A 57,671-nucleotide genomic window follows, 5' to 3' on the forward strand; every position below is an offset into this window, starting at 1 on the left:
CATGGCCGTGTCCGAGGTGGCCGGTGAGACGAGTTGGCTGCTCGAACCGACACCGGACAGCGCCTTGCGCATCGCGGAGGCGTCGTCGGCGGCCTGCCGGGCCTCGGTCGCCAGCCCGACCCGCTGGTCGCGCAGGGCTGCCGCGGTCTGGGTGTCGCCTCGCGCGACTGCCTCCGAGATCTGGCTGACCAGGCTCTTCGACTGGGCCGTCGCGGTTCGGGATCTGTCCTGTGCCTGCCCGGCCAATGTGGTGAGCAGCGCCTTCGCCTCGTTGCTCCGCTGGGTCAGGTAGATGCTCGAGATCGCGTTGGCCCGGCGTACCGCCTCCGAAGCGGTCGGGCCGTCGGTGGTGACCAGGTACGCGTTGTCGGTGACGGCCTTGACCCGGGTCGCGGTGGCGAGCTCCTGGACCGAGTCGTCGTCGGTCGGCAGGTCGAGCGACTTGGCAACCTCGCGGAGCAGGGTCGGACTGGACATCACCCGCGCCTGCGTCTCGGCCGGCAGGTCCATCCCGAGCGGGCCGGTCTTGTCGGTGCCGCTGGGCAGCTTGCCGACCAGAGCCGGTGGTACGGCGGGACCGATGACGACCTGGCTCGAGGCGGTCCAGCGCGTGGTCTGGGAGAGGGAGTAGAAGGATGCCCCGACGATGCCGAGCAGGATGCAGCCGACGATCAGCCACTTGTGCCGCAGCAGGGACTGGGCGGTGTCCCGCCAGACCACTGTTCCCGGTTCCATCCGGTCCCCCTTACCGGAGTACCTGTGCGTGATCACTTGCGGTGACCGACTTCTTACCGGAGCACAGGATATCCTCTGCTCCGGGGTCACGGGGTATCAGTGCAAAACCATGGGTGGGGGACATCGCAAGATGAAGAAGACTAGCCAGTTCGCACGCCTTGCAGCAGTGGGCGTCCTACTGACCAGCCTGCTGGCGCCGACGCCGGCACAGAGCATCAGTGCATCGCTGTCGGCCGCCGACAGTCCGGTGTGGCAGACCAACGGCAGCGTCCAGGGCCTGGCCGTCGCGGCGGGCGCGGCGTACGCCGGTGGCCGCTTCACCAGTGTCCGGCCGCCAGGCTCGCCGCAGGGCAGCAACGAGGTCGGTCAGGCCTACCTGGCCGCCTTCGACGCGAGCAGCGGCGACCTCATCTCCTCGTTCACTCCGGCCCTCGACGGACAGGTGTACGCCGTCGCCGCGTCGCCGGACGGGTCCCGCGTCTTCGTCGGTGGCGACTTCACCACCGTCAACGGCGTCACCCGCAACCGGATCGCCGCCTTCGACACCGCCACCGGTGCGCTTGTGGCGGACTGGAAACCGTCGGTCTCCTACCGGGTCAAGACGATCGCCGTCTCCCCCGACGGCGGCACCGTGTACTTCGGCGGCTCGTTCGGCCTCGTGAACGGAACCAGCCGTCCCCGGCTCGCCGCGGTCAGCGCCGACCTCGGCACGTTGTTGCCCTGGGCACCGGCCACCGACGGCGACGTGTACGCCGTGGACGTGGCCGACGACGGCTCGAAGGTGTACGCCGGCGGTCAGTTCAGCACCGTCAACGGCATCAGCCAGAACACGGTCTCCAGCCTCGACCCGGTCACCGGCACGGTGCTGCCGTTCCCGGCCGCCTCGGCGGTCCCCACCTCCTGCGTGAGCCGGGTCAAGGCGATCGACGCCAGCGGCGACAAGGTGTACTTCGGCAACGGCGGTGACGGGTCCGGTTGTTTCGACGGCACCTGGGCCGCGGACATCTCGACCGGCGAGCTGGACTGGAAGAACGAGTGCCTCGGCGCCACCGAGGCCGTCAAGGTGGTCAACGGCTGGCTCTACAAGGGCTCGCACGCACACGACTGCGCGTACAACGGCGCGGGCGGGTTCCCGCAGGGCTTCGGCTACCGGTTCCTGCTCAGCCAGTCGCCGACCGACGGCAAGCTAGGCCCGTGGTTCCCGAACACCAACGCCGGTCCGCCCACCGAGGTCGGTCCGCTCGCGTTCGCGACCGGCGGCTCGGACCTGTGGGTCGGTGGCGACTTCACCACCACCAACGGCGTCGGACAGCAGGGCCTGGCCCACTTCACCAATGCGGGCCCGGGTGCCGGCCCGGCCAAACCGGCCAAGCTGCTGCCGTTCAGCGTGCAGCCGGGCGTCGTACAGGTCCACTTCCCCACCGTTGTGGACAACGACGACAGCACGCTGACCTACCGGCTGCTCAAGGGATTCAGCAACACCACAATCGCCACGTGGTCGGCCACGTCGACACCGTGGTACCGGCCCTGGTTGCACTACACCGACACCAACGTGTCCCCGGGTGAGGTGACGAACTACCGGGTCGAGGTCACCGACGGCAGTACTACGTTGCGCGGCAACTACTCCGACCCCGTCACGGTGGCGAGCACCCCGGTCACGGCGTACGAGCAGCTCATCGGTTCGGACGGACCACAGGCATACTGGCGGCTCGGTGAACCCCTGGGCACCACCACTTCCGTCGACACGTCCGGGCAGAGCAACAACGGCACGTACACCGGGATGACGCTCGGCACGTCCGGCGCGATCGCCGGGAACACCGCGGCCACCACCAGCTCGAGCAGCGGCCGGATGGTCGGCGAGAAGGCGTACAGCTTCCCGCAGGAGTTCACCGTCGAGGCCTGGGTCAAGCAGAGCTTCCTGCGCGGCGGCCGGATCATCGGCTTCGGCAACTCACGCACCGGTAACAGCGGAGGAGGTGGCGACCGGATGCTCTACCTGCGCAGCAACGGCACCATCACGTTCGGCGTGAACGACGGCAGCCGGCGCACGATCAGCAGCTCGTCGGGCTACAACAACAGCCAGTGGCATCACGTCGTCGGCACCTACGAGAACGGTTCCATGAAGCTGTACGTCGACGGCGAGCTGGCCGGCAGCCAGACGATCGGAACGGCCGCCCTGTACTACGGCTGGTGGCGGGTCGGGTACGACAACACCGGCAGTTGGTCCGGTGGTGGAGCGAGTCAGACCGGAATGGTCATCGACGAGGCCGCGGTGTATCCGTACGCACTCGGCGCCGACCGGATCCTCGCGCACTACCAAGCACGCTGAGCGGACGGTCAGGCGGTAATAGCACAACGTCATAACGCTGCGGCGAGATCGGGTTCCTGTGGCACCCACGCAACGCTAGATTCGCGCGTGCCACAAAGCCCGCCCGCTGAGTCCTGAGGAAGTTGATGAAGAAGCTTGTTCTGATCGGAGTCACCGTCGTAGCCGTTGTCGCTGCGGCGTTGATTCGCCCCGGAGCGCCGGTTGAGGCGGCCGCGCCCGGGTACGGTTCCGCTGTTTCGGCGGTCAAACAGAATTCATGGCAGACGAACAAGCCGGTGAACGCGCTCGCGATCGCCGGCGGCAGCGTCTTTGTGGGGGGACTCTTCACCCGGGTCCGGCCGCCGGGCAAACCGGCCGGTCAAGGTGAGGCGGTCCGCACGTACCTGGCCGCCTTCAGCCGGACCACCGGCAACGCGACCAGCTTCGCGCCGACCCTGAACGGCGCTGTCTGGAGTATCGCGCCCAGCCTGGACGGCAAGTGGATCGTCGTCGGCGGCGACTTCACCACCGTGAACGGCAAGCCGCGGCACCGGATCGCGATGTTCAACGCCGCCACCGGCGCACTGGCCAGCTTCGCGCCGTCGGTCAGCTACCGGGTCAAGGCGGTTGCGATCTACGGCAACAGCGTCTTCTTCGGCGGTTCGTTCGGCAAGGTGTCCGGCATCGTCCGGAACCGGCTGGCGGCCGTGACGCTGAACGGCGGCGCGCTGATGCCGTGGAACCCGAACGCCAACAACGAGGTCTACGCGATCGACGTCGCCGACAACGGCACGAAGGTGTACGCCGGGGGTCCGTTCACCACCGTTCGCGGCCAGGCCCACAACACCCTCGTTGCCCTGAACAACTCCACCGGCATCCCCTACGCGATGCCCGCGGAGTCGGCGATTCCCAAGCCGACCGCGGTCTGCACCACCCGGGTGAAGGACATCGACACCTACGGCTCGAAGGTGTTCGTGTCCAATGGCGGCGACGGCACGGGCTGCTACGACGGCATCCTGGCCGCCGACGTGGCCACCGGGAAGCTGCTCTGGCAGAGCAAGTGCCTGGGCGCGACCGAGGCGATCAAGGCGATCGGCAACTGGCTCTACAAGGGTTCGCACGCGCACGACTGCAGCGCCGACGACCCTGGCTACTTCGAGGACGGCTCCGGCACCCACTACCTGCTGGTGCACAGCGGGGTGACCGGCAAGCTCGGTCCGTGGTTCCCGAACACCGACGCGGACCCGAACAGCAGCACCAAGGTCGGTCCGCTGGCGATGGCCGCCAGCCCGACGGAGCTGTGGGTCGGCGGTGACTTCCTCAAGGTCAACGGGGTCGCCCAGCAGGGTGTCGGCCGGTTCACCAACGCCTCCCCCGGTGCGAAGGCTCCGGCTCCGGCGGCGCCGCTGTCGAACAGCCCGGTGACGGGGAAGGTCGGCCTGTCCTTCAAGACGGTCGTCGATCCGGACAACATCACGCTGACCTACAAGCTCTACGAGGGCACCCGGCTGGTCGGTCAGTGGAACCGGAACACCTACTCCTGGCAGGACCCGCAGCAGGTGACCTACACCGACTCGGGCGCGACGAGCGGCCAGTCGGTCACCTACCGCGTGGAGGTCCTCGACGGTGCCAGCGTGGTGAAGTCGGCCAACTCCACCCCCATCACCGTCAAGTAACCCCTCCAACCCCTTCTTGCGTCCGAAGAACCGAGCGCTACAGGCCGCGGTTCTTCGGACGCAAGTGCGTTCAGGGGCGGTGAGCGGCGAGGGCGCGGTGGGCTTGGTACCACCAGAGCAGCAAGGTGCAGAAGGCGGCAGCCGCCAATCCCCAGGCGGCACCCTCCGCGCCGCCCAGCGCGGCACCTGTACTGGCCGCCGTGATCAGGATGACCGACGAGGTCAGGCGGACCCACAGCCCACGCGAAGCGGCCGCCAGCGCACGCAGAATGGCGAAGGCGCCCGCGTTCGAGGCACCAAATGCTTGCAACAGGATGACCGGGATCATCACGGCATGCGCCTCGGCCCAGACACCCGGCCCAAGCAACTCCCGGCCGACGACATCGGGCAGCAGCAAGAACACTGCACCCCAGGCCAGCGCCCCCGCGCCGACGCCGAACGAGACCACCAGCCCGACCCGCCACAACCGCCGGTACGAATGCTGCAACGCGCGCGCAGCCTCCGGTACGGCGAACGCGCGGATCCCCTGGTTGAGTACGTTCACCGGACCCAGCAAGACCTGCGCGCCCCGGATCCCTGAGACAGCCGCAATCCCGGCGAGCCCGGTGATCGCGAGCATGTAGACCTGGATCGTTCCGCTCACGGCGAGCATCTCCCCGACGTACTTCGGGGTCAGGTCCCGATGCGCCCGCAGCCACTCCCGGACCAACTGGAACCGCGGAGACACCCCCGCCTGGAACCGCCCGGCCACGGCCGCCACGACAGCGCCAAGCCCCCAGCACAGGGTCAACGAGAAGGCCGTTGCCGAGCCGGTCAGATACAGCCCGGCGAAGAGCACGCCCATCGCCAGCAACCAGATCAGGTCGTTGACGAAGGCGCGCCGCCCGTCCCCGACGACGAAGAACGCCCACCGCCAGGCGTCCTGCAGCAACAACCCCGGCATGGTCACGGCGAACGCGATGACAACCGTCCTGGACGGCACCCCCGGAAACGCCGCGATCCCCAGCCCGATGAGCAACGCGACCACACCGGCCACGAGTGCGGTCGCAGTACTGGCTCTGACCGCGCGTTCCCACGATGGGCTGCGCCTGCCGGAGTGCCGGACACTCATGGGTTCGGTGGCGAGGGCACGGGAGACGTTCAGGGCGATCGTGTAGCCGCCGAAGGCGAGTGCGTAGACGCCGAAATCGGCCACGCTGCCGCTGCGCGCGACCAGGACGCCGACGGCGAGATTGCTGAGGCTGGACAGGCCCTGGTCGGCCAGCCCCCACCCAGCCCGGCTCGCCGGTCCGGCAAATCTCCTGAGCTTCAAGAAACTGGTCTGGGCGGCCGCCGCAGGATCCCGGCGCCGAACCGCGGAATGCCCAGCACGTAGCGCCGCCAGAGCCGGCGGGGTTCCTTGGCGAGCCGGTAGCTCCACTCCAGGCCGGACCGCTGCATCCACAGCGGCGCCCGGTCGACCCTGCCGGTGTGGAAGTCGAACGCGGCGCCGACCCCGATCAGGATCGCGGCGTCCAGCCGCTCCCGGTGCTCGGCCATCCAGCGCTCCTGTTTCGGCGCGCCCAGACCGACCCAGACGATGTCCGGTTTCGCCTCGTTGATCCGGTCGACGATCTCGGCATCCTCCTGCGCCGACAGCTCCCGGTACGGCGGGCAGTGGACACCCGCGACCTCGAGCTCCGGGTGTCGCGCGACGAAGGTCTCCCGCAACTGCTCGGCCACGCCGTCGGCACCGCCGTAGAAGTACTGCGACCAACCGCGCTCGGCCGCCTCCGCCATCACCCGTTCGAGCAGATCCGGTCCGCAGACCCGGGCCATCCGGTCGAACCCGGCCTTCCTCCCGGCCCACACCAACGGCATCCCGTCGGGCAGGGTCATCCCGGACGTGTTGTAGAGCTCCGTGAGCCGCTCGTCGGCCCGGGCCTGCAGCAGCGCGTTCATGTCCGAGACGCACACCAGCTGCCGGTCACCGCCCGCGATCCACCGGTCGAACGTCTCGACCGTGTCGTCCATATCGGTGACGCTGACGTGGATCCCCAGCACGTCGACCCGCGCATGCCGACCCGCCGAGGTCCTCGCAACGGTCCTGGGGCCGGTCAGTTCCGCAGTCATCTCTCAGTCCTCTTCGGTCAGCGCGGCGAGATCGGCGTCCACCATGATCTGGACCAGCTCCGGCACGTGCACCTGGGCCTTCCAGCCGAGCTCCACCTGCGCCTTGGAGGCGTCACCGACCAGCGAGTCCACCTCGGTCGGCCGAACGTACCGGGCGTCGTAGTCGACGTACTGCTCCCAGTCCATCCCCGCGTGCCGGAACGCCAGCGAGACGAAGTCGCGCACCGAGTACGACGTACCGGTGGCGATCACGTAGTCGGCCGGCTCGTGGTGCTGCAGCATCCGCCACATGCCCTCGACGTACTCCGGTGCGTAGCCCCAGTCGCGGCAGGCGTCCAGGTTGCCGAGGTAGAGCCGCTGCTCCAGGCCGAGCTTGATCCGCGCCACCGCCCGGGTGATCTTGCGGGTCACGAAGGTCTCGCCGCGGCGCGGGCTCTCGTGGTTGAACAGGATCCCGTTCACCGCGAACATGTCGTAGGCCTCGCGGTAGTTGCGGGCCATCCAGTAGCTGTAGACCTTGGCAGCGCCGTACGGCGAGCGCGGGTAGAAGGCGGTCTGCTCGTTCTGCGGCGGCGGGCTGGCGCCGAACATCTCCGAACTGCTGGCCTGGTAGAACCGGCAGTTCAGCCCGATCATCCGGATCGCCTCGAGCAGCCGGGTGGTACCCATCCCGGTGGTGTCACCGGTGTACTCCGGTTCGTCGAAGCTGACCCGGACGTGGCTCTGCGCGGCCAGGTGGTAGACCTCGTCCGGCTGGATCGAGGCCAGCAGCGTGACCAGGCGGGACCCGTCGGTCAGGTCGCCGTAGTGCAGGAACAACCGCTTGTCCGGCTCGTGCGGGTCGGTGTAGAGGTGGTTGATCCGGTGGGTGTTGAAGGTGCTGGCCCGGCGGATCAGGCCGTGCACCTCGTACCCCTTGGCCAGCAGCAGTTCGGCCAGATAAGAGCCGTCCTGCCCGGTGATCCCCGTGATCAGGGCCTTCCTCATGCGACACCCTTCTGCATCATTTCCTTGCCCACCCCGCCGCCCCGATCTGGCTGAGGTACCAGGCGTAAGTGCTCGCGACACCGGCTTCGAGCTCGATGGCGGGTTTCCAGCCCAGCGCCTGCAACCGGCTGACGTCGAGCAGCTTGCGCGGCGTGCCGTCCGGTTTCGACGGGTCGTTGCCGATGGCGCCGGTGTAGCCGACCGCCCGGGCGACCAGCTCGGCCAGCTCGCGGATCGTCACGTCGGTGCCGACGCCGACGTTGATCGGCGCCGGGTCATCGTAGTGCTCCAGCAGGAACAGGCACGCGTCGGCCAGGTCGTCGACGTGCAGGAACTCCCGCCGCGGCGTCCCGGTCCCCCACAGCACGACCTCTTCGGCGCCGGACTCCTTGGCGTCGTGGAACCGGCGGATCAGGGCCGGCAGCACGTGCGAGCTGGTCAGGTCGAAGTTGTCGTTCGGCCCGTACAGGTTGGTCGGCATCGCGGAGATCCAGTTCAAACCGTATTGCCTTCGCACGGCTTGGACCTGCAGGAGGCCGGCGATCTTGGCGATCGCGTACGCGTCGTTGGTCGGCTCGAGTTCACCGGTCAGCAGGCTGGACTCGCGGATCGGCTGCTCGGCGTACTTCGGGTAGATACAGGACGAACCGAGGAACAGCAGCCGCGGCGTCCGGACCTCGAGGCAGGCGTCCATCAGGTTCACCTGGATGCGCAGGTTGTCGCTGAGGAACTCGGTCGGGTGGTCGCGGTTGGCCAGGATGCCGCCGACCCGGGCGGCCGCGTCGATCACCACGGCCGGCCGGTGCGCGGCCAGGAACGCGAACGTGGCCGACCGGTCGCGCAGGTCGAGCTCGGCCGAGGTGGCGCCGATCAACTGGCTGAACCCGGCCGCTTCGAGGCGGCGCCAGATCGCGGAACCCACCAGGCCCCGGTGTCCCGCGACATAGACCGGGGATCGCAGATCGATGGTCATCAATAGGCTCCCGCGCCGTAGATGACCGCGCGCGCGGTCTTCCAGAGGATGAGCAGATCCAGCGTCATCGACCAATTGTCGACATACCGGAGGTCCAACCGGACCGATTCGTCCCAGGACAGGTCGCTTCGGCCGCTCACCTGCCACAGACCGGTGATCCCGGGCTTGACCAGCATCCGGCGGGAGTCGTCCGCGGCGTACAGGGCGACTTCCTCCGACAGCGGCGGGCGTGGCCCGACCAGGGACATGTCGCCGCGCAGCACGTTGTACAGCTGGGGCAGCTCGTCGAGGGAGAAGCGGCGGATCCACCGGCCGAGCGGCGTCATCCGCGGATCGTCGCGCATCTTGAACACGACGCCGTTGCCGTCGCTCAGCGCGAACAGGTCGCCGAGGCGCTGCTCGGCGTCGGAGTACATGCTGCGGAACTTGAGCATGGTGAATTCGGCGCCGGCCCGGCCGACCCGGCGCTGGCGGAACAGCACCGGCCCTGGGCTGGAGATCTTCACCGCGATCGTCAGGGCGATCAGCAGCGGGGCCAGGATGGCGATCAGCGTCAGCGCGACCACCCGGTCGAAGACGGCCTTCATCAGGTGCGGTCCCCCGCTCACCGATGGCCGCTCCAGGTGCAGCAGGGACAGCCCCGCGACCGGCCGGACCGAGATCCGCGGACCGGCGACCTCGATGATGCCGGGTGACACGATCAGCTCGACGCCACGCTGTTCCAGCGCCCAGGACAACCGGCGCAGCGACTGACCGGCCAGGTCGGGGTCGGTCGCCACCGCGACGATGTCGACGACGTGCCGGTCGACCGCGGCCAGGATGTCGGCCTCGTCCAGCTCGTCGGCCTGCAGTGGCCCGGTTTCGCCGTGGTCACCGCGCGGTCGGCAGGTCGCCACCACGCGGTACCCGTCGGTGGGTCGGCTCTCCAAGTGCTCGCACAGGGTCGCGGCGGGGCTCTTCCGGCCGACCACCAGGACGCGGTGCATGCAGCGCCCACGCAGCCGATGCCGGTGCAGGTCCTTGCGCAGCGCGTAGCGCAGCACCAACGCGGCTGCCACGGTCACCGGGATGGCGAGGACGACGAATCCGCGGGCGATCTCGCTGCGGGTCGCGTACGACGCGATCGCGAGCGCGGCGGTCAGGCCGACACCGGAGCGGAGGATGGAACGGAACTCGTCCGGCCCGGCGCCGAAGTACCGGGAGTCGTAGCCGCGGGACAAGGCGACCACGGCGATCCAGGCCAGCGGGAGCAGACTGCCGATCACCAGGTAGCCGCTGCCGACGTGGTAGCCGAAGCGGGTGAGCAGGGCGACCGAGATACCGATCACCGCGGCGAGCAGGTCGCCGCCGACGGCTGCCCAGCGGTAGACACCGACCCAGCGGGGCTCGGTCGAACTGGACGGCAGCGGCACGATCGCCGGGACTTCGTGCGGCACGACCCAGGTCGCAAATTCGGTGGCCGCGGCCGGGTGCGGCGGCGTGCCGACCCGCTTACCTCCGCTCACACCGGTCCCTCATTTCAAGCTGCCTGTTCAGGCAGAATCACCCCTCTGCCGGGGAAGTCTCCAATCTGCCAGATAGCGGTGTCAAACCACCGCGCCGATACAGCCAGTAGGTGAGACACCACAGACAGTCTATTTGGACAGGGCCGCGAACAGCTCATCCGGCGGTGTCGGGACCGGCCCGTTGACCCTGGCACTCATGCGAGAGAGTCTGAGAGACGCCTGGGGGTTACAGGGCGCGGGGGCGGGGCTTCATGTACACCTACAAGCCAGCTGCCGGACGGGCGGCCACTGCAATCTGCCTGACCACCTTGATGGTGGCCGGTCTGTCACTGCAGCTCGGCGCGCCGGCCAAGGCAGCACAGCCGGTCGGGGACGCGCAGGCCACGGTCGAGACCGAACCGGTCGCCCACAGCGGTGATGCCGCGGACGATCCGGCGATCTGGGTCGATCGGGCGGATCCGGCTCATTCGGCCGTGATCGGCAACGACAAGGGCGGGGCGCTGGAGGTCTACGACCTCGACGGCCGCCGGCTCCAGCGGATCACCGAGGGCTTCTTCGGCAACGTCGACGTCCTGCAAGGCTTCCGCACGGGCAACGGGAGCGTCGATCTCGTCGTCACCTATCGGGCCGGCGTCCGGGTCTACCGGATCGATCCGCTGACCCGTCAGCTGACCAACATCACCGACGCGCCGGACGGGAGCATCCCCGGCGGCGGTGAGGGCCTGTGTCTTTACCAGAGCCCGGAGGACGGCGCGGTCTATGCCTTCAGCAACACCCGCGGCGGCCAGGTGAGCCAGTTCGCGCTGACCGACGCCGACGGGGACGGTCTGGTTGAAGGCGCCCGGGTCCGCAGCTGGGAGGTCGGCTCGGAGGTCGAGTCGTGCGTCGCCGACAACGAGTCCGGAGATCTGTACCTCAGCGAGGAGAACGTCGGGATCTGGAAGTACGGCGCCGAGCCGGGCGATCCGGCCACTCCAGAGGCGCGGACCTTGGTCGACGGACTCGTCGGCGCAGGCGGTCACCTGCTCGCCGATGTCGAAGGCCTCGCCCTGGTCGGCCGGCCCGACGGCACCGGGTATCTGCTGGCGTCCGCGCAAGCACCGTACGGCGTTGACAACTTCTATGCGGTGTACGAGCGGGAAGGAGCGAACACCTTCGTCCGGACGTACCAGATCGTCGGTGGACCGGAGGTCGACGGGTGCTCGCACACGGACGGCATCGCGGCGGTCGCGACTGATCTCGGGCCTTCGTTCCGGTCCGGTCTGTTCATCTGCCAGGACGACAGCAACACGGCTCCCGGCAGCAGCGGGAACCAGAACTTCAAGCTGGTCCCGCTAGAACGGGTCGTCTCCCTCGATCCGGCTGCACCGGTGAATCAGCCACCGCGAGCCGTGATCGGCGCCGACTGCAACGACCTCACCTGTACTACGACGGGAGCGGCCTCGTCGGACCCGGACGGCTCGATCACGCAGTACAGCTGGGCCTTCGGCGACGGCGGCACCGCGACCGGAGTCACCGCCGAGCACACCTATGCCGAACCGGGCACCTACACCGTGACGTTGACGGTCACGGACAACGAAGGCGCGACCGGACAGGCCGGGCGGACCCTGAGCGTCCCGGTCCAGGCGGGCACGATCTCGTTCGTCGGTGCGGCGATGTCTGCCGCGAACTACCTCGACCATCGGGTCAGCGTGCCGTCGACCGTACGGGCTGGAGACACCCTGCTGCTCTTCTTCGGCTCCAACACCACTTCCGCCATCACCGCGCCGGTCGGCTGGGAGGAGCTCGGTGCGGTCACCGTGTCGACCAGTACCACTCGGGCCTGGTGGCGGATCGCAACGAACAGCGATGTGGGCTCCGCGGTCGGCGTTCAGGTGGACTTGATCTCCAAGGGCAACTTCGTTCTCGCCGCCTACCGGGGTACTTCGGCGACCGCACCCGTGGCGAGTTTCGCGGCCGCCGCGGAGACGGTGAGGCAATTGGGCCACACGACTCCACGGGCAGCAGTCTCCTCTCCTTCGAGCTGGGCGGTCTCGTACTGGACGCACAAGGACTCGGTCAGCAGTCGGCTCGCACCGCCGGACGGCGTTTCGGTCCGGGCCGCCGGAAGCCACAGCGGATACGGCCGGATCACCGCGCTACTGGCCGACTCCGGCGCACCGGTGCCGGAAGGGACGTACGGCGGCCTGACCGCGACGGCGACCGGCTCCAGCATCGCCGCGACCATGTGGACCGTGATCCTGGCGCCCGCAGAGTGAACGACGCTGTCACCCACTGTTGCTGGCGGAACGGTCGCGAATAAGCGAGACTGGACCGGAGTGACCCAGAGTCACCGGGGGAAGGTCGAGCGGGGGGCCTGCGGGGATCGCAGGCAGTTCACAGCTGGGGGGCTGGTTTTGCTGGAAGACATCAGGCGTACGCCGCTGCTCGTGGATCCGCGCGGGGCCGAGCGGGCCGAGTCGGCCGCGACGGGTCAGACGGCCGCGCGGGTCGGGCCGACGGTCTGTCCCTGCGATCGGGTGCTGGCCGACGTACGGCTGGCGATGCTCGGGGTTCGGTTGCCGCTGGCCGTGCTCGGCGACGACGTCGAGGGCGAACCGCCTTCGGCCGGACGGGTACGGATCCCGGTCACGGCTGACGAGCTGGACCGGGCCCTGGTCGCGGGCGGTCTGATCATCGCCGACTGCGAATCGACTCCGGTCGGCTCGCTCGCTGATCTCTCCACCGGACCGGATGGCGAATGGGTCGAAGGGCACCTCGTGGTCGCCTCGGCACTTCCACTGCGCCAAGGCGAGTCCCGGGTGGTTGTCGTCGCCGAGCGGCCGTTGACCGAGCCAGATCTTCAGCACCTCCGGAAGCTCGACAGCGACGAGGTCGTCCTGGTGGTCCCGACCGCTGGCCCAACCCCGGACGGTCTGCCGGCCGCAGTACTCAGGCAGTGCCTCGAAGCGGTCGCACCGGCCGAGTTCACCCTCCTTCCGTTGCCCATCAGTTGGCGGGGCACGGCCGTAGACGACGCACTCGCGTCCGCGGTGACCACCGCCCTCGACGGCACACATCTCTTCCGGACCCGTCCGGCGACCGAGGTCCATCGGCACGCCGGCGATCTGCTCTGGGTCGACGCCCTCGAACGGGTGCAGGCGGCCAGGAAGACCCCGGCGACCAACCCTGACGAGTTACTGGCGAAGGTGCTGCCGGTGCTGACCCGTTGGCGGCCGCCCAGGCATTCGCGAGGTCTGGTGGTCTTCTTCACCGGGCTGTCCGGATCGGGCAAGTCGACGCTGGCGAAGGCGCTCGCGGATCACCTGGCCGCACAGGCCGACCGGACCGTGACACTGCTCGACGGCGACGTGGTCCGCCGGATGCTGTCGTCCGGTCTCGGCTTCGATCGGGCCGGCCGGGATCTCAACGTACGCAGGATCGGCTTCGTCGCCGCCGAGGTGGCGCGGCACGGCGGGATCGCGGTCTGCGCACCGATCGCGCCGTACGACGAATCCCGCGCGGCCGTGCGGGAGATGGTCGAAGCGGTCGGTGATCTGGTCCTCATCCACGTCGCCACGCCGCTGGCCGAATGCGAGCGCCGCGACGTCAAGGGCCTTTACCGCAAGGCACGAGCGGGCGTCGTCACCCAGTTCACCGGCATCAGCGACCCGTACGACGAACCGATGGACGCCGAGATCCGGATCGACACCTCCGGCACGTCGCCGGCCGAGTCGCTCGCGGTCATCACCGACTACCTGGTCAAGGGCGGCTGGCTGGCCCGCGGACCGGGCAAAGGCTGACCGTGGATCTGGCACTCGCGGCCGCAGCGTTCGGGATCGGCATCGTCGTCGGGTTGACCGGGATGGGCGGCGGCGCACTGATGACACCGGTCCTCGTCCTCTTCTTCGGTGTCCCGCCACTGGCCGCCGTCTCCAGCGACCTGGTCGCCAGTGCGGTGATGAAACCGGTCGGCGCGGCTGTCCACCTGCGTCGCGGCACGATCCACCTCAAGCTGGTCGGCTGGCTGTGCGTCGGCTCGATCCCGGCGGCGTTCGGTGGAGTGCTGATCGCCCGGGCGCTCGGGGACGGCGAGGAGGTGCAGACGATCATCCAGCGTGCGCTCGGCGTCGCCCTGCTGATCGCCGCGACCGGCCTGACCGTTCGCGCCTACATCCGGCTGGTCGAGCGGGCTCGCAAACGCGACGGCCTGCTGCCACCACTCCCCCAGGGCCGCCCGCGGATCACGGCTCGTCCACTGCCGACCGTGCTGGTCGGCATCATCGGTGGACTGGTGGTCGGCCTCACCTCGGTCGGCTCCGGCTCGCTGATCATCATTGCGTTGATGGCGTTGTACCCGGGACTGAAGGCGAGTGAGCTGGTCGGTACCGATCTCCTCCAGGCCGTTCCGCTGGTGGCATCGGCCGCGATCGGCCATCTGCTGTTCGGGGACTTCGAGATGGACCTGACGGTGGCGATGCTGGTCGGCTGTGTGCCCGGGGTCTGGCTGGGCGCACGGATCTCGTCCCGCGCACCGGGCGGCCTGATCCGGCGGATCCTGGCGTTCGTACTGCTGGCCTCGGCACTCAAGCTGCTCGGGGTGCCGAACTCCACGACCGGCATCGTCCTGCTGATGGCTCTGCTGATCGCTCCGCCACTCTGGATGCTCGTCCGCCGCCGGCACGGATTCCCACTGCTCGCCAGCAGGGCGTCAGTTTCGAAGGAGAAGGTGACCGCCAAGTGAGTGGTGACACGGTCGTGTTCGAGAGCTGGCGGGGCAAGTACTCGGACAGCCCGCGGGCGGTGTCCGAGCGACTCGGTGAGGTCCGGCCGGAGCTGCGCCGGATCTGGGTCGTGTCGGGGCCCGAGGTCGAGCTTCCCGATGACGTGGAGCGGGTGGTTCGCAACACCCCGGCGTACTTCCTGCGGATCGCCTCGGCCCGGTACTTCCTGTCCAACGACATGATGCCGCGCTATCCGTTGAAGACCTCGCGGACGACGTACGTGCAACTCTGGCACGGAACACCGCTCAAGCGGATCGGCTTCGACGTACCGGATGCGCAGTACGTGGGTGCCGACGTGTACGCGCACCGGCTGGCCAAGGACGTGTGCCGGTGGGACCACCTGGTGTCGCCGAACCACTTCTCCACGGACAAGTTCCGGCAGGCGTTCCGGTACACCGGTTCCGTGCTGGAGATCGGGTACCCGCGCAACGACGTCCTCTCCGGTCCCACGGCCGCCGAACTGCGCGACAAGGTTAGAGCGGACCTCGGCCTCGGCCCATCCGTCCGCGCCGTCCTATACACCCCGACCTGGCGAGACGACGCGCTGACCGGCAGTGCACAGCCGAACCCGCTCGCGGCCAACGCCGAAGAAGTCCTGGGTGGTCTGCCGGACGACACCGTCCTGCTCTTCCGGTTCCACCACCTGGTCGCGGCCTCGTCGCCGGTGCCCCGTCATCCGCGCATCCTCGACGTCAGCGACCACCCGGACATCCAGGCGCTCTACCTGGCCGCCGACGTGATGATCACCGACTACTCGTCGACGATGTTCGACTTCGCCGTCACCGGCCGGCCGATGGTGTTCTACACCTACGACCTGGCCGGCTACCGCGATCAACTTCGAGGCTTCTACTTCGACCTGGAGCAGGAGGCCCCCGGCCCCCTGGTGACCACCTCCGCCGAACTGACGGACGTGCTGAGAGACGATGACGTACTGCGCTCCCAGCACGCCGCGGCGTACGACGCGTTCCGCCAGAAGTACTGCCACCTGGACGACGGCCACGCCACCGACCGCCTGATCGAGAAGGTGTTCAGCTCCTGACATCGAGGCGGTAGAACCGCCAGAACGGGTGCTCGATCGGCAGGATCTCGACGTCGTCGAAACCGGCGCGCTCGGCCAGCCGGCGCATGACGGCGGGCCGGATGTCCAGCGGCCCCACGACCTCCGAGTCGGCCTCGATGCGGCCCTGCGGGACGCACCAGATCGTCCCTGCAGCGGCCATGAACCGCTCCACTTCGTCACCGGGGGCGGTGAAGCTCTCGGCGACGTGCTCCTCCATGACGATCACCGAGCCACCGGGCGCCAACGAGCGACGGGCGACCTCGAGCGCCGCCACCGGATGCGGCAGGTCGTGCAGGCACTCGAAGAAGACCGCCAGGTCGTACCCGCCGCCGGGCAGCGGCTGCGTGATGTCCGCGACCTCGAGGTCGACCCGGTCAGCGACGCCGCGCTCGGCGACGTACCGACGACCGCGGGCAATCGACTCCTCGTCCAGGTCGTACCCATCGACGCGGATGTGCGGGAACGCCTCCGCGAGCCGGATCGACGACCAGCCCACACCGGCGCCCAGATCCGCGACGCGCGCCGGACGGGCGGTGTCGGCGAGGCGGGCCTGGATATCGGGCACCTGCGGCAGCCACTCGTCGATCAAGGAGTTCTCGTACGCGGGCCGGTTCAGCGCCCCCTGCGCGGTCACCGCTTCGGGGCCGTACGCCGCATACGGCACGCCGCCGCCGGTACGGAACGCCGCGACCAGCGACGGAAGCGCACGGCCGACCGAGGGCGCGATGTAGGTCATACCGCCCACGTAGAACGGGCTGATCTCGTCGACCAGCGTCTCGCGCACACCGTCGGCCGGGCTGAACAGCGCGGTCGACGGCTCGTCGCCGCGGGCGGTCAGCAGCCCCGTGACGGCCTGCTGGGCCAGCCAGTCCTGCGCGTACCGGACGTCGATCCCGGTCCTCTCGGCCAGCTCGGCAGGCGTCGCGGGACCGTCCTCCGTGAGTGACCGGTACAGCCCCAGCTCGACACCGAGGTAGACGTTCACCAACTCGACGGCGCCGAGGGTCTGCCCGAACAGGCGGCCACTCAGCTCCCCGGCCGCGGACGGCGTAGGCGTCTCCTCGATTTGCTCGACAGGCAGTTCAGACAACGTGCTCATGATGTCCTCCTGGACGATTCGCGACGCCCGGTGCGCCGCGTTCATCAAGGAGGCGCCAGGTACTACCTGGCGATGCCACGCGACCGGCTAGCTGTGCCAGGTCACGGTTTCCTCCGGGCGGTAGACGCAGAACCGCCCGGTCGAGACGGCCAGTTCGAGGTGGCGGGCCAGCGGGGGATGTACCTCGCGGATCGCCTTGATCGCCGTCGCGATGCGCATGGCGACCGCCTTGCGAGCACGTTCGGCCGGGTCGCCCGTCGTACGCGCCCGGCCGGCCAGGCCGTACGCCGCGGCCAGCTCACGGACCAGGAAGTCACGCTCCTCGGTCAGCCTTCCGGCCAACTGAGACGCGCCGTCCCCTTCCGCATCGGCGATGTCGGTCTCGAGCTCGGTCAGTCGGCGTTTGTACGCCGCCCGGGCCGGGCCGTCGAGGACCGGCCCCGTGTCACCACCGGCCGCCGCCCGCAGGGGGCCGCCGACCGCCGCCACCAGGTCGAGCACGTGGACCGGCTCGCCGGGCCGGGCCAGCAGCACGGACAGGTCGTGCATCCCCTTGGAGTCGGGGACGGTGGCCTCGCCGTCCCGCCAGCGCAGTTGCCAGGTCCTGCCTTCCTGCCGGAACGAGCCCTCCACGGCCCCGGCTGTCGCGGTCCTCGCTGGCGGGCCGCCGACCGCCGCCAGGTCCTGCTCCGCCTTCGTGAGCCAGGGCGCCGACCCGCAGCCGCGGTAGGCGTCGATGGCGTGGGCCAGCAGGCGGCGCGCCTCCTGGGTACGGCCCAGGAAGGCGGCCAACCGGCCGAGAAGGTGGGCCGTCACCCCCATGACACCTCCACCGATGCCGTCGATCACCCACAGGTCTTCGTACGGCGCCAGCCGGCGCGCCACCTCCTCCGCCGCGTCGGCGCGGTCGAGGGCGATGGCCGCGTCACCGGCGTGCCACATCGCCTCGAGCCATTCGCAGTCGTCGGCAATCGCGTTCAGGCCCCGGCCCATCAGCCGGTCGAAGAACGCCCCGGCCTTGTCGAGCTCCCCGACCGCCGCGAAGTAGCTGGCCCCCATGCCCATGGCGACAGGTGCCTCGTACATCGACCGGATGACCGCGTCCGCCTCGGCCGCGAAGCTCGCGGGGATCAGGCCCGTCGTCCGATGGGTCCACATGCGCAGGGTGAAGACCATCAGCGCGGCGTTGGTACTGCCGGCGCGCCGGCCGATCTCCTCCGCCTCGTCGGCGTACCGGGCGGCCGTGCCGATATCACCGGACATCAATGCCCGGGCGCCGCGCCACAGCGGGACGTACCACGCGTACAACGGCAGCATCAGTCGCTCTGACGTCCGCGCAAATGCCTCGATCTCCGCATCCACCGCCGTCCAGTCACCGCGCTCCATCAGCGCCACCACCCGCAGCCGACGTGCCAGCAGCTGACAGGGCGGATCGTGGCCGCGCTCGGCGACCGTCAGCATCCGGCTGGCCGCGGCGAACCGCTCGTCGACGTGGCCGGGTCCGGCGATGGTGTCGCAGAACGCGGCCAGTGCGCCCGACTCGACACACGGATCGTTCACGCGGCCGGCCATCTCCACGGCGGACCGGGCCAGCTCAACCCGCTCGACCTCCCGATCCGAGCCTGAGTAGGCAAGGGAGAGCCGCCCCATCACCGCCGCGCGCAAGCCGCCGTCCCGCTCCGGCAGCGACGTCAGCGCCTCCTCGAGCAACTGCGCCTGCAACTCGTCGTGCAGCGGCACCTCGAAGCCACCCAGGCCGGTGCCCATGCCGAGGGCGGCCATGGCCAGGTGGCTGGCGCGGCCGGCCTGCCGGGCCAGGTCCGCCGTCTGCGCGAAGGTCTGCCGGGCCCTGTCGAGATCGCCCGCGTGCATCTGCGCCTCGCCCAGCTCGAGCATCACCTTCGTGCGTTCGATCTCCTTGCCCCGCAAGGCGACGCGATAGGCGCCGACCGCCTGCTCATAGCCCATCCGCGCCCGCGCCGCTCGCGCTGCCTTCAATGCCCACGCGGACGCCCGATCCACGGCGTCGGGACCAGAGGCCACGGACCAGTGCCGGGCCAGCTCACCCGCCGCAGCCTCCTGATCGATGGTCGTCGCCTCGAGTTGCTCGGCCAGGGCCCGATGCAGGGCGGCCCGCCGGACCGTTCCGAGGGAGGCCTCCAGCACCTCGCGGACCAGGGCGTGGGCGAACCGGATCCGGCCGTCGACCGGCGGACCGGCGAGCAGCCGGGCGACCGCCGCCTCCTCGAGCAGATCGAGGGCAGTGTCAGCCCGGATACCGGCGACGGCCGCGACCAGTGACAGTTCGGCGCCGTCCCCGGCCACCGCCGCGATCTCCAGGATCCGCTGGCAATCCTGGCTGACCCGCGCGAGCCGCCTGGCCAGCACCTGCCGGACGCCGTCCGGGACTCCCGCGATCGCTGTCGACGGCGCCGCGGCGATCAGGCGGGAGACCTCGCGGACGAAGAAGGGGTTGCCACCGGTGCGGCTGTGCACGGTGGTGGCCATGTCGTCGGTGGCGATGCGGCCCACCACGCGCGCGACCAACTCGGCGACCTCGTCGACCTCCAGGCCCTCGAGACGGATCCGCTGCACGGCAGTGGGAAGGTCCCGTACGACGGTCAGCACCTCGTCGCCGGTCTCGAGCGGTTCGTCGCGACAGGTGGCCAGGAGGAGCACCGGAAGGCCGGGCAGCGCATCGACGACGGTACGCAGCAACAGCAACGACGCGCTGTCAGCCCACTGGAGGTCTTCGACGACGAGAACGACCGGGCCATCGCGAGAGGTCTCGCGCAGCGCGTCGATCACCGAGACGAACAGTCTCGCCCGGGCGCCGGCGTCGCCGCGCAGTAGTCCCGGCCCATCAAGCCCGCCCGCGCTGGAATCGGCGGGCGGGTCCTCAGCGAGCCGGTGATGTGGCGCCAGCTCTCGAAAGATGGTTCGCCATGGCCAGAACGGGGGCATGTCGGCGGCCGAGCACCAGCCCCAGACGACCGGTACACCCGCGTCCCCGGCTCGGTCCGCGAGAGCTTCGGCCAGGGTGGTCTTGCCCATGCCAGGCTCGCCGAGGATGACCGCGGATCGGCCGCGGCCACTGATGGCGGCGGCCAGCAGGTCGTCGAGCTCCGCCAGCGGCCTGGCCCGGCCTACCATCCGGGGCCCGTGGGGACTCAGTAGCTCAGGACGGTCCATAGGGCGCCTCCCGCTGGGTCAGCTTCGGAGGTAGGTGATGTTGTCGATCGCGCCGTTGAACTGGTCGGTCGACGACTCGGGGATCTGGCCGTCGGAGCCGATCTTGGCGCCGATCGCGACGGGTTCGGCGCCGGTCAGGTCGAGCGGTCCGATCGGGCCGGTCTTCTCGGCCACCGAGGGCGGCTCGGTCGACCCGAGCTCGGTGACGGTGAGCGTGACGGTCTGGTCCAGCCGGCGGCAGTCCAGCCTGTACCACTTGGCGGGGCTCAGTGCGACCTTCGACTTCGCCGATACGGATCCCTCGGTGCCGCGGACCACACAGGACGCGTGATGCTTGTCGACCTGGATCTTGTACTGCGCCGGGTCGGAGAACAGGCCACGCTGGATGACGTTGTCACCGTTGTCGATCTCGCTGCCGTTGGAGACCCCGTCGAGCCGGACGTCGGCGCCGAACGTGAACTCCGAACTGCCCGGTGACAGCCACTCCTCCGGTTCGATCCGCAGTGCGCCGAACGAACCGGTGGTCTGCCCCGTGTACGGCGGGAAGCGGAGCCCCATGCTGCCTTCGTGGCCCTCCTCGAAGACCATCCGCGGCTTGTTCCGGTTGAGCAGGGTGACGGTGATGGCCGCCGACCCCTGGCCCTGGATCTGGCGGCCCTCCGCCGGACCGGGCTCCTGGTCGTCGAAGGTCAGCAGCAGTTGCGGCTGGGGCGGCGTGGTCGTCGCCGCCACCGAGTTCGTGCCCTGGTCCCCCGCGTCGGAGCCGCAGGCGGTCAGGCAGGCCAGCACCACGACCGCAGTACCGATGATTGCCGAGCGTGTCATCCGGCCCACCTCCTTCCACTCACTGTAGTTGCCCTCGACATCATCTGGGGCTCAGCAACAGGGTCCACATGTTCGCGGTCGAGTTGGAGCTGTTCGCGATCGCGGCCAGTCCGCCCTGTGATCCGGTCGGCACCGGCGCACCGCGGTCGGTCAGCAACGTCGAGATGTGGCCGCTCGGCGAGCCGAAGGACGTACTGCGGACCTGCTCCCCCGCCGGCGCCGTCCAGGACGTGGTCGCCGACGACTTGTCCGCCCAGTACGACACCCGCCACGCACCCGGCACGGTCGAGTTGACCACCGGCGTGGTGTGCGTCGACCGGGTCACCGTTTCGTTGGCCGAGTCGAACGCGCCGACCGGATTGGTCAGGGACGTCCCGGAGTACGCCGCGACCGTCATCCCGGCCTTGCTGAAACCGGACAGGGACACCGAAACGGTCTGGCCGGCGTCGTTGGGTCCGGCAACCTTCTGCCAGACGCGGGTGACGTAGCCCGAACCGGTCGCCGTCCTGAGCAACGACCAGCCCGTGACCCCGGTCGGTCCGGTCAGGGTCGCACTGGTGTTCTGGGTGACGAACAGGAGCAGCCCGTCCCCGGCGCTGGTGGCCGTCGGCACAGTCACCGAGTGGACCGCAGCGTTCTGGTTGCTCGCGTTCGCACCGACGAACTCGATCGGGTTCGCCACATCGGAGACGGTCAGCGGGCGGCTGTCCGTCCCGGTGGCGCCCTCGTCGTCGGTCACCGTCAACGTCACCTGGTACGACCCCAGCGCCGCGTAGGTGTGCGCCGGCGACGGGCCCGTCGCCGTCGTGCCGTCCCCGAAGTCCCACTCGTACGACGCGATCGTGCCGTCCGGGTCGGTCGAACCGAGCCCGCTGAAGTCGCACACCAACAGGTCACACGTGCCCGTCCAGGCCGCCGACGGCCTGATGTTCGGCACCGGACCGGTTCCGGCCATCAGGAAGGTCCCCTGCGACCGCCAGTCCTGCCCGTCGATGCCCGGGCCGCTCGTCACCACAGCGGTGCCCGCGACGGGGACGTTGTTCGCGAAGTTGATCCGGTGCAGGTTCCCGTCACCGCTGGTCGCCCAGTAGAGCTGGTTGCCGGACAGGAACATGCCGGAAACCTGGCTCCAGGTGACCCCGGTGAGGTTGCCCGTCGCCACGAACCGGGTGGCCCCGATGATCTGGCTCTCCGGGGTGAAGTAGCGGTAGAACAGCGACGACTGGCCGGCCACCGTGTAGAAGAGCCGGCCGTTGCTGAAGAACATGCCGGTCACGTTCCGCAGGTCGGTCGCGAACGCGGTCAGGCCGCGCAGGTTCACGGTGCTCGCGGGGCCGAAGGTGGTGCCGTCGAACGTCCTGCGGGTGAAGATGCCGTCGGACGTCCCGGAGTACAGCGAGCCGTCGATCATCACCCCACCGCGCGCGTTGGCGAAGCTGGTCGTGCCGGTGTCGACCGGGTTCGCTGGTCCCGCCACAGAGCCGTCGTACGAGCGGACGGTCGTGGTGCTGCCGAGCTGGTAGACGGGGCCTGGCAATTGGCCCGTGTACCCCGGCGGCGGGACCAGCGTGGAGTTGGGGAACAGGGCGAGTCGGCCGTGGAACTCGAAGTTCCGGCCGACCCGATCGGTGTCGCTGCCCATCAGCAGGCCACCCGGGACTGAGGTGAGGTCGAAGACGCCGACCCCGCGGGTCCTGGTCGGGTTCCAGGAGTAGGGCAGGCCGTTCAGCGGATCGAGTGCTGCCAGGCCCTCCCGGGAGACAGCTCCGGCGCCGGCTGTGTTGCTGCCGAACGGGTTGTTCACCCAGCGCTGGTGACCGCCGATGTAGACGGCGACACCGGTGATGCCGACGCTCCAGAGTGTGTCGCCACCGGTGTAGTTGACCCAGGACGGCTGCAGGTTGGTGCCCACGGCGTCCGTCTCCCACCGGGACGCCGAATCGCATAGCCGGTTCATCGGCGTACCACCGGTCGTCACCACGACGAAGTAGGCGCCGTCCGGGGAGAAGTCGACGTCGTGGACGTAGGTCCAGAACTGATCCGAGCAGTCAGGTTCGAACCGGGTCGTGTACCAGTTCCGCACCGACGCCGCCGGACCGGTCAGGTCGAGCATCACGATCTGCACCCGGCGCAGCCCGCCAACCAGCGAGAAGTTGCCGATCGCAATCAACTTGCTGCCGTCCGGGGTGATGTCGAACTTGTCGACCTGCAGCTCGGCACCCCGGACCGGCGAGGCGAAGGTGAGGTTGACGAATGGATCCAGTACGCCGGTGTCCGGGTGCACCGCCGCGAGCACGGGACGCGACTGGCCGCCGACCTGGGTGAAGTAGCCGCCGAGGAACAGCCGGCCACCCGACATCTTGATGTCCAGGACCTGCCGGTTGACGGTCGGCCGGAACGTCGTCACCAGGCTGCCGTTCGACAGGTCGACTCGGGCCAGCCGCGGCTGACTGGTCCCGTTCACGGTGCTGAAGCCGCCGCCGAGGTACACCGACTGGCCGTCCGCGCTCGGCAGCAGGGTGTCGACCGATCCGTTCACCACTGGGAGGAAGGCGTTGTCGAGGGCGCCGGTGGTCGCGTTGTAGGCGAAGATCGACCGCCGGCTGATCTGGGTCGAACTGGTCGCTGACCGGATCGTGGTGAACGTGCCACCGACGATCACCCGGTTGCCGATCTGGATCAGCGCGTGCACCTCACCGTTGAGCGCGTGCGGAGTCCAGTCCACCGGGTTGTCGCTGACGATCGTGCTCTGCGGTAACTGCACCGCGTCAGCATGGCGCTCGCCCCCCGAAATGAGGAGCGAGGCCAGCAGAGCAAGAACGACAGCGGTCAGGAGCCCACGACGTGGTCCCATCGATCAATCCCCCCAAATATCCGGTTGTGTGCGCCTTATGGCGCGGGTGCCACCACCACGCTGAACATCAGAACCCGCGCTGACGCCGAGTCGGCGGTCGCGGTCAAACCACCGAGCGTTCCCGCTCCGAACGGACCACTGTCACCGGCCAGCGAGGTGATCCGCCCCGAACCACTGCCCGTCGACGAGGCACGGACCGACAATCCGGCCGGCGCCGACAGAACGGTCGTGAGCGACGACTTCTCACCCCAGTAACTGACCAGTCGAGCACCGCTGACCGGCGAGTTCACCGTCGGCGTCGTGTGCGTGGTCTGGGCGATCGTCTCGCTCCCCGCGGCGGATGCGGCGACCGGCGTCGTACCGGAGACCCCGCGGTACGCCACCAGCGTCGCGTTCGCCTTGGTGGCGGCCGACGTGAGCACGCTGACAGTGGTGCCCGCGTCGCCCGCCGTGGCCGTCCTGCGCCAGACCCGACCCTGCTGGTTGGTCGAGCTCGCCGTCTGGACCTGGGTCCATCCGGCCGGGGCCGTGACGGTCGGCGCAGGATCGTTGTCGGCGAAGAACAGCAGCAACAAGTCCCCGGCAGTCACCGCGGGGGGCACGGTGACGCCGAACTGGGTGGTATTGAGGTTGACACTGTTCGCCCCGACGAAGGTCACCGCGCCCGGCGTACCGGTGCTGACTGTGACGGTCTGAGCCCGCTGACCGGTTGCGCCGCCGTTGTCGGTGACGGTGAGCGTGACCGTGTACGTGCCGGCCGCCCCGTAGGTGTGCGTCGGACTCGGTCCCGTGCCCGTGCCGCCGTCGCCGAAGGTCCACGCGTACGACGTGATCGTGCCGTCCGGGTCGGTCGAACCGGCCGACGAGTAACTGCAGTTCAACGCACTGCAGTTGACCGAGAACTGCGCGACCGGCGGCTGGTTCGGCGGCGGCGCGACACCTTGGTAGAGGAACAACCCGCGCGCACGCCACTCGTCGGTGGACACGACTGTGGACGATCCGGTCGGCGCCCCGGCGTCCGGAGACCATCCGGCGCGGCGCAGGTCGCCGTCCACCAAGCTGGCCCAGTAGAACCCGGTCGGGGTGACGAACATCCCGTTCACCTGGGAGAAGTTGACCCCGGCAACGTTGCCCGTCGCGGTGAAGCGGTTCGCGCCGACCACGCCGCTCTCCGGGGTGAAGTACCGGAAGAACAGGCTCGACTGGCCCGTGAGGGTGTAGTAGAGCCGGCCCGAGTCGAAGAACATGCCGGTGATCTGGGCGACCTCGTTGTGCCAGGTCGTCATCGTGACCAACTGGTCGCCGGTGTTGATCACCGCCGGCGTGCCGAACGTGGCGCCGTTGTACGTCCGACGGTTGAAACTGCCGTCCGACCAGCCGGCGTACAGCTGGCCGTTGAGCATGAACGCACCCCTGTTGCTGGTCCAGGCGATGCCGCCACTGCCGACCGAGGTGCGCGCGCCGAACGTGGTCCCGTCGTACGACGTTCTGCTCACGGTGTTGGCCGGTGGAACCAGTGGACCGGCCAGGTAGATGTCGTTCGGCAGCGAGGGCGTCACGTTCGGCGCGACGACGGTGCCGCCCGCGAGCGGGAAGAACGCGATCCGCGGGTGGTACTCGAAGTTGGCGCCGAGGTGCTCGGTGTCGGAGCCGACCCACAGGCCGGCCGTGGTCGCGAGCAGGTCGAAGACGCCGACCCCGCGTTCCCGGGTCGGGTTCCAGGAGAATGGCAGCCCGTTCGAGGGGTCCAGGGCGGCGATCCCCGGACGGGACACCGCGCCCTGACCGGGCCGGTCGCCGGCGAACGGGTTGTTCTGCCACCTTTGATGACCGCCGACGTAGACGGCCGTGCCGGTGATCGCGACCGCGTACGTCGTGTCACCGCCAGTGTTGTCGATCCAGCGATAGCTCAGGTTGCTGCCGCGGACGTTCGTGTTGAAGCGGGCGGTCGAGTCGCACGCCGTGTTCGCGCCGCCGTACGCGCCGGTGGTCGAGATGACGAAGTACGAGCCGTCCGGGGAGAAGTCGAGGTCGCGCATGTAGCTCTGGAAACTGCTCGAGCAGGCGGTGTTGTAGAAGTTCGTCTGCCAGTTCTCCACCGTGGCCGCGGCGCCGGTGAGGTTGAGCATGAACACCTGATGGTGCCGGACGCCCTGGATGGTGTCGAAGTTGCCGATGGCCACCAGGTGGCTACCGTTCGGGGTGACGTCCATCTTCATCACGGTGGTGTTGCCACCGTTGTGCACACCGGCGATGTTCAGGTCCATGAACGGGTCGTACGCACCGGTGGTCGCGTTCACGGTGGCGAGCGCGGCCTGCGCCTGACCCTCGACGTGGGTGAAGTAGCCGGCCAGCCAAAGCCGGTTGCCGACCAGGCGCATGTCCTTGACCCGGCCGTTCAGGGTCGGCGCCTGGAACGTGGCGATCCGGGCACCGGTGGTCGCGTTGATCCGCGCGGTACTCGGCGAGCCGGCACCGCTGACGTTGTTGAAGTAGCCGCCGATGTAGACCGTCGTCCCGTCACCGGACGGGATGATCGTGGTCACCTCGCCGTCCGGGTTCGGCACGAACGTCGTACTGATCGCACCGGTGGTCGCGTCGAACGCGGCCAGGTTGCGCCGGGCCAGCACCGGACCGCCGGACGCGGCCTGGATCTGGTTGAACACACCGCCGATCAGGATCGTGTTGCCGACCTGCAGGATGGCCTTGACCGAGCCGTCCAGCACGTTCGGGGTGAAGTTGGCCGGATCGGCGCTGACCACCCGGTCCTGGACGACCTGAACAGCTTGACCGGCCTGGACCGGGACCACCCAGACAGCGATCGCGGTGACGATCGCGAGCACGATCGAACAGACTCTCCTACGCACGTGATTCCACTCCCCAAGAGCAAAGGTCATCATCCGGCCGCCAGGACGACGGTGAACATCAGCACCCGGGCGCTCGCCGAGTCTGCTGTCGCGGTCAAGCCACCCACCGTGCCCGGGACGACCGGGTCGTTGGTTTCGACGGCCAGCGAAGTGGTCCGGCCGGAGCCGGTTCCCGTGCCACTCGCCCGGACCGTGGTGCCGGCCGGCGCGGTCAGCGCGGTGGTCAGCGAGGACTTCTCGGCCCAGTAGCTGACCAGCTTCCCGCCCACGGTCGACGTGCTCAGCGTCGGCGTCGTGTGCGCGGTCTGCGAGACCGTCTCACTGCCGGTGGCCGAGTTGGCAATCGGGTTCGCCGCCGTACCGCGGTACGCCAGCAAGGTCAGGTCCGCCTTGGTCAGCGCCGACGTGGTCACCGTGACGGTGCTCCCCGCATCCGCGGCCGTCGCCGTCTTCCGCCACAGCCGTGCGGCCTGGCCAGAGGAGGCCACCGTCTCGACCAGGGTCCACCCGGCCGGTCCGGTGATCGTCGGCGCCGGATCGTTGTCGCCGAAGAACAGCAACAGCGCGTCGCCTGCGTTGACTGCAGCCGGGACCGTGACGTTGAAGGTCGACGCGTTCGCGTTCGTCCGGCTGGAACCGACGAACTCGATCGCGAGGGCCGGGTCGACGACCGACACCGTTCGCGTGGTCGACGCGGTCGCGCCGTCGTTGTCCGTCACGGTCAGACCGATCGTGTATGTCCCTGCCGCGGCGTAGGTGTGCGAAGCGGTCGCGCCCGTCCCCGTGCCGCCGTCACCGAAGTCCCAGGCGTACCCGGTCAGGGTGCCGTCGGGATCCGCCGAGGCCGACCCGTCCGTAGTACAGGCGAGGTCGGTGCAGTCGGTGGTGAAGCTCGCGGTCGGGGCCTGGTTCACCCGGGTCACGGTCACCGGGTGCGAGGTGGTGTTGGTGCCGCCCTCGTTGTCGGTGACGGTCAGGCTGACCGTGTACGTCCCACTCGCCGCGTACGTGTGCGACGGGGTGGCCCCGCTGCCCGTCGTACTGTCGCCGAAGTTCCACGCGTACGACGCGATCGGGCCGTCGGGGTCGGTCGAGCCGGACCCGTCGAAGGCACAGGTGAGACTGTCACACGTCTCCCCGAACGTGGCCGTCGGCAACGTGTTCACGTGGGTTACGACGACGTTCTTGGTGATCGTGTTGGTGCCGCCGCGGTTGTCGGTGACCGTCAGGCCGACCGAGTACGTGCCGGCCGCGGCGTAGTGGTGTGTCGGGCTGGCGTCGGTGCTGGTGCCACCGTCGCCGAAGGTCCACGCGTACGACGCGATCGTGCCGTCCGGATCGGCCGAACCCGCGGACGAGTACGAGCAGTTCAGGTCGTTGCAGCTGATCGCGGACTGCGCGGTCGGCAACTGGTTCGGGCCCTGACCGGTCGGGTCCTGATACAGGAACAGCGTCCGGGCCCGCCAGTCGATCCCGGTCGACAAGGTCTGCGCGGTGCCCGACACCGGGAGCCCGGTCGCCGGGTTCCAGGTCGCCTTGCGCAGGCTGCCGTCGGTGGACTGCCCCCAGTAGAGCGTGTTCCCGGCCAGGAACATGCCGTTCATCTGGTTGAAGCTGATCCCGCTCAGACTGCCGGTGGCGGTGAAGATGTTCGCGCCGACGACACCGCTCTCCGGGGTGAAGTACCGGTAGAACAGGTTCGAGTTGCCCGATCGGGTGAAGTAGATCCGGCCGGAGTCGAAGAACATGCCGGTGATGCCCTGCACCTCGTTGTGCCAGGTGGACATGTTGACGAGGAGGTCACCTGTGTTCACCGGTGTCGACGCGCCGACGGTGGTGCCGTCGAATGAACGCCGGTTGAAGCTGCCGTCAGACCAGCCGGCGTAAAGCTGGCCGTTGAGCATGAAGGCGCCGCGGTTGTTGCCCCAGTTGATGCCGCCGTTGGGGACCGACGCGAGCGCGGTGGCCGTGGTGCCGTTGAAGGACGACCGGTTGATCGTGTTGTCCCAGGTGATGAACAGGGTGCCCGAGCGGCGGCCCGCGACGTACAGGTTGTTGGGCAGGGTCGGCGTGTTGTTCGGCTGGATGACCGTGCCGGTGCTGATCGGGAAGAACGCGATCCTGGCGTGGTACTCGGAGGCGCCGATCCGGTCGGTGTCCGAGCCGACCCACAGACCGGTCGGCGTGGCCAGCAGGTCGAAGACGCCGACGCCGCGATCGCGGGTCGGGTTCCAGGACAGCGGCAGGCCGTTGATCGGGTCGAGTGCGGCGATGCCCGGCCGGGATACCGCACCCTGGCCGGCGTTGTCGGCGCTGAACGGGTTGTTCTGCCAGCGCGCGTGGCCGCCGGTGTAGACGACGGACCCGGTGATGGCGACGGCGTACGTCGTGTCGCCGCCGGTGTTGTTGATCCACTTCGGGGTCAGGGCGGAGCCCCGCGCGTCGGTGTTGAATCGGGCCGTCGAGTCACAGGCCGTCAGCGAACCGCCGTACGCGCCGGTGGTCGAGATGACGAAGTACGACCCGTCCGGGGAGATGTCCAGGTCGCGCATGTAGGTCTGGAAGCTGGCCGAGCAGGCGGTGTTGTAGAAGTTCGTCTGCCAGTTCTCGACGGCCGCCGAGGCGCCGGTCAGGTTCAGCATGAAGGCCTGGTGGTGCTTGACCCCGGCGATGGTGTCGAAGTTGCCGATGGCAACCAGCTCGCTGCCGTCCGGAGTGACGTCCATCTTCAGCACGGTGGTCACGCCGCCGTTGTGCAGGCCGGCGATCGGCAGCGCCATGTACGGGTCGTGGGCGCCGGTGGCCGGGTTCAGGGTCGCCAACGCGGGCTGGGCGATCCCGGCCACGGTGGCGAACATGCCGGCGATCCACAGCCGGCCGCCGGCCAGCCGGAGGTCCTTGATCCGGCCGCCGGTGAGCTTGGCCGGCTTGAACCCACCGATCCGGGCGCCGGTGGTGACGTCGATGCGCGCCAGGCTGGCGGAACCGCCGCCGCTGATGTTGTTGAAGCTACCGCCCACGTACGCCGTCGTGCCGTCGCCGGCCGGGATGATCGCGGCGACCTCACCGTCCGGGTTGGGCGCGAACGCGTCGCTGACCTCGCCGGTGGTCGCGTTGAACGCGGCCAGGTTGGTCCGGGGGTAGATGATCGTCCCGTCCCGGTTCGAGACCTGGGTGAAATCCCCGCCGATCATGATCATGTCGCCGAACTGCTGGATCGACTTGACCGAGCCGTTCAGCACGTGCGGCGTCCAGTTCGCCGGATCGTCGCTGACCACGCGGTCCTGACTCACCTGGACGGCGTCGGCCGATGGCCCCAGAACAACCAGCCAGCCGGCCAGCGCAGTGAGCAGCGCCGTGAACAGGCAGACGACAGACTTCCGCACGATGGTCCCTCTCCCCCAGCCCGGACGGCGCATAGAAGGCCGTACCGGACACACCCATTGCCTGTCGTGCGCCCCCCGCACTCCAGGTCCCCTTGGACGGACAGTAAACACCCTCGCGCGCTTGTCTGCAGCAGTTCATCCAGAATTCCCTTGACCCCCTGCACCGATCGTTGTCTAAGGGAACGGCAGGCCACCCGGGCATCACCGACAGTGATGAAACCCAATCCGACCACCCCAGCTGTCCATCTGTTCGTCACGGACAGGTGGCAATCTCGTCACCGATCATTGGCGATCCGTACTCCCTCGCATATCCTCCTGAGGAGAGCTAGTGCGCCGGGGGGCGATTGCGACGCTCGGAACAACGGGTGGGGGATCCAGTTGTCGTCACAGAACGTTGCCGCGAGCCTTGCGGCCGATATGCCGCGCCGGCGCCGCCGGTTGCCGGCCGGCTGGCCGCTGTCCGTACTGTTCCTCGGCTTCCCGCTGTGGTGGATCACCGGCCTGACCGAGTTCGCGTTCTTCCTGGCCGCCATCCCGATGGCCTGGGCGCTGCTCAGCCGCCGGACCGTGATCGCGCCGCGCGGCTTCGGCTGGTGGCTCGGCTTCCTCCTGGTCGTGCTGGTCAGCGGCACGATGCTGACCAGCGACGCGCCGTTCAGCACCACCGGCCCGCTCGGCGGCACCCTGCTCACCTTCGTCTACCGGCTCGGCTGGTACCTCGTCGTCACGATCGTGCTGCTCTATGTCGGCAACACCAGCTCGAAGGACCTGCCGAGCGCCAAGGTGATCCGGCTGCTCGCCTTCATGTTCGTGGTGACCGCGTTCGGTGGACTGCTCGGGGTGCTCGCACCGACCTTCGAGTTCAGCTCGGCGCTGGAGATCCTGCTGCCGAAGTCGGTGTCGGGGAACAAGTTCCTGCACGCCCTGATCCATCCGGCCACCGCGGACATCCAGAACGTGCTCGGGTTCGCCCAGCCGCGACCGAGGGCGCCGTTCGCCTACGCGAACTCGTGGGGCGCGAACCTGTCCTTCTATCTGCCGTTCTTCCTCTACTCCTGGTTCGCCCGGGACGCCGGCTGGCGGCGGATGGCGGGCTGGCCGGTGCTGGCCGTCGCCGCGGTTCCGGTGGTCTACTCGCTGAACCGCGGCCTGTGGGGCGTCCTCGTCATCGGCGCCCTGTACGCCGTCGTCCAGGTGATCCGGTTGCGCGGCTTCAACGCAGTCGCGTGGCTGGCGCCGGTCACCGCCGTGGTGATCGTCGGCGCCCTGTTGTCGCCGCTGCCCGGCATGATCGGCGAACGCTTCGCGAACCAGCACAGCAACGAACGGCGTGGCGAGCTGGCGATCAAGACGGTCGAGTCCACCATCAAGGGCTCACCGTTGATCGGCTTCGGCAACACCCGTGACGTCGAAGGCAGCTTCGGCTCGATCGCCGGTGGGGCGACGCTGGGCTGCCCGGCCTGCGCGGTACCGCCGTTCGGGACGCAGGGACACCTCTGGCTGGTCGTGTTCGCCCAAGGGCTGCTCGGCACCATCCTCTTCCTGGCCTTCTTCTTCGTGCGATTCGCCAGACACGTTCGCAGTCGCGAGCCGGTGACGATGACCGGGCTCGCGCTGATCGTCTTCTTCCTGGTCGAGATGCTCGTCTACGACACTCTCGGGTCGCCGCTGTTCACGCTGATGATCGCGCTCGGGCTGATGTGGCGCACCGACCGAGAGGCGGCCGATGCGCCGTGAGTACTGTTACCAACCTCAACGCCAACCGGCTGCTGCAGACGGTCGCCCGGCTGTGGCCCGGTCACGACGTCGAACTGCTGCACAACCGCCGTCGCGATCGGTCTTCCCAGGAACTCATCTTCGTGCCGTCTAGTTCGGCGCCGCGACTGCTGGTTCCGGCCGGTCGTCCCGCCGCGGCAGCCAGTGGCCTGCGCCGGTTCAGCCGCTCGCTGTCGACGAAGGAGCGCGCGCTGCGGCTGGCGGGTTCAGCCGTACTGCGGGTCGGTGCCGAGGGGATCCTCGCGGACCGGATCCGGATCACGCCGGGTGCGGTGAACGAGGATTCGATCGAGCAGCACCTGTCCGGCGTACTCGGGATGGAGGTCGTCGTCGGTCTGGGAGTCGGATCGCTGCGGGCCAACCAGAAGCCGATCCTGCAGGTCTTCGACGGGCGCGGCCGGTGCATCGCCTACGTGAAGGTGGGCGACTCCGACCTGACCGCCGGCCTGGTCCGGCGGGAGGGCTTCAACCTCTCCCAGCTCGCCGAGCAGGACTGGCGGCTGCTGGCGATCCCCGAGCTCCTCCACCTGGGCAGATGGAACGGCCTCGAGCTGCTGGTGATCTCCGCGCTCGACACCGCGATCCGCCCAGCCGGTGGGCCGCTGCTGCAACCACCACTCGCGCCACTCGACGAGCTGTACGACCGGTACGACGAAGGACGGGCCGTGCTCGCCGGATCGGAGTACTGGCAGGGGTTGCGGGACACGGAGGCCCGGATCGACGACGTGAGCGAGCGGACGGCGTACGGGGAAGCGCTGGAGCGGATCGAGCGGAGGCGTGGGGACGCGTCGATCCGGCTGACCGCGTGGCATGGGGACTTCGCACCGTGGAACCTGGGTCACCGGGGTGGCCGGTTGCAGCTGTGGGACTGGGAGCGGTTCGCGACCGGCGTACCGGCTGGGCTCGACCGGATCCACTACGTGTTGCACACCAGCACGCGCGCCGACGGTTTCTCCGACCACGTAGTCGACACGGCCCTCGCCAGTCCGTACACCCGGCACCCGGCCTGCCCGCCCGAGGAGCAGGACCTGGTCGCCGTGCTCTACCTCGCGTCCCTCACCGCGCGCTACCTGATCGGCACGCAGGGAGCACAGGGCGAGGTCCTCCGTCCGACCACCCGCACCGTCCTCGACGCACTGACCCGGCACAGCCGGCGGCTCACCGCCCCGGCGCCGAAGGGAGCCACCCGATGACCAGCACCGCGGTACTGCGATCCGCCAGGGACATGGTCCCGGACGGCACGCAGGAGGCGATCCGGAAGGCGACCCGGGCCGTCGGCCAGGTCACCGCCGGGGTCCGGATGCTGCCCGACCTCATCGTCGCGGGTGCCCAGCGCTGCGGTACGACGACGCTCTACCGGCTGCTGGTCGAGCACCCGGCGATCGTGCGGCCCCTTTTCCACAAGGGAATCGGGTACTTCGACGTCGGTTACGACCACCCCTGGTCCTGGTACCACGGACACTTCCCGGTCGCGGCTGTCGCGGCGGCCCGGACGGCGCGAGTCGGCCGGCCGATGACGTTCGACAGCAGCGGGTACTACATGTTCCACCCGCTCGCCGCGGAGCGGATCGCGAAGCGCCTGCCCGACGTCAAGGTGGTCACGCTGGTCCGGGATCCGGTCGAGCGCGCGTTCTCGGCGTACAAGCACGAGCTGGCCCGTGGGTTCGAGACCGAGGACTTCGAGACCGCGTTGGCGCTCGAGCCCGAACGGCTGGCCGGTGAGGTCGAGCGGATGCGGGCGGACCCGTCGTACCAGAGCTTCCACCACCGGCACCACGCGTACGTCGGCCGCGGCCGGTACGCCGAGCAGATCATCCGGTTGCGGCAGGCGTTGCCGCCGGAGCAGGTGATGGTGATCGACGCGAACCTGTTCTTCGCCGAGCCGGTCGAGCAGTTCGCCCGGCTCCAGGAGTGGCTCGGTCTGCCCGTGCACAACCCGGAGAAGGTCGAGCAGGCCAACGCCCGGCCGAGCAAGCCGATGCCGGACTCGATCCGGTCGATGTTGCTGGACACCTTCGAATCCTCGGACGTGGAGCTGGCCGGCCTCCTCGGCACGACCCCGAGCTGGCGCTTGTGAAGCCCGGCCGTCCGGCGCGCAACGACGCCGTCGAGCTCTCCGCCTACCTGCGCGCGATGCGCAGGGGGCTGGTGGCCGTCGTCGCCTGCGCAATGGTCGGCGCGATCATCGGTGTCGCCTGGACGATCCGGACGCCGAAGGTCTACTCCTCCACCTCCGCCGTGCTGGTCGCGGACGCTCCGCTCTACCTGGCCCGCAAGGGTGAGGAAGGCGCGAAGTGGTTCACCATCGACACCGAGGCCGCCCGGCTGATCTCGGCGCCGGTGCTGGCCGCGACCCAGAAAGCGACCGGCGAGGAGGACATCCGCTCGCACCTGCACATCTCGGCGGTGCCGACCACGAAGGTGCTGAAGGCAACGTACAGCTCGACCAGCCGGGCCGCCGCCGAGAAGGGCGCGGCGACGATGACCGAGACCTATCTCCAGCTCCGCCGGGATGAGTTCGAGGCCCGCCGCGACCACCGGGTGGAGGTCATCGGCCAGCAGATCGCGACGCTGAACGCGCGCCTGGACGAGACCGAGATCAAGGGCCGGCCTACTCCCGCCAAGAAGGCCGAACAGAACGCCAGCCGGCGGGCGATCGCGACCCAGATCGCGGCCCGGCAGGCCGAGTCGCGCGCTGTCCGGGTCACCAGCGCCTATCCGGGCGCGGTACTGCGGGTCGGTGGCACCACGACCGCCACCCGGGCCAACCCGATGGTCCCGCCGGTGGCCGGACTGGTTCTCGGTGGGCTGGCCGGACTCCTGATCGCCCTGATCCGGTCGTCCCGGCTTGGTGGTGCGTCCGACGTGTCCCGCCTGGTGCCGGGGAGCTCGGTCGTCACGCTGCCGCGACACCGCTTCGGCCGGCCCGGCGTACGGACCTGGGACCCGATCACGACCGGCGTACTCGGGATCGGCGCCGGCACCGTGATGGTCGCGCCGCCGGATCGCCCGCCGACCGATCTCGAACGGTCCGCCGCCGACCAGTTGTCGGCTGCCTTGCGCTTCCACGGCCGGGAGGCACGCGTGGTCGACCACAGCGTCCTGCCGACCGACACGATCCCTCAAGACGGACATTCCCGCGCCGGCACCGTACTCGTCACGAGTGGCGGCGTCACCACCGAACCCGGTTCGGTGCTCGCGGCAATGACCGGCAACGTCGTCCTGATCGTCACGCCACAAACCAGGCAACGCGTCCTGGCCGAGGCCGTGCACCGGATCGGCGAGGTGGGCGCCACAATCCAGGGCGTCGTCCTGCTGACCCGATTCGGCCCGCTCGTCCCAGCAGTACTACGAAGGAGCACCTGATATGAGTACCCCAGCCATGACTCCTTCGGTGAGTGTCGTGGTCGCGACCAGGAACCGGCCGGAGCTGCTCCGCAAGGCACTCGGCTCGATCGCGGCTCAGGACTACCCCGGCCCGGTCGAATTGGTGGTTGTCTACGACCAGAGCCAGCGGGAGACCGGACTGACCGCGGATCTGCCGTTGACCGGACAGGCCGGTGAGCGGTCGATCCACGTGATCACCAACACCAGGACGCCCGGACTGGCCGGCGCCCGCAACAGCGGCGTGACCAGGTCCGACGGCGAACTGCTGGCCTTCTGCGACGACGACGACAGCTGGCGGCCGGACAAGCTGACCAACCAGGTCGCGATGCTGACCAGGATGGACGCGGGCCTGTCGGTCTGCGGGATCCGGATCACCATCGGCGACCAGACCCACATCCGGATCCCGACGCCGGCGGACGTCACCGTCGACGAACTGGCCCGGCGCCGGGTGATGGAGGCGCATCCGTCGACCGTGCTGGTCAGCCGGGCGGCGTTCGAGCGGATCGGCTGGGTCGACGAGGAACTTCCCGGCGGATACGCCGAGGACTACGACTGGATGCTGCGGGCATTGGCCGCGGAGAAGGTCGCGGTGGTGAGCAAGCCGCTGGTCGAGGTGCTGTGGCACCCGGGCTCGTTCTTCACCACGCGTTGGGCCGTGATCATCGAGGCACTCGACTACATGGTCGACAAACATGCCGTGATCCGGAACAGCCCCCGCGGGCTGGCCCGGATCTACGGCCAGAAGGCAGTGGCGTACGCAGCGTTGCGGCGCCGCTCCGAATCATCCCGGTGGGCCATGCGGGCCCTCCGGTTGGCACCGGGGGAAAAGCGCGGATACCTCGCGCTGGCGATCGCATCTGGGGTCGTTCCGGCGAACAGAGTTCTGCAATGGGCGAATGCGAGAGGGCGGGGAGTATGAGCACGGTGAATATGAGCGACGGGACGGAGATGACGGGGCCCGCACCGGGGAGCCGGTTCACCTGGTCCGGGCTGGCCCGCAGGCTGCCGATCGTGGTGCTGCTGCTGGTGGTCGGCACCGGACTCGGGTTCCTCGGCGCCCGGCAGCAGCCGGCGACGTACACGGCGGCCGCGACCGTGCTGGTCGAGCCGGCCGACGGCAACCCGTACGCGCCGGGCACCCGCGGCCAGAACCTGGCCAACCTCGGTACCGAGGCCCAGCTGGTCAGCTCGGACGCGGTCGCCCAGATCGCGAAGACCACGCTGCGCAGCAACGCGTCGGTGGCCGCGCTCGTCGAGCAGCTGACGGTCAGCACCCCGCCGAACTCGCAGGTGCTCGAGGTGTCGTACACCGACATCACGCCGGTCGCCGCCCGCAACGGTGCCAACGCGTTCGCGAACGCGTACCTGGTGGCGCGCGAGCGGCGCGCGGCCCAGTCGGTCCAGGTCCAGATCAACAACCTGACCAAGGCCCGGGCGGCGAACCAGTCCGCCCTGACCCGGAACGTGACCGCGCTGGCCAAGACCCAAGCGGGTACGCCCGCCCGGGTGCTGGCCGAGCAGCGCGTGACCACGGCGACCCTGGAGGCGACGAAGCTGGAGAGCCAGCTCAGCGACCTGCGGTTGTACCAGGGCGATCCCGGTCAGGTGCTGTCGCCGGCGACCGTGCCGACGGGCGCCGCCGGGCTGCCGAACTGGATCCTTCCGGCCGCGGGTGCTGCCCTCGGGTTGCTGCTCGGTCTGGTGTTCGCGATCTGGCGGTCCCTGAACGACCGGGCACTGCGGACCGTCGACGACGTCAAGGCGCTGGGATACCCGGTGCTCAGCACGGTGACGACGACCGCGGCCGTGGAGCCGCAGGGGTTGCTGGTCGACGCCTCGGTCGAGCTGCCCGAGGGCGCCCGGCTGCTGCGTAGTGTGCTAGGGGTCTCCAGTCCGGACGGTGGCGCGGTGCTGCTCGTTCCGGCCGGTTCCGTCGAGTCGCACACGAGCACTCCCCTGGTGCTGGCGGCTGCGCTGGCACGTGCCGATCAGAGCGTGACGCTGGTCGACACCGATGGCGAGCTGACCCAGGCTGCTCGGCTGACCGAGGCGGATGGGGTCGCCGAGGTACTGAACGACCTGGTGGACTCGACCGGGGTCGCCAAGGAGTACCAGCCGAATCTGCGGTTCGTCCCCGTCGGTGCGGGGCACAGCGGGTCGGTGGACAAGCTGGCGTCGCCGCAGATGCGGGGATTCCTGGACGAGCTGATCCGGGACAGTCGTTGGCTGCTCGTCGCCGGTCCGATCGCCTCCGCACCGGAGACGCTGACGCTGGCGGACCTGTGCAGCGACGTGGTCATCCTGGTCAGTCTGCGACAGACGACATCGGCCGAGCTGCAGCACGCCGCGGACGCGGTGACGCGGGGCGGCGCCAAGCTGGTCGGTGTCGTCGTCGATACCCCGCGCCGCCGACGCGACAAGGCCCGTACGCCGGAGAACGCTGCGGTTGCGGTCGTCGCCGCACCGGTCATTGACATGGTGGACGAGCCGCAGGAGGACGGCGCCGAGCTGACGGAGCAGGAGGTTCCGCAAGAGGTCGCGACGAACGGCGTACAGGTGAACGGCGCTGCGGTGAACGGCGTTGCGGCCTACGCACATCCCAGCCACGAACTGCCGGGCCGCGACTGGCCGGGCCACGAACTTCCGGCCCCCGAGCTTGCTGATCAGGAGGTTCCCGACCGCGAGGTTGTGGCGCCGGCCGTGGATGAGACGGAGGAGATCCCCGTGGTGCGCGGGGAGGATGACGACGAGCGGGTCGCACCGCCGTGGTTCCCGGATGACGACTCCGGGAGCGGCGACGAGACGGACTACGCAGGCTCGCGGAGATTGATGTAGTGGCCGTTCCGCTCGCCGACACAGCTGGCCCACCCCCGGCCAGTCTGACCAGGATCGCCCGCAGCGGCTCCGCCAACCTGGTCGGAGCCGCCGGGGGCGCGGTGCTGACGCTGCTGCTCACCTGGGTGGTCACCCGGTTCACCGATGCCACGGTGGCCGGTGGGTTGTTCGCGCTCACCGCGGTGTTCCTGATCGTGGCCGCCATCGCCGAGCTCGGCTCGGACGTGTCGTTGTCGAAGTTCCTGCCGCACTTCCTGGTCGAGGATCGGCTCGCCGACGCGCGGACCACCGCCCGGATGGCCGCGCTCGTCTCCTTCTGCGGCGGCGCTCTGGTGGGCGCCGGCTTGATCACGCTTCGCGGCCCGATCGCGGAGGCGATCCTCGGCCCGGACGGCGGTACCGCCGGTCGCCGCGCGGTCGTCGTCCTGGCGATCTGCGTCCCGCTGGCCGCGGTGATGAATACCGCGCTGTCCGCGAGCCGTGGCCTGGCCACCATCAGGCCGACCGTCCTGGTCGACAAGATCGGCCGTCCTCTGCTCCAGGTCGGCTGCATCGTCGTGGCCGTTGCGGCCGGCACCGGACTCGGCGGCCTGACGCTCGCCTGGGCTCTCCCGTACGTCGTGGGCACGATCGCCGCCATCGCGTGGTTCAGGGTGATCGAGCAACGACTGGTCGCTCAGAGCGGACCGAGCCGGCCGCCGTCCACCCGCAAGGCGCTGTGGCGCGAGTACGCCGTCTACACGTGGCCTCGGGTGATCTCGCGGATCAGCCAGAGCATCCTGCAGCGGGCCGACATCGTGCTCGTCGCCGCCCTTCGATCGCCGGCCGAGGCAGCCGTCTACACGGTCGCGACCCGGCTGTTCGTGATCGGCCAGCTGGGGACGCAGGCCATCCAGCAGGTCGCCGCGCCACATACGAGTGCCCTGTTGTCGTCCGGGGACAATCACGCCGCCAAGCGCGTCTTCCAGACAGTCACGGCGTGGACCATGTCGTTGACCTGGCCGTTCTTCCTCGCCTGCTTGGCACTTGCGCCCTTCCTGCTGCACGTGTTCGGAGGGACGACGTACCGGACCGGGCACGAGGTGGTCGTCGTACTGGCGGTGGCCGCCCTGCTCGCCGCTGCTGGTGGGCCGGTCGACCTGATCCTGTTGATGGCTGGGCGGAGTGGGCTCAGCCTGGTCAACGCACTCGTGGCACTCGGGGTCAACCTGACGCTCAACCTGCTGCTGATCCCGCCGATCGGGATGGTCGGCGCGGCGATCGCCTGGGCCGCGGCGATCGTGGTCCGGAACGTGCTCGGCATGATCCAGGTGTCGGCACACCTGCACTGGCTGCCGTTCAGCCGGTTGTCCGTGTACGTCGGCGGTCTCGCGCTGGCGTGCTTCGCCGTACCGCCGCAACTGCTCGAACTCGTCGCGGATCCCTCCGACGGTCTGCTCGTGGTCGTGCTGGCGGTCGGGGCCGTCGGCTATCTGACCGCCCTGTGGAAACTGCGCGACCAACTCGCGCTGACCGCGTTCACCGCCCTGCTACGACGCCGCCGTACCCCCGACCAGGCCGGCTTCCTGCCGGTCGCCACCGAAACGAAGCCGGTGCCATGACTCGTTCCGCCCCTCGGCTGCTCGCCCGTTCCGCCCTCGCCCTGCTGGCAATGGCGGCGGGACTAAGTGCCTGCGCGAAGGCGGTGCCGTTGGCCGAGCCGACCGCCGCGGGCCCGGTGAACACCGGTGGCATGGTGTTGTCGACCGGGTTCTCCGACATCGGGCAGCTGGGCCGTTCGGCGCCGACCGGGATCCGGACCAGCTTCGGGCCCGTGCTCGACAAGTCCGGCGCGAACCTGCTCGGGGTGGTGGATCTGGCTGCCGGCGAGGGGCACTCGCTGGCGTTGCTCCATGACGGCCGGGTCCTTGCCTGGGGCGCCAACGACGAGGGGCAGCTCGGCAACGGTACCCACGTCGGGTCGGCCGTGCCGGTGCTTGTCAAGGCCCCGGACGGCACCCCCGGTCAGCTGACCGGGGTGATCGACATCGCCGCCGACTCGAACACCTCGGTTGCCCTGCGCAAGGACGGCACGGTGGTGGTCTGGGGCCGGGCGAACTCGAGCCAGCGGGGCACCGGTGACACCATCATCGATCCGCTGATCCCCAGCGTCGTGCTGAATCCGACGGGCACCGGTCCACTGACCGGCGTACGGGCGATCGCGGCGGACGGCGGCAGCGAACTCGCGCTGACCGACCAGGGCACCGTCCTCGGCTGGGGCGACAACACCCACGGGCAACTCGGCATCTCGGCACCCGAAGAGGCCAAGCTGCCGGCCCTGGTCACCGGTCCGGACCGGGCGCCGCTGACCGGAGTCCGGGCAGTGGCCATCGGCGGGCAGCATTCGGTCGCCCTGCTGGGAGACGGCCGAGTCCTTGCCTGGGGCCGCAACGAGGTCAACCAGCTGGGCGACGGGACGGCGACCGGCCGCAGTGTGCCCCAGGACGTGCTGACCGCACCTGGCAAACCGCTGACGGGCGCGACCGAGATCTCGACCGCGGAGAAGCACACGCTGGCGTTGCTCAAGGACGGTTCGGTGGTCTCGTGGGGGCGCAACACCGGTGGGCAACTAGGCGACGGCACCTTGAAGACAAGGGCGTTCGCCACCCAGGTCCGCGGCGCCGGGACGCAGCCGAAGCTGCTGGACGTCTCCCACATCGTCGCCGGTGAGGGCTACAGCGTCGCGGTGTTGCAGAACGGCACGATCCTGACTTGGGGCTCCAACGGACGTGGGCAACTGGCGACTGGTGATCGCTTGGACCGCACCAAACCGAGCAAGGTCAACGTCGAGAACGGCGTACCGCCACCCAGCTGGGTCACCGCCATCGGCGCCGGCCGCCGGCACCTGCTGATCGCCTTGCGTTAGGGCACTGGCGGCGGTTTGAGGCGGCTGGAGCGGAGCGCCTTGACCAGTACGCCGACCGCTTCGTCGCCGGCCCGTAGCTCGGTCGCGCCGACGGGGTCGAACTCGGTCTCGTTCCAGTAGACCAGCGCCTTCACCTGCGGATAGGTGGCGAGCTGGGAGGGCATCGTCCCGAACGCGGCCTTCCGCATCTGCTCCCCCAGCTTGCGATCGATCCCCCACTCGGCCAGCATGATCGGCTTGCCCGGGTGCCTGCTGGTCGCCCAGGTGTAGAAGCCCGGCCACTTCGGATAGGCCTTCTGCGTCCGGTTCAGGGCCCCGCCGACACCGCCGCCGGCCCACTCCGGATCCTCGCCGAAGATGTACGGGTCCTCCGCGATCCAGTCGACCACGTCATCACCGGGATACAGATCCTCGAACCAGGGTTGGGATCCCCAGTGCGGCGTACCCATGTAGTTCATCACGAACACCGCGTTCGTCACGCCCTTGGACTTCAGCCGCAGCGCCACGTGCCGGTACATCGCCCGGTAGTCCTTGGCCGTGTACCCCGAACCGGTGGCCGGCTTGATCTCGTCCTCGGGCTCGTGGTGGATGGCCAGGAAGAACTTCTCCGGGAAGGTCGTCTTGAGATAGTTGGCCTCGGCATCGATCGCGGCGTCCACCTCGGGGTCGCCCTTGGCCACCTGGGCCCAGGTGCGGCCCATCTCGGGCTTCCAGTTCAGCAGCAGGAGCCGCTTCTTGCCGGATTGGCGGGCCCGGATGATCATGTCCTCGGTCGGGAACAGCTCGGGGCTGGAGTTGTAGTAGTGGGCGATGTCCACCCGCCGGCCCATCGCCTCTTCGAACGCGAGCAGAGCCTTGTCCCAGGACTCCTCGCCGAGCGGGTTGGCCGCGGCCCCGAACCACGCGCCACAGGACGGCACGAGCAACTCCGAGACCGTACAACCGTTAGCCGTACGGGTTGGTGCCGAGGGCACCGGATTCGCGCCTGAGCCGCCGTCGGAGTCGGAGACCAGCGCGCAGCTCACCAGGGCAAGCGCGATCGCAACGGCAGTCGCCGCTGCGATCGTCAACCACCGGGTCAGACTCCGCCGGCTCGGGGATTGCACACCCATCCGCTGATGTTACAGCGTGCAACCCCCGAGCGGAGAGCTCAGAACCCTTTATTCAGTTGATTCGCGAGTTTTCCGCTAGTTCAGCCTGCGGAGCAGCGGCCCGCTGTCGAGCACCTCTTGCGCGGCCGACTTCGAAGCCGCCGAGGAGTCGAGCCTGGTCTCGCCGACCGGATCGAACTTCGTCTCGTTCCAGTAGACGATCGCCTTGAGCGCCGGACGTTTGGCCAGACCTTCGTCGATCGTGCGGAGCATGTCCGGCTTCGACTTGCCGAACAACGTCTGCTCGTTGATACCGAACTCGCCCAGCATGATCGGCTTCCCCGGGTGCTTGGTGGTCGCCCAGGTGTAGAAGCCCGGCCAGTTCGGGTTGGTCCAGGTGTCCGTGCGGTTGACCGCGGTGCCGAAGTCGGTCCACCAGTTCTCGTGATCACCGAAGATGTACGGGTCCTCCGCGATCCAGTCGACCACGTCGTCACCGGGGTACAGGTCGTTGAACCAGGACTGCGAGCCCCAGTGCGGCGTACCCATGTAGTTCATCACGAACACCGCGTTCGTCACGCCCTTGGCCTTCAGCCGCAGCGCCACGTGCCGGTACATCGCCGCATAGTCCTTGGCCGTGTACCCCGAACCGGCGGCCGGCCTGACCTCTTCCTCCGGCTCGTGGTGGATCCCGAGGAAGAACTTCTCCGGGAACGTCGACTTCAGGTACTCCGCCTCGGCGTCGATCGCGGCGTCCACCGTCGGGTCACCGGCGGCGACCTGGGCCCAGGTGCGGCCCATCTCCGGCTTCCAGTTCAGCAGCAGGATCCGCTTCTTGCCTGGTTCCCGGGCCCGCTTGATCATGTCCGCGGTCGGGAACAGCTTCGGGCTCGAGTTGTAGTAGTGCGCGATGTCGACCGTCCGGCCGATCGTGCTCTCGAATGTCGGCAGCGCCTGATCCCAGGACTCGGTGCCGAGCGGATTCGCCGCGGCACCGAACCAGGCACCACAGGACGGCACCAGCTTGGCCGAAACCGTGCAGCCGGTCGTCGGAGGTGACGTCGTCGTGGTCGGCGTCGGCGTCGGCGTGGTGGTCGTCGGCGTTGCCGTCGGCTTGGGCGTTGTCGTGGTGGGCGTCGCCGTCGGCTTGGGCGTTGCCGTCGTCGGGGCCGAGGTCGGGGCCGACGTGGGCATCGACGGCACCGGGCCGGTCGAGCCCTCGGGGACATAGCTGATCTCGAGCTTCGACTGCTTCAGCCCGGACTCGCGCGAACCGAACACGGTGCCGCCGCGCCCGATCGGCTGCGTCAGCGCCAGATTCAGTACGCCGGCCTCGGTGATGCCCTTCGAGACGTCGATCCGCAGCTGCGCCGACTTGCCGTCGTCGTCCACGGTCACGAACGGTGTACCCGGCTTCGGAGCGGTCGAATAGGTGACGGCCTCGGTCCAGGTCGCCGGCGCGTTCGCCACCGCGATCTTGGCCGGGTTGCTGGTGGTCAGCCGGGTCAGTACCAGCGTCGCCTTGCGGTCGAAGCCGTCCGCCACTGGGGGCACGGTGTAGCGGATGAGGCTGGTCGACTCGTTCATCTTCGCGACCAGCCGGGTGGACCAGCCGTGCTTTTGATAAGGCGACTTGGTGGACACGTACGCGTCGGCCGTGGCCGTGAGGCTGACCGGGGCCGGGACGCTGTCCGAGCTCAACGCCGCGACGCCGAGTCCGGCGGTGGTGAGGAGGAGCGAGACCCCGGCCGCGATCGGGATCAGCATCCTGCGGCTCGCTTTGGCGGCCGGTTCGTTCAGTACGTCGGAGGGAACGGCAGCACGGTGTCGCGCATGCCTACGGGAGAATGCATCCCGCATGGGGGGCAGTCCTTCCTGCACGCCTGTGAGGTTAGCTGTCGGGCTCGGATCGGAAGTGTTACCCGGCCGCGGGGGGTTGCGGCTTCGCCCCAAGGGCCGGCGGAAGTAACCCGTCGGCCCGCGGTACCTGTGGTTTCCCCACTTCCGCCCTCTGGTGCGTGGGTGGTAGTTGATCACCGGCCCGGAGGGCGGAACTCGGCGTTGCGAGCCGGTGAGTCTGGCGACAAGGACCCCGGTCGCCCCCAGGCCGACCAAGTCCGCGTGAGCTTACGCAGGTCCGTCCTGGGGTCTCAAGGTGTCTCGCCGCGCCCTTAACCATCACGCACAGCGACAGCCGGACGGAGAGTTACATAACAGCTGGATAACAGCCGAAAAGGTCACGCTCCGTCGACGAAACGCGAGTACCGGACGCGTCGGGGCATCATTCGATCTGCGTCCGACGTCACACTCTTTACGTACGCCGGTCGACGCTCAAACGCTTGAATCCGTAGGGTTTGCGGCGTTCCTCACGACTTCGCGAGCCGCCGCCGGGCGTGCCGGGCGGCCAGATCGTCGATGATCCGGCCGGCCGTGGTCACCGCGGTGGCCACTTGCAGGCTGTCACGAAGGTTCTCCTCGGGCGAGACCTGATGGGCCGCCGGATCCCGCAGTGCGGCCGTCAGGGCGGCCTCGAACGCGGCCTGCTCCTCGCAGAGGGTGATCAGGCCGAGTGCGCCCATCCGGCGGGAGAACTCCTGCTGGTGCTGGTCGATGTGCTCGCCCAGCAGCGGGTCCCGGGGCACCACGATCGGCTTGTGTCCCTGCCGCCGTACCTCGAGCATCGTCGCCGGGCCGCCGTGGCTCACCACGGCGGTCGCGTCGCGCATGAGCTGCTGGAGCTCGGTCCAGCCGATGATGCCGACCCCCTCGGCCCGCCGGGGCGCGGCCGTGGTGCCGAGCTGGACCAGGGCCTGCAGCCACTCGTTCCCAGGCTGTTCCAGGTAGGTGTCCAGCCAGCCGACCAGCCGCCCGAACCGATGGTGGTCGGTGCCGAGGATTACCAGGATGTCTAAGTTGCTCACAGCAACCTCCCGACCACTGTGGACCCGTCGTACAGGGCCTGTTGTTCTTCCCACTGGACGAGCATCCGGCTGGTGAACGGGCGGCACAGCCGGGCCGTCAGCGGCGCGTGGTCGATCCGGTCGAACACCTCGATGTAGACCGTCGGGATCCGGGCCAGTTTGGCCAGCACGAAGAACGGCAGCGCGACGCCGGCTCCGGTCGTCACCACCACGTCCGGCCGTTCCCTGACCATCACCCGGACCGCCAGAGCTGAGTTGCGGATCAGGTTCTTGATGCTGCGGGTGGTCGGCGAGTAGGCGTAGACCGTGCGCTGGCCGGCCAGCAGCGACTTGCCGTCCTCGGTCGGGAACGTCACCCAGCAGACGTCGCGGTTCGACCACCACGGCTTCAGGGAGATGAGCTGGGCCAGATGGCCGCCACTGGAGCAGACCATCAGGACCCGGATCGACGCGGCCAGGTCGTCGTCGAGCTGCTCTGCCTCGATCGTGGTCATCTCGCCTCGTTCACCATGCCGGCGCCGACCGTGCGGTTGGTCGACTCGTCGATCAGGACGAACCCGCCGGTGTACCGGTTGCGCTTGTACTCGTCGCAGAGCAACGGCTGGGTGGTCCGCAGCCGGACCCTGCCGATGTCGTTCAGGCCCAGGTGATCGGCCGCCAGGTCGCGGTGCAGCGAGTTGACGTCCAGCCGGTACTGCAGGTCCTTCACCATCGCCCGGGCCGACCGGGTGGTGTGCTTGATGGCGAATCGCTGCCCGGGCCGCATCGGTACGTCGTCCATCCAGCAGACCATCGCGTCGACGTCCTGGGTGACGGCCGGCGTGTTGTGCACCCGGCAGATCATGTCGCCGCGGGACACGTCGATCTCGTCGGTCAGCCGGATCGTCACCGACATCATCGGGAACGCCTCCTCGACCGGGCCGTCGGCGGTCTCGATCGACGCGATCGTGGTGCTGAATCCCGACGGCAGCACCATCACCTCGTCACCGGCCCGGAGCACCCCACCGGCCACCTGCCCGGCGTACCCGCGATAGTCGCGGTACTTGTCGGACTGCGGCCGGATCACGTACTGCACCGGGAACCGGACGTCGATCAGGTTCCGGTCGCTGGCCACGTGCACGTTCTCCAGGTGGTGCAGCAGACTCGGTCCCTCGTACCAGCTCATCGCGGCCGACCTGGTGACGATGTTGTCGCCGATCAGCGCCGACACCGGGATCACGGTCAGGTCGCCGATGTCCAGCTTGGCCGCGAACTCGGTGAACTCGGCCCGGATCCGCTCGAAGACGTCCTCGGCGTACCCGACCAGGTCCATCTTGTTGACGCACAGCACCAGGTGCGGAACGTGCAACAGAGTGGCCAGGAACGCGTGCCGCCGGCTCTGCTCGAGCAGGCCCTTGCGAGCGTCCACCAGGATCAGCGCGAGGTCGGCCGTGGACGCGCCGGTGACCATGTTCCGGGTGTACTGGATGTGCCCCGGGGTGTCCGCGACGATGAACTTTCGCCGCGGGGTCGCGAAGTACCGGTAGGCCACGTCGATCGTGATGCCCTGTTCGCGTTCGGCCCGCAGTCCGTCGGTCAGCAGGGCCAGGTTCACGTAGTCGTCGCCGCGATCCCGGCTGGCCCGCTCGACCGATTCGATCTGGTCGGTGAACACCGACTTGGTGTCGTACAGCAGCCGGCCGATCAAAGTGCTCTTGCCGTCGTCGACGGATCCGGCCGTCGCCAGTCTGAGGAGGTCCACGATCAGAAGTACCCTTCCCGCTTGCGATCTTCCATCGCGGCCTCACTGAACTTGTCGTCGCCGCGGGTCGCGCCGCGCTCGGTGATCCGGGTGCTGGCCACCTCCGCGATGACCTTGTCGACGGTGTCCGCGTCCGACAGCACGGCCGCCGTCAACGACGCGTCGCCGACGGTCCGGTACCTGACCTTCGCGGTGAACGTCTCCTCGCCGCCACGCGGCCGGCAGAATTCGTTTGCCGCGAACAACATTCCGTTCCGCTCGAAGACGACCCGCTCGTGGGCGTAGTAGATGCACGGCAGTTCGAGCCGCTCCTGGGCGATGTACTGCCAGATGTCGAGCTCGGTCCAGTTCGACAGCGGGAACACCCGGATGCTCTCGCCCAGGTGGATCCGGCCGTTGTACAGGTTCCACAGCTCCGGCCGCTGGTTCTTCGGATCCCACTGACCGAACTCGTCCCGGAACGAGAACACCCGCTCCTTCGCCCGCGCCTTGTCCTCGTCCCGCCGGGCCCCACCGAACACCGCGGAGAACTGGTGCTTCTCCAGCGCCTCCAGCAACACCGGCGTCTGGATCCGGTTCCGCGTGCCGTCGGGCGGCGCCTGGACGAACCCACGGTCCAGCGCCTCCTGCACACTCGCCACCACCAGCTGTACGCCGAGCTCGCCGACCCGCTTGTCCCGGAACGCCAGTACCTCGGGGAAGTTGTGCCCGGTGTCGACGTGCATCACCGGGAACGGGATCCGAGCCGGGTGAAACGCCTTCTGGGCAAGGCGAAGCATCACGATCGAGTCCTTGCCGCCGGAGAACAGCAGCACCGGCCGTTCGAACTCGGCCGCCACCTCGCGGATGATGTGGATCGCCTCGGACTCCAGCGTCTGCAACTGGGTCAACTGATACGTGCGGCTCACGAGGCCCTCACCTCCGGAAACTCCAGGCCGGCGATTGCCGACAGCAACTCCTCGGCGATCTCCGGCCGGCAGATCAACAGATCCGGCAACTTGGGATCGGGCCGGTTGTAGCGCAGCGGCGACCCGTCGATCCGGCTGCAGTGCACCCCGGCCGCACGGGCCACGGCGACGGGTGCCGCCGAGTCCCACTCGTACTGACCACCCGCGTGGACGTAGGCGTCGACCTCGCCCCGCAGTACTGCGGTCGCTTTGACCCCCGCCGAACCCATCGGCACGAGTTCCGCGTCGATCCGGCCCGCGAGCGCATGCACCAGGGCCGGTGGACGGGTCCGGCTGACAGCGATACGTGTTGGACCGACAAGGCGAGGTGGTAAGGATCCCGACTGGTTGGTGTCGTGTACGAGCTGGATGGCCGGCAACGCGACCGCTCCGGCGGCCAGGTCACCGTCCTCCCACAGAGCGACGTGCACGGCCCAATCCAGCCGCGGGAGCTCGCCGTACTCGCGGGTGCCGTCCAGCGGATCGATGATCCACACCCGCCGGGCGGAGAGTCGTGCCGGGCTGTCGGCGGACTCCTCGCTCAGCACAGCGTCGTTGGGTCGGCGAGCCCGCAGGCCGTCGATCAGGAGCTCGTTCGCGAGCCGGTCACCGCGCGCGCCAAGATCGCGTCCGGTCTCCCCACCCGTCCGCAGTTCGAGCAACAGCTCCCCCGCCGCGGCCGCCAATTCCGCGGCGAGTTCGCCGTCTTCTCTGTTCCCCATCCAGTTCCCCCACCTCGAGCATGAGCTCAGTAAGCCCCCGAGCCCTTCAGGACCGCTCGCGCGGTCTTCCACAAAATCAGCAGGTCCAGCGTCATCGACCAGTTGTCGACGTAGCGCAGATCGAGCAGCACCGACTCGTCCCAGGACAGGTCGCTGCGCCCGCTCACCTGCCACAACCCGGTCAGCCCCGGTTTGACCAACATCCGCCGGGTGTCGTCGGCGGCGTACCGCTCCACCTCGCTCTCGAGCGGCGGCCGCGGTCCGACCAGCGACATCTCGCCGCGGAGTACGTTGATCAGCTGCGGCAGTTCGTCGAGCGAGTAGCGGCGCAGGAAGCCACCGACCTTGGTCACCCGTGGGTCGGCCCGGAGCTTGAAGAGCACGGCGTTGCCGTCACTGTGGCCGGACAGCTCGGCCAGCCTGGCCTCCGCGTCGACACACATCGTGCGGAACTTCAGCATCGTGAACGCGGTGTTGCCACGCCCCACCCTGCGCTGGGTGAACAGCACCGGCCCGCGGCTGGTGAGGCCGACCGCGAGACCGATGCCGATCAGCAGTGGTGCCGCGAGGAGCAGCAGGACGAGTGCCACCACGCGGTCGAAGACGTTCTTCAGCAGATGCGGTCCGGCGCTGGCCGACGGCCGCTCCAGGTGCAGCAACGAGAGCCCGGCGACCGGACGGACCGAGATCCGCGGACCGGCGACCTCGATGATGCCGGGCGAGACGATCAACTCGACCCCGCACTGTTCCAGCGCCCAGGACAACCGGCGCAACGACTGCCCGGTGAGCTCGGGATCAGACGCGACCGCGACGACGTCGGCCGAGTGCCGGTTCACCGCCGCCATGATGTCGGCCTCGTCCAGCAGGTCCCCTGGCAGCCCGATACCTCGGGTCTCGCCGCGTGGACGGCAGACGGCCACGACCCGGAAGCCGTCTGCGGGCCGCTTCTCCAAGCGCTCGCGCAAGGTCGCCGCCTCGCCGTTCCGGCCGACCACCAGGACGCGACGCATACAGCGGCCGCGGTACCGATGCCGGCTCAGGTCACGGCGAAGGAAGTAGCGCAGCAGCAACGCCAGCAGGACGGTCACCGGGATGGCCAGTACGACAAAACCGCGGGCGATCTCGCTCTTGGTCGCGTACGACGCGATCGCCACCAGGGCAGTCAAGGCGACCCCGGACCGCAGGATCGAGCGGAACTCCTCGGCACCGGCCCCGAAGGACCGGGTTTCGTAGCCGCGGGCCAGTGCCACGGAGGCCACCCATGCGATCGGCAGCAGACAGCCGAAAATCAGGTAACCGGCGCCGACCTGGTAGCCGAACCTGGTCAGCAGCGCCACCGACACCCCGACGACGGCAGCCAGCAGGTCGCCACCTATCGCGGCCCAGCGGTAGACCGCCACCCATGGCGGCTCCGTCGCCCGCGACGGGCGCGGCACGATGGCCGGCACCGTCTGCGGCACGACCCAAACGGGTCGCCTCCGATCCGGCGCGTTGTCCCCCACGACGGCATGATCCGTCACCCTCAGTCACCCCCCGGTGAACGCTGCACCAACTCTCCCCCGGTGCAGTTTGCCCCATGTTCGCCACCTCGTCGGCAGCAGTTCAGCTGAGGGTACTACGAGTGACCCGCTCGGCATAGGCGTAACTGCGCGTTGATCAGGTCAAGCTTTTGAACCAGAAAAGGCCGGAAGGGCCGACCCTCACGGGTCGGCCCTTCCGGATGAGCTCTTCAGTTACGGTGCGTGATCAGGGGTCGGCGATCAGCGCACTCTCGTTCGAACCACTCGCCTGGTCGTCAGCCCGCGATCAGGCCGTCGCCGCTGATCAGCTCGCGCATCTCGGCGAGGCTGCTGTCACCCGGCGGCAGGATCGCGTCGGAGTCGTGCAGGTCGTCGTCCGGAACCCGCTCGCCGCCGCGGACGAACGCCAGCAGCGCGGCGAACGCGGCACGGAAGCCTTCCTCGTCACCGGCCGAGACGGCCTTCTCGAGGTCGGTGTCGACCGCATTCAGCTGGTCCACCTTCTCGTCGGCCAGCCGCCACTGACCTTCACCCATGATCCGAACGATCATCGAACATCTCCGTCCTGCGGTCGGGCCGGCTGAGCCTCCGGCGTGGCCTGTTGGGCGGGTTGCTGCACCGGCGCGGCGGCCGGGGCGTCGTTGGCAATCTCCTTGGGCGCACTACCGCCGGACAGCTGGGCCTTCATCGCGGCCAGCTCACCCTCCACGTCGGAGTTGGACGACATCCGCTCCAGCTCGAGGGTGATGCTGTCCTTGCTGCTGCCGGAGGCGTCGTCGAGCGCGCCGGAGGCGAGCAGCTCGTCGATCGCGCCGGCCCGGGCCTGCATCTGCTGGGTCTTGTCCTCGGCCCGCTGCACCGCCAGACCGACGTCGCTCATCTCCTCGGAGATGCCGGAGAACGCCTCGTTGATCCGGGTCTGCGCCTCGGCCGCGGTGTAGGTGGCCTTGATCGTCTCCTTGCGGGTCCGGAACGACTCCACCTTCGCCTGCAGCCGCTGCGAGGCGAGAGTGAGCTTCTCCTCCTCACCCTGGAGCTGGGCGTGCTGGGTCTGCAGGTCGTCGATCTGGCCCTGCAGCCCGGACTTGCGGGTCAGCGCCTCCCGGGCGAGGTCCTCGCGGCCCATCGAGAGCGCCTTCTGGGCCTGGTCCTGCAGCTTCTGCGACTGGGACTGCAGCTGAGAGGCCTGCAGCTCCACCCGCTTCCGGCTGGTGGCCACATCGGCCACACCACGGCGCACCTTCTGCAACAGCTCGAGTTGCTTCTGGTACGAGTAGTCAAGGGTTTCGCGAGGATCCTCGGCCTTGTCCAGGGCGGAGTTCGCCTTGGCCTTGAAGATCGTCGACATCCGCCTGAAGATGCTCATCGATATCCATACCCCTTCTGAGCCGGCGAGTGGAACCGGCGTGCGTGCCAACCACCCTATGTCCCCATGGGTCACCACACCATCGGGACCGGCCCCGATAAAGTGGTGCAAAGGTCCGGGGACCACCCCGAGCAACCAGTGCAGCCCGAATGAGGTTCAGTCCCCGTGTTCCGTCGTACCAAGTCTGAATCATCGCCCGACGCCACTCAAACGACCCCCCAGCCCAAGGAGGGCGGCAAGGGACGGCCGACGCCCACCCGGCGGGAGGCCGAGGCGGCCCGGAAGGCCGCCCTGAAGAAGCCGCGCAACCGCAAGGAGGCCTCCGCCTACCGGCGGGAGAAGGTCCGGGCCGAGCGGGCCAAGATGCAGGAGGCGATGAAGACCGGCGACGACCGCTACCTGCCCGCCGCCGACAAGGGCCCGCTGCGCCGGTTCGCCCGCGACTACGTGGACGCCCGCTGGTCGGTGATGGAGTTCGCGCTGCCGGTGCTGCTGGTCATCTCGCTGCTCGGCGTCGTGTTCTCCAGCGTCTTCACCTGGCTGCCCGGCGTGGTCAACCTGCTCTTCCTGGCCATGATCGCCGCGATCGCGCTGGACTGGATCCTCCTCACCAGCAGCCTGAAGCGCGCCGTCACCGCCAAGTTCCCGAAGGAATCCGCCAAGGGCCTCGGCTTCTACGCCGTCCGCCGCACCATGCAGATGCGCCGCTGGCGGCTCCCCAAGCCGATGGTCAAACGCGGCGAGAAGCCCAGCTGACGCACACTCCGTACGCCGCCACCCGCTGTCGGAGCCAGGAAGTAGGGTCGGGGCATGGACTTTCGGTATCTCGGAAACAGTGGGTTGAAGATCAGCGAGATCTCCTACGGGAACTGGCTGACGCACGGATCGCAGGTGGAGAACGAGCAGGCGAAGGCCTGTGTCCGGGCGGCGCTGGACGCCGGGATCACCACGTTCGACACCGCCGACGTGTACGCGAACACCAAGGCGGAGACGGTACTCGGCGAGGCGCTCGAGGGTGAGCGGCGGGAGTCGCTGGAGATCCTCACCAAGGTCTACTGGCCGACCGGGCCGGGCGGACCGAACGACGTGGGCCTGTCCCGCAAGCACATCCACGAGTCGATCAACGGGTCGCTGCGGCGGCTGAAGACCGACTACGTGGACGTCTACCAAGCGCACCGGTTCGACACGGAGACGCCGCTGGAAGAGACGATGGAGGCCTTCGCCGACGTCGTCCGGTCCGGCAAGGCGCTCTACATCGGGGTCTCGGAGTGGACGGCCGAGCAGCTGCGGGAGGGACACCGGCTGGCCCGTGAACTGCGGATCCCGTTCGTCTCCAACCAGCCGCAGTACAGCATGCTCTGGCGGGTGATCGAGGCCGAGGTGGTGCCGGCTTCGGAGGAGCTCGGCATCGGCCAGGTGGTGTTCTCGCCGATCGCGCAGGGTGTGCTGACCGGGAAGTACCTGCCGGGCCAGCAGCCGCCGGAGGGCTCCCGGGCGACCGACGCGAACGGCTCGAACTTCGTCAAGCGGTTCCTCACCGACGACGTACTGACCCGGGTGCAGGAGCTGAAGCCGCTCGCGGACGAGGCCGGTCTCTCGCTGGCCCAGCTCGCCGTCGCCTGGGTGCTGCAGAACCCGAACGTCTCCTCCGCGATCATCGGCGCCTCCCGGCCCGAGCAGGTCGCCGAGAACGTCAAGGCGTCCGGGGTGAAGCTCGAGGAGGCACTGCTGAAGCGGATCGACGAGACGCTCGGCAGCATCGTCGAGAGCGACCCGGCCAAGACCGTACAGAACTCGCCGCAGACCCGGCCGGGCTCATGAGCTGGACCTGGCGGTTCGAGACCGCTGCCGGCGAGCCGGCCGACCCGGGTGAGGTCGGCGGTTCGGACTTCTCCGCCCAGGGCGACGCGGAGAGCTGGCTGGGCGAGGTCTGGCGCGATCTGGCCGAACAGGGCGTCGCCCAGGTCTACCTCCTCGAAGACGGCCGCGAGGTCTACGGCCCGATGAGCCTCGCCGCCCAGGAGTAGTCATCGAGCCTGTACTGCGAGCTGCGCCCCGCCGCGCGCTCGCAGTACAGGCTCGGCGGTAGGATGCGGGCGAACCACTCCTGCGTCGCAGGGAAGCCGGTCCGAAGCCGGCGCTGACCCGCAACCGTAGGCCACCTCAGGTGGCGAGCCGGAACACTGTGACGCAGGCAGACAGGCTCAGCTACCCGCCGTGGTCCGCGGGTGGAGCCCCACCCTGCCGCTGCAGGCGGGACCTCCTCCACCGGGCCCGGCCCGATCGAGGACACGAGATGACTGCACACCGGACCGTACGACTGGTCCTCAGCCTGCTGGCGGGTCTCCTGCTGGCTGGGACCGTCACCACCACCGCCCAGGCCGAGGACGGCTACCGTTTCTGGGGCTATTACCAATGGACCAACGGACAGTGGGCCTTCGCCCAGAAGGGCGCCGAAGGGGTGACTCCGGCCGACGGCTCCGTCGAGGGCTGGCGGTACGCCGTCGGCGGCGCGAAGCCCCGGGTACCGCGCGCTGCCGGTGACTTCGCCGCGATCTGCGGGGCGACGCCGGCCGAGTCCGGCAAGAAGCGGGTCGCCCTGGTGATCGACGCCGGTACGCCGGCCGACTCCGCCTCGGGTGAGACGCCGCCCGCGGCCTCCGGGACGTGTGTGGTCACCGACCCGAAGGCGACCGGCGCGAAGATCCTCTCCGCCGTCCAGCCGGTCCGGATCGAGAAGGGCCTGACCTGCGGTATCGGCGGCTACCCGGGCAAGGGATGCGGCGACCCGGTCAAGAACATCCAGGTGCCCGCGACGGACACGCCGGTGACGCTGGAGATCGGTGCGGCGGTGGGCGCGGCGACCACGCCGACCCCGACCGCAGTACCGACCAACGGCAGCAGCGCTCCAGCTGAGCAGGAGGAAGACGCTCCATGGGGCGGCATCGTCGGCTTCGTAGCGCTCGTGGTCCTGCTTGCCGGCGGCACGTACTTCGTCAGCCGCCGTCGCCGCGCGAGTCAGCAGAGTTAGGTGCGAGCGGTCCACCACCTGAACCTCCCCCGGGCACTCCACCCGGGGGCCTGGTGGTTGTGGGCGCTCGGCCTGGCCGTGGCCGCGAGCAGGACCCGCAACCCCGTCCTGCTCATCCTGATCCTGGCAGTGGCCGGCTTTGTTGTCTCCACACGGCGCAGTGACGACCCCTGGGCCAACAGCTTCGTCGCGTTCCTCAAACTCGGCCTGGTTGTGATCGGCATCCGAGTGGTGCTGCAGGCTCTGCTGTCGACGCGCTCGCAAGGCAACACAGTGCTGTTCACCCTGCCGCAGATCCCGTTGCCCGACTGGGCCAGCGGTGTGAAGCTGGGCGGCGAAGTGACCGCCGAGGCCTTGGTCACCGCCCTGTACGACGGGGGCCAGCTCGCCGTGATGCTGTGTTGTATCGGTGCCGCCAACGCGCTGGCCAGTCCGCGCAGGCTGCTCAAGTCGTTGCCGGGAGCCCTCTACGAGATGGGTGTGGCCTGCGTGGTCGCGTTGACCTTCGCACCGCAACTGGTCACCGACGCTCGCCGGATCCGGGCCGCGCGGCGACTGCGCGGCCGTACTCGCGGATCCTTCCGGACCACCGCAATGCCTGTCCTGGAAGGCGCGCTCGACCGGTCGGTGGAGTTGGCTGCGGCGATGGACTCCCGCGGTTACGGCCGTACTGCGCACGTGCCGCGCCGCCAACGCCGGATCACCAGTGCCGCCGTACTGCTCGGTCTCCTCGGCATCATGCTCGGCGTCTACTCGTTGCTCACCGACGCGATGGCGGTCCCGGTGGCCGCGACGGCCCTCCTGGTCGGCGTACTGCTCGCCACTGGTGCGATGGCGATCGGTCGTCAGCGGGTGACCCGTTCGCGCTACCGGCCCGATCCGTGGGCGCTGCCCGAGTGGTTGGTGGTGGCGTCCGGTGCGGCGGCCGCGGCGACGATGATCGCTGCTGCGGCTGCTGGTGTGGACGGTCTGGTTCTCGCCGGACCGCTGGTCGTTCCACCCGTTCCGGTGCTGCCTGTGGTCGGTCTGCTGCTCGGGTTGGCGCCCGCCGTTGCCGCCCCTCCCCTGGTACGACGGCGTGAGCTGGTGCCCGCATGATCGAGTTCGACCGGGTGACAGTGACGTACGACGGGGCGGAGCAGCCCGCGTTGCGTGATGTCAGCTTCACCGTTCCAGAGGGCGAACTGGCGTTGGTGATCGGCCGCACCGGTTCCGGCAAGTCCACTCTGCTCCGCGCGATCAACGGTCTCGTCCCGCACTTCACCGGCGGCACCCTGGCCGGCCGCGTGCTGGTCAACGGCCGCGACACCCAGGCCTACCGCCCCCGCGACCTGGCCGATGTGGTCGGCATCGTCGGGCAGGACCCGATGGCCGGTTTCGTCACCGACACGGTCGAGGACGAGCTGGCGTACAGCATGGAGTCGCTCGGTGTCGCGCCCGACGTGATGCGCCGCCGGGTCGAGGAAACCCTTGATCTACTGGGGTTGGCCGACGTACGGGATCGGGCTCTGACGTCCTTGTCGGGCGGACAGCGGCAGCGAACCGCGATCGGGGCTGCCCTGACGTCCCACCCCGCCGTACTGGTGCTGGACGAGCCCACATCGGCCCTGGATCCACAGGCAGCCGAGGAGGTCCTGGCTGCCCTGCAACGACTCGTGCATGACCTGGGCGTCACCGTCGTTATGGCCGAACACCGGCTCGAACGGGTCATCCAGTACGCCGACCGGGTGATCGAAGTACCCGGTGGTACTGCTGTCGTGTCCACTGGTCTCCCGGCCGACCTGATGGTGACAGCGCCCGTCGCACCGCCAGTGGTGGAGCTCGGGCGGCTCGCTGGTTGGTCCCCGCTGCCCCTGTCGGTGCGGGACGCCCGGCGTGCGGCCGGAGTACTGCGGGACCGGTTGGGCGACTCCGGCCCGATCCGTCCGGTCCCCGTCGTCGGCAGTGAGCTTGCCCGGTGCAACGATCTCATCGCCGGCTACGGGACCATCACTGCATTGCGCGGTGTGTCCCTGACCATCAACTCGGGCGAAGTGGTCGCGCTGATGGGCCGCAACGGCGCCGGCAAGTCCACACTGCTGAACGCCCTCGTGGGACTCGTGCAGCCCCGCTCCGGCACCCTGACGGCGGCCGGCGTGGACCCGCGTCGTACGAAGCCCAAACGGTTGGTGAAAGCGGTCGGCCTGGTACCGCAGGAACCTGCGGACCTCCTATACGCCGCCACGGTCGCGGAGGAGTGTGCTGCGGCCGACTCGGACTTCCGGGTGCGTGCGGGTCGTTGCCGCTCACTACTGGATCGGCTGGCGCCCGACATCGACGACCAGTTGCACCCGCGCGACCTGTCTGAGGGACAACGTCTCTGCTTGGCCCTGGCCGTCGTACTATGCGGCGCTCCCCCGCTGCTGTTGCTGGACGAACCGACCCGTGGGCTGGACTACGGGGCCAAACGCCGCCTGGTCGAGATCCTGCGCGAACTCGCCGCCGAGGGCCATGCCGTCATCCTGTCCACCCATGACGTGGAGATGGTCGCCGAGGTCGCCACCCGGGTACTGGTGCTGGCCGATGGCGAACTGGTGAGCGACGGCGAGACCGCGGCCGTCATCGCCGGCTCCCCCGCGTTCGCGCCGCAAGTGGCGAAGATCCTGGCCCCGCTGCCCTTCCTGACCGTCGGAGAAGTCGCGACCGCGCTGGAACGGGCATCTTGACGTCCTCCCCGCCCTGAGGGACGGGGATTCCAACCACTACCCGGAGGCAGCGAGTTGAGGTTCACGCTTCGACGAGACCCGTGGTGGCGTCTCTCGGCGCGCGCTGACGGCCCGTCCGGCCGCGATATTCACTGCCGCGTTCACGTCCGCGTTCGCCCGGTGTCCGCAGGCTACGCACCAGAACACCGCTTGGTTCTCGCGGCTTCCCGGTGCGCAGTGCCCACAGACGCTACAGGTCTGCGACGTGTACGCAGGATTCACTTTCTCGACCCGGCCGGGCGCCTTGTGCTCCAGGCGCTGGACGAGCAGCCCCCAGCCGTTGGCCAGGATGCCCCGGTTGAGCCCGGCTTTGGCGCGGCGACGGTTCGGCAGGTACCTCCCT

At 69.0% G+C, this 57,671-nt stretch carries 43 protein-coding genes and 1 riboswitch (2 of these 44 running past the window's edge); of the genes, 20 read left to right on the top strand and 23 right to left on the bottom strand.

The window, feature by feature from the left end; all coding sequences use genetic code 11:
• A protein-coding gene (locus EV643_RS31185; protein WP_133803759.1) for a Wzz/FepE/Etk N-terminal domain-containing protein crosses the window boundary here: on the bottom strand, positions 1-735 show its 5' portion. It extends 894 nt beyond the left edge of the window; the window shows 735 of its 1,629 coding nt (coding positions 1-735); the start codon lies at positions 733-735; its stop codon lies off the left edge, out of view.
• 130 nt (positions 736-865) lie between these two features.
• Between EV643_RS31185 and EV643_RS31190 the strand changes: the two genes are divergently transcribed.
• Together EV643_RS31190 and EV643_RS31195 are read left to right on the top strand one after the other, a co-directional pair.
• Positions 866-3,064 carry a LamG-like jellyroll fold domain-containing protein gene (locus EV643_RS31190; protein WP_133803760.1) on the top strand — a complete coding sequence of 733 codons (2,199 nt, stop codon included), beginning with the start codon at positions 866-868 and terminating at the stop codon, positions 3,062-3,064.
• 125 nt (positions 3,065-3,189) lie between these two features.
• Positions 3,190-4,719, top strand: a complete 1,530-nt coding sequence (locus tag EV643_RS31195; RefSeq protein WP_133803761.1) for a fibronectin type III domain-containing protein — start codon at positions 3,190-3,192, stop codon at positions 4,717-4,719.
• 70 nt (positions 4,720-4,789) lie between these two features.
• Here EV643_RS31195 and EV643_RS31200 read toward each other — a convergent pair whose 3' ends face one another.
• Genes EV643_RS31200 through EV643_RS31220 form a run of 5 tightly spaced genes read right to left on the bottom strand, consistent with a single transcriptional unit; the run spans position 4,790 to position 10,296 of the window.
• The gene (locus tag EV643_RS31200) at positions 4,790-6,031 is read right to left on the bottom strand and encodes an MATE family efflux transporter (protein ID WP_133803762.1); all 1,242 of its coding nucleotides are present in this window, start codon (positions 6,029-6,031) and stop codon (positions 4,790-4,792) included.
• Complete coding sequence (locus EV643_RS31205; protein ID WP_133803763.1) at positions 6,028-6,831, bottom strand: WecB/TagA/CpsF family glycosyltransferase; 804 nt, start codon at positions 6,829-6,831, stop codon at positions 6,028-6,030. Before EV643_RS31205 ends, EV643_RS31200 begins: the two co-directional genes overlap by 4 nt.
• 3 nt (positions 6,832-6,834) lie before the next feature.
• On the bottom strand, positions 6,835-7,818 hold the full coding sequence (gene gmd, locus EV643_RS31210; protein WP_133803764.1) for a GDP-mannose 4,6-dehydratase: 984 nt from the start codon (positions 7,816-7,818) through the stop codon (positions 6,835-6,837).
• 16 nt (positions 7,819-7,834) lie between these two features.
• The gene (locus tag EV643_RS31215) at positions 7,835-8,791 is read right to left on the bottom strand and encodes a GDP-L-fucose synthase family protein (RefSeq protein WP_133803765.1); all 957 of its coding nucleotides are present in this window, start codon (positions 8,789-8,791) and stop codon (positions 7,835-7,837) included.
• Positions 8,791-10,296 carry a sugar transferase gene (locus EV643_RS31220; protein ID WP_133803766.1) on the bottom strand — a complete coding sequence of 502 codons (1,506 nt, stop codon included), beginning with the start codon at positions 10,294-10,296 and terminating at the stop codon, positions 8,791-8,793. Before EV643_RS31220 ends, EV643_RS31215 begins: the two co-directional genes overlap by 1 nt.
• Before the next feature lie 251 nt (positions 10,297-10,547).
• Here EV643_RS31220 and EV643_RS46015 point away from each other — a divergent pair, with 251 nt between their 5' ends.
• The 4 genes from EV643_RS46015 (at position 10,548) to EV643_RS31240 (ending at position 16,098) form a co-directional block, all read left to right on the top strand.
• Entirely contained in the window at positions 10,548-12,554 is a 2,007-nt protein-coding gene (locus EV643_RS46015) for a phytase (protein ID WP_133803767.1), read from the top strand.
• Between the two features lie 138 nt (positions 12,555-12,692).
• On the top strand, positions 12,693-14,078 hold the full coding sequence (cysC, locus tag EV643_RS31230) for an adenylyl-sulfate kinase (RefSeq protein ID WP_238165916.1): 1,386 nt from the start codon (positions 12,693-12,695) through the stop codon (positions 14,076-14,078).
• Positions 14,079-14,080: 2 nt separating this feature from the next.
• Positions 14,081-15,019 carry a sulfite exporter TauE/SafE family protein gene (locus EV643_RS31235; RefSeq protein WP_133803768.1) on the top strand — a complete coding sequence of 313 codons (939 nt, stop codon included), beginning with the start codon at positions 14,081-14,083 and terminating at the stop codon, positions 15,017-15,019.
• Complete coding sequence (locus tag EV643_RS31240; protein ID WP_166665639.1) at positions 15,016-16,098, top strand: CDP-glycerol glycerophosphotransferase family protein; 1,083 nt, start codon at positions 15,016-15,018, stop codon at positions 16,096-16,098. Before EV643_RS31235 ends, EV643_RS31240 begins: the two co-directional genes overlap by 4 nt.
• Here the strand turns inward: EV643_RS31240 and EV643_RS31245 are convergent.
• The 6 genes from EV643_RS31245 to EV643_RS31270 form a co-directional block, all read right to left on the bottom strand.
• Complete coding sequence (locus EV643_RS31245) at positions 16,088-17,218, bottom strand: class I SAM-dependent methyltransferase (protein ID WP_166665640.1); 1,131 nt, start codon at positions 17,216-17,218, stop codon at positions 16,088-16,090. The genes EV643_RS31240 and EV643_RS31245 overlap by 11 nt on opposite strands.
• An 87-nt stretch (positions 17,219-17,305) precedes the next feature.
• On the bottom strand, positions 17,306-20,410 hold the full coding sequence (locus EV643_RS31250; protein ID WP_133803771.1) for an ATP-binding protein: 3,105 nt from the start codon (positions 20,408-20,410) through the stop codon (positions 17,306-17,308).
• Between the two features lie 18 nt (positions 20,411-20,428).
• Positions 20,429-21,235: a LamG domain-containing protein gene (locus EV643_RS31255; protein ID WP_133803772.1), complete on the bottom strand. Its 807-nt coding sequence runs from the start codon at positions 21,233-21,235 to the stop codon at positions 20,429-20,431.
• Positions 21,236-21,275: 40 nt separating this feature from the next.
• A complete protein-coding gene (locus tag EV643_RS31260) occupies positions 21,276-23,999 on the bottom strand; it encodes a PKD domain-containing protein (RefSeq protein ID WP_238165917.1) in 2,724 nt (907 codons plus the stop codon).
• A gap of 125 nt (positions 24,000-24,124) precedes the next feature.
• Positions 24,125-26,956 (bottom strand): PKD domain-containing protein, encoded by a 2,832-nt coding sequence (locus EV643_RS31265; protein ID WP_238165918.1) that lies wholly within the window; start codon positions 26,954-26,956, stop codon positions 24,125-24,127.
• A 29-nt stretch (positions 26,957-26,985) separates the two neighbouring features.
• On the bottom strand, positions 26,986-30,342 hold the full coding sequence (locus tag EV643_RS31270) for a PKD domain-containing protein (RefSeq protein WP_133803774.1): 3,357 nt from the start codon (positions 30,340-30,342) through the stop codon (positions 26,986-26,988).
• Positions 30,343-30,720: 378 nt separating this feature from the next.
• On the opposite strand from EV643_RS31270, the gene EV643_RS31275 reads away from it, so the two are divergent.
• Genes EV643_RS31275 through EV643_RS31310 form a run of 8 tightly spaced genes read left to right on the top strand, consistent with a single transcriptional unit; the run spans position 30,721 to position 41,245 of the window.
• Positions 30,721-32,079 carry an O-antigen ligase family protein gene (locus EV643_RS31275; RefSeq protein WP_238165919.1) on the top strand — a complete coding sequence of 453 codons (1,359 nt, stop codon included), beginning with the start codon at positions 30,721-30,723 and terminating at the stop codon, positions 32,077-32,079.
• Positions 32,076-33,311: a hypothetical protein gene (locus EV643_RS31280; protein ID WP_133803775.1), complete on the top strand. Its 1,236-nt coding sequence runs from the start codon at positions 32,076-32,078 to the stop codon at positions 33,309-33,311. The genes EV643_RS31275 and EV643_RS31280 overlap by 4 nt, the downstream gene beginning before the upstream one ends.
• Complete coding sequence (locus tag EV643_RS31285; RefSeq protein ID WP_133803776.1) at positions 33,308-34,195, top strand: sulfotransferase family protein; 888 nt, start codon at positions 33,308-33,310, stop codon at positions 34,193-34,195. Before EV643_RS31280 ends, EV643_RS31285 begins: the two co-directional genes overlap by 4 nt.
• Entirely contained in the window at positions 34,192-35,484 is a 1,293-nt protein-coding gene (locus EV643_RS31290; protein WP_133803777.1) for a GumC domain-containing protein, read from the top strand. Before EV643_RS31285 ends, EV643_RS31290 begins: the two co-directional genes overlap by 4 nt.
• Position 35,485: 1 nt before the next feature.
• Positions 35,486-36,424: a glycosyltransferase family 2 protein gene (locus tag EV643_RS31295; protein WP_133803778.1), complete on the top strand. Its 939-nt coding sequence runs from the start codon at positions 35,486-35,488 to the stop codon at positions 36,422-36,424.
• Positions 36,421-38,340, top strand: coding sequence for a hypothetical protein (locus EV643_RS31300; RefSeq protein WP_166665642.1), 1,920 nt, complete (start codon positions 36,421-36,423; stop codon positions 38,338-38,340). Before EV643_RS31295 ends, EV643_RS31300 begins: the two co-directional genes overlap by 4 nt.
• A complete protein-coding gene (locus EV643_RS31305) occupies positions 38,340-39,941 on the top strand; it encodes a lipopolysaccharide biosynthesis protein (protein ID WP_166665643.1) in 1,602 nt (533 codons plus the stop codon). Before EV643_RS31300 ends, EV643_RS31305 begins: the two co-directional genes overlap by 1 nt.
• Complete coding sequence (locus tag EV643_RS31310) at positions 39,938-41,245, top strand: RCC1 domain-containing protein (protein ID WP_133803781.1); 1,308 nt, start codon at positions 39,938-39,940, stop codon at positions 41,243-41,245. The genes EV643_RS31305 and EV643_RS31310 overlap by 4 nt, the downstream gene beginning before the upstream one ends.
• On the opposite strand, the gene EV643_RS31315 is transcribed toward EV643_RS31310, so the two are convergent.
• From EV643_RS31315 to EV643_RS31360, 10 genes are all read right to left on the bottom strand, one after another.
• Positions 41,242-42,357: a glycoside hydrolase family 26 protein gene (locus EV643_RS31315; RefSeq protein ID WP_133803782.1), complete on the bottom strand. Its 1,116-nt coding sequence runs from the start codon at positions 42,355-42,357 to the stop codon at positions 41,242-41,244. The two genes, EV643_RS31310 and EV643_RS31315, sit on opposite strands and share 4 nt — an antisense overlap.
• Positions 42,358-42,432: 75 nt before the next feature.
• Positions 42,433-44,196 carry a CBM96 family carbohydrate-binding protein gene (locus EV643_RS31320; RefSeq protein ID WP_133803783.1) on the bottom strand — a complete coding sequence of 588 codons (1,764 nt, stop codon included), beginning with the start codon at positions 44,194-44,196 and terminating at the stop codon, positions 42,433-42,435.
• A 6-nt stretch (positions 44,197-44,202) separates the two neighbouring features.
• Positions 44,203-44,371: riboswitch (cyclic di-AMP (ydaO/yuaA leader) on the bottom strand.
• A gap of 331 nt (positions 44,372-44,702) precedes the next feature.
• Positions 44,703-45,257: a glycosyltransferase gene (locus tag EV643_RS31325; protein WP_133803784.1), complete on the bottom strand. Its 555-nt coding sequence runs from the start codon at positions 45,255-45,257 to the stop codon at positions 44,703-44,705.
• Positions 45,254-45,751 (bottom strand): PssD/Cps14F family polysaccharide biosynthesis glycosyltransferase, encoded by a 498-nt coding sequence (gene pssD, locus EV643_RS31330; protein WP_133803785.1) that lies wholly within the window; start codon positions 45,749-45,751, stop codon positions 45,254-45,256. The genes EV643_RS31325 and pssD overlap by 4 nt, the downstream gene beginning before the upstream one ends.
• Positions 45,748-46,998: a sulfate adenylyltransferase subunit CysN gene (gene cysN, locus EV643_RS31335; protein WP_238165920.1), complete on the bottom strand. Its 1,251-nt coding sequence runs from the start codon at positions 46,996-46,998 to the stop codon at positions 45,748-45,750. Before cysN ends, pssD begins: the two co-directional genes overlap by 4 nt.
• A 2-nt stretch (positions 46,999-47,000) precedes the next feature.
• Positions 47,001-47,906, bottom strand: coding sequence for a sulfate adenylyltransferase subunit CysD (cysD, locus tag EV643_RS31340; protein WP_133803787.1), 906 nt, complete (start codon positions 47,904-47,906; stop codon positions 47,001-47,003).
• Positions 47,903-48,667 (bottom strand): 3'(2'),5'-bisphosphate nucleotidase CysQ, encoded by a 765-nt coding sequence (locus EV643_RS31345; RefSeq protein ID WP_133803788.1) that lies wholly within the window; start codon positions 48,665-48,667, stop codon positions 47,903-47,905. Before EV643_RS31345 ends, cysD begins: the two co-directional genes overlap by 4 nt.
• 26 nt (positions 48,668-48,693) lie before the next feature.
• Complete coding sequence (locus EV643_RS31350; protein ID WP_238165921.1) at positions 48,694-50,187, bottom strand: sugar transferase; 1,494 nt, start codon at positions 50,185-50,187, stop codon at positions 48,694-48,696.
• Positions 50,188-50,462: 275 nt separating this feature from the next.
• Complete coding sequence (gene pspAA, locus EV643_RS31355) at positions 50,463-50,738, bottom strand: PspA-associated protein PspAA (protein ID WP_133803790.1); 276 nt, start codon at positions 50,736-50,738, stop codon at positions 50,463-50,465.
• Entirely contained in the window at positions 50,735-51,553 is an 819-nt protein-coding gene (locus tag EV643_RS31360) for a PspA/IM30 family protein (RefSeq protein WP_133803791.1), read from the bottom strand. Before EV643_RS31360 ends, pspAA begins: the two co-directional genes overlap by 4 nt.
• Positions 51,554-51,718: 165 nt before the next feature.
• Between EV643_RS31360 and EV643_RS31365 the strand changes: the two genes are divergently transcribed.
• The 6 genes from EV643_RS31365 (at position 51,719) to EV643_RS31390 (ending at position 57,289) form a co-directional block, all read left to right on the top strand.
• Complete coding sequence (locus EV643_RS31365) at positions 51,719-52,309, top strand: DUF3043 domain-containing protein (RefSeq protein WP_133803792.1); 591 nt, start codon at positions 51,719-51,721, stop codon at positions 52,307-52,309.
• A gap of 54 nt (positions 52,310-52,363) precedes the next feature.
• Positions 52,364-53,374 (top strand): aldo/keto reductase family protein, encoded by a 1,011-nt coding sequence (locus tag EV643_RS31370; RefSeq protein WP_133803793.1) that lies wholly within the window; start codon positions 52,364-52,366, stop codon positions 53,372-53,374.
• Positions 53,371-53,580 (top strand): hypothetical protein, encoded by a 210-nt coding sequence (locus EV643_RS31375; RefSeq protein ID WP_133803794.1) that lies wholly within the window; start codon positions 53,371-53,373, stop codon positions 53,578-53,580. The genes EV643_RS31370 and EV643_RS31375 overlap by 4 nt, the downstream gene beginning before the upstream one ends.
• 269 nt (positions 53,581-53,849) lie before the next feature.
• Positions 53,850-54,584 carry an SCO2322 family protein gene (locus tag EV643_RS31380; RefSeq protein ID WP_133803795.1) on the top strand — a complete coding sequence of 245 codons (735 nt, stop codon included), beginning with the start codon at positions 53,850-53,852 and terminating at the stop codon, positions 54,582-54,584.
• Positions 54,585-55,682: an energy-coupling factor transporter transmembrane component T gene (locus EV643_RS31385; protein ID WP_133803796.1), complete on the top strand. Its 1,098-nt coding sequence runs from the start codon at positions 54,585-54,587 to the stop codon at positions 55,680-55,682.
• The gene (locus EV643_RS31390; RefSeq protein ID WP_133803797.1) at positions 55,679-57,289 is read left to right on the top strand and encodes an ABC transporter ATP-binding protein; all 1,611 of its coding nucleotides are present in this window, start codon (positions 55,679-55,681) and stop codon (positions 57,287-57,289) included. The genes EV643_RS31385 and EV643_RS31390 overlap by 4 nt, the downstream gene beginning before the upstream one ends.
• Positions 57,290-57,325: 36 nt before the next feature.
• Here EV643_RS31390 and EV643_RS31395 read toward each other — a convergent pair whose 3' ends face one another.
• Positions 57,326-57,671, bottom strand: partial view of an RNA-guided endonuclease InsQ/TnpB family protein gene (locus EV643_RS31395; protein WP_133803798.1) — the 3' end only. 851 nt of this gene lie beyond the right edge of the window; the window shows 346 of its 1,197 coding nt (coding positions 852-1,197); the start codon falls outside the window, past its right edge; it ends in the stop codon at positions 57,326-57,328.

Origin of the sequence: Kribbella caucasensis, assembly GCF_004361855.1 — a bacterium.
GTDB lineage: Bacteria > Actinomycetota > Actinomycetes > Propionibacteriales > Kribbellaceae > Kribbella > Kribbella caucasensis.

Excerpts from the sequence above, each read along its gene's own strand:
- EV643_RS31190 (WP_133803760.1), top strand. The coding sequence starts at position 866 with ATGAAGAAGACTAGCCAGTTCGCACGCCTTGCAGCAGTGGGCGTCCTA.
- EV643_RS31195 (WP_133803761.1), top strand. The coding sequence starts at position 3,190 with ATGAAGAAGCTTGTTCTGATCGGAGTCACCGTCGTAGCCGTTGTCGCT.
- EV643_RS31205 (WP_133803763.1), bottom strand. The coding sequence starts at position 6,831 with ATGACTGCGGAACTGACCGGCCCCAGGACCGTTGCGAGGACCTCGGCG.
- gmd (WP_133803764.1), bottom strand. The coding sequence starts at position 7,818 with ATGAGGAAGGCCCTGATCACGGGGATCACCGGGCAGGACGGCTCTTAT.
- EV643_RS31215 (WP_133803765.1), bottom strand. The coding sequence starts at position 8,791 with ATGACCATCGATCTGCGATCCCCGGTCTATGTCGCGGGACACCGGGGC.
- EV643_RS46015 (WP_133803767.1), top strand. The coding sequence starts at position 10,548 with ATGTACACCTACAAGCCAGCTGCCGGACGGGCGGCCACTGCAATCTGC.
- EV643_RS31245 (WP_166665640.1), bottom strand. The coding sequence starts at position 17,218 with ATGAGCACGTTGTCTGAACTGCCTGTCGAGCAAATCGAGGAGACGCCT.
- EV643_RS31250 (WP_133803771.1), bottom strand. The coding sequence starts at position 20,410 with ATGGACCGTCCTGAGCTACTGAGTCCCCACGGGCCCCGGATGGTAGGC.
- EV643_RS31255 (WP_133803772.1), bottom strand. The coding sequence starts at position 21,235 with ATGACACGCTCGGCAATCATCGGTACTGCGGTCGTGGTGCTGGCCTGC.
- EV643_RS31285 (WP_133803776.1), top strand. The coding sequence starts at position 33,308 with ATGACCAGCACCGCGGTACTGCGATCCGCCAGGGACATGGTCCCGGAC.
- EV643_RS31295 (WP_133803778.1), top strand. The coding sequence starts at position 35,486 with ATGAGTACCCCAGCCATGACTCCTTCGGTGAGTGTCGTGGTCGCGACC.
- EV643_RS31300 (WP_166665642.1), top strand. The coding sequence starts at position 36,421 with ATGAGCACGGTGAATATGAGCGACGGGACGGAGATGACGGGGCCCGCA.
- EV643_RS31310 (WP_133803781.1), top strand. The coding sequence starts at position 39,938 with ATGACTCGTTCCGCCCCTCGGCTGCTCGCCCGTTCCGCCCTCGCCCTG.
- EV643_RS31315 (WP_133803782.1), bottom strand. The coding sequence starts at position 42,357 with ATGGGTGTGCAATCCCCGAGCCGGCGGAGTCTGACCCGGTGGTTGACG.
- EV643_RS31320 (WP_133803783.1), bottom strand. The coding sequence starts at position 44,196 with ATGCGGGATGCATTCTCCCGTAGGCATGCGCGACACCGTGCTGCCGTT.
- pssD (WP_133803785.1), bottom strand. The coding sequence starts at position 45,751 with ATGACCACGATCGAGGCAGAGCAGCTCGACGACGACCTGGCCGCGTCG.
- EV643_RS31345 (WP_133803788.1), bottom strand. The coding sequence starts at position 48,667 with ATGGGGAACAGAGAAGACGGCGAACTCGCCGCGGAATTGGCGGCCGCG.
- pspAA (WP_133803790.1), bottom strand. The coding sequence starts at position 50,738 with ATGATCGTTCGGATCATGGGTGAAGGTCAGTGGCGGCTGGCCGACGAG.
- EV643_RS31360 (WP_133803791.1), bottom strand. The coding sequence starts at position 51,553 with ATGAGCATCTTCAGGCGGATGTCGACGATCTTCAAGGCCAAGGCGAAC.
- EV643_RS31370 (WP_133803793.1), top strand. The coding sequence starts at position 52,364 with ATGGACTTTCGGTATCTCGGAAACAGTGGGTTGAAGATCAGCGAGATC.
- EV643_RS31375 (WP_133803794.1), top strand. The coding sequence starts at position 53,371 with ATGAGCTGGACCTGGCGGTTCGAGACCGCTGCCGGCGAGCCGGCCGAC.
- EV643_RS31380 (WP_133803795.1), top strand. The coding sequence starts at position 53,850 with ATGACTGCACACCGGACCGTACGACTGGTCCTCAGCCTGCTGGCGGGT.
- EV643_RS31390 (WP_133803797.1), top strand. The coding sequence starts at position 55,679 with ATGATCGAGTTCGACCGGGTGACAGTGACGTACGACGGGGCGGAGCAG.